40 protein-coding genes (2 of these 40 cut by a window edge) are annotated in these 57,671 nt (G+C 33.9%); 35 read left to right on the top strand and 5 right to left on the bottom strand.

Annotated features, from left to right (window positions below; genetic code table 11):
- A protein-coding gene (locus tag EMN46_RS07710) for an AraC family transcriptional regulator (protein ID WP_154200220.1) crosses the window boundary here: on the bottom strand, positions 1-266 show its beginning. It extends 640 nt beyond the left edge of the window; only the first 266 of its 906 coding nucleotides appear in the window; its start codon is at positions 264-266; its stop codon lies beyond the left edge, outside the window.
- A gap of 146 nt (positions 267-412) precedes the next feature.
- Between EMN46_RS07710 and EMN46_RS07705 the strand changes: the two genes are divergently transcribed.
- The 15 genes from EMN46_RS07705 (at position 413) to EMN46_RS07635 (ending at position 17,691) form a co-directional block, all read left to right on the top strand.
- Complete coding sequence (locus EMN46_RS07705; protein WP_154200219.1) at positions 413-1,558, top strand: efflux RND transporter periplasmic adaptor subunit; 1,146 nt, start codon at positions 413-415, stop codon at positions 1,556-1,558.
- On the top strand, positions 1,545-4,703 hold the full coding sequence (locus EMN46_RS07700) for an efflux RND transporter permease subunit (protein WP_154200218.1): 3,159 nt from the start codon (positions 1,545-1,547) through the stop codon (positions 4,701-4,703). The genes EMN46_RS07705 and EMN46_RS07700 overlap by 14 nt, the downstream gene beginning before the upstream one ends.
- A gap of 10 nt (positions 4,704-4,713) precedes the next feature.
- Positions 4,714-6,090 (top strand): efflux transporter outer membrane subunit, encoded by a 1,377-nt coding sequence (locus EMN46_RS07695; protein ID WP_154200217.1) that lies wholly within the window; start codon positions 4,714-4,716, stop codon positions 6,088-6,090.
- Positions 6,091-6,315: 225 nt separating this feature from the next.
- Entirely contained in the window at positions 6,316-7,671 is a 1,356-nt protein-coding gene (locus EMN46_RS07690; protein WP_154200216.1) for an MATE family efflux transporter, read from the top strand.
- A gap of 298 nt (positions 7,672-7,969) precedes the next feature.
- Positions 7,970-9,055 (top strand): SGNH/GDSL hydrolase family protein, encoded by a 1,086-nt coding sequence (locus EMN46_RS07685; protein WP_154200215.1) that lies wholly within the window; start codon positions 7,970-7,972, stop codon positions 9,053-9,055.
- 15 nt (positions 9,056-9,070) lie between these two features.
- Positions 9,071-9,556 carry a DUF1905 domain-containing protein gene (locus EMN46_RS07680; RefSeq protein ID WP_154200214.1) on the top strand — a complete coding sequence of 162 codons (486 nt, stop codon included), beginning with the start codon at positions 9,071-9,073 and terminating at the stop codon, positions 9,554-9,556.
- A 307-nt stretch (positions 9,557-9,863) separates the two neighbouring features.
- Entirely contained in the window at positions 9,864-10,610 is a 747-nt protein-coding gene (locus tag EMN46_RS07675; RefSeq protein WP_154200213.1) for a DUF6261 family protein, read from the top strand.
- A gap of 287 nt (positions 10,611-10,897) precedes the next feature.
- Positions 10,898-11,635 (top strand): hypothetical protein, encoded by a 738-nt coding sequence (locus EMN46_RS07670; protein WP_154200212.1) that lies wholly within the window; start codon positions 10,898-10,900, stop codon positions 11,633-11,635.
- A 226-nt stretch (positions 11,636-11,861) separates the two neighbouring features.
- Positions 11,862-12,680 (top strand): DUF3667 domain-containing protein, encoded by an 819-nt coding sequence (locus EMN46_RS07665; RefSeq protein WP_154200211.1) that lies wholly within the window; start codon positions 11,862-11,864, stop codon positions 12,678-12,680.
- A 12-nt stretch (positions 12,681-12,692) separates the two neighbouring features.
- Positions 12,693-13,013, top strand: a complete 321-nt coding sequence (locus EMN46_RS07660) for a hypothetical protein (RefSeq protein ID WP_154200210.1) — start codon at positions 12,693-12,695, stop codon at positions 13,011-13,013.
- A gap of 351 nt (positions 13,014-13,364) precedes the next feature.
- Complete coding sequence (locus EMN46_RS07655; protein ID WP_195715212.1) at positions 13,365-13,511, top strand: hypothetical protein; 147 nt, start codon at positions 13,365-13,367, stop codon at positions 13,509-13,511.
- Complete coding sequence (locus EMN46_RS07650) at positions 13,508-14,161, top strand: YggS family pyridoxal phosphate-dependent enzyme (RefSeq protein ID WP_368667507.1); 654 nt, start codon at positions 13,508-13,510, stop codon at positions 14,159-14,161. The genes EMN46_RS07655 and EMN46_RS07650 overlap by 4 nt, the downstream gene beginning before the upstream one ends.
- A 92-nt stretch (positions 14,162-14,253) precedes the next feature.
- The gene (gene tnpA, locus EMN46_RS07645) at positions 14,254-14,769 is read left to right on the top strand and encodes an IS200/IS605 family transposase (protein WP_368667506.1); all 516 of its coding nucleotides are present in this window, start codon (positions 14,254-14,256) and stop codon (positions 14,767-14,769) included.
- 572 nt (positions 14,770-15,341) lie between these two features.
- On the top strand, positions 15,342-16,943 hold the full coding sequence (locus EMN46_RS07640) for a glycoside hydrolase family 43 protein (RefSeq protein WP_154200208.1): 1,602 nt from the start codon (positions 15,342-15,344) through the stop codon (positions 16,941-16,943).
- Positions 16,944-17,091: 148 nt separating this feature from the next.
- Positions 17,092-17,691, top strand: coding sequence for an HAD family phosphatase (locus EMN46_RS07635; protein ID WP_154200207.1), 600 nt, complete (start codon positions 17,092-17,094; stop codon positions 17,689-17,691).
- A gap of 186 nt (positions 17,692-17,877) precedes the next feature.
- Here the strand turns inward: EMN46_RS07635 and EMN46_RS07630 are convergent, their stop codons facing one another.
- The 3 genes from EMN46_RS07630 to EMN46_RS07620 all read right to left on the bottom strand — a co-directional run bounded on the left by EMN46_RS07630 (position 17,878) and on the right by EMN46_RS07620 (position 22,427).
- Positions 17,878-18,498: a CAP domain-containing protein gene (locus tag EMN46_RS07630; RefSeq protein WP_154200206.1), complete on the bottom strand. Its 621-nt coding sequence runs from the start codon at positions 18,496-18,498 to the stop codon at positions 17,878-17,880.
- Positions 18,499-18,851: 353 nt separating this feature from the next.
- Positions 18,852-21,542, bottom strand: a complete 2,691-nt coding sequence (locus EMN46_RS07625; RefSeq protein ID WP_154200205.1) for a TonB-dependent receptor — start codon at positions 21,540-21,542, stop codon at positions 18,852-18,854.
- 48 nt (positions 21,543-21,590) lie between these two features.
- Entirely contained in the window at positions 21,591-22,427 is an 837-nt protein-coding gene (locus tag EMN46_RS07620) for a GLPGLI family protein (protein ID WP_154200204.1), read from the bottom strand.
- Between the two features lie 212 nt (positions 22,428-22,639).
- Here EMN46_RS07620 and EMN46_RS07615 point away from each other — a divergent pair, with 212 nt between their 5' ends.
- The 11 genes from EMN46_RS07615 to EMN46_RS07565 all read left to right on the top strand — a co-directional run bounded on the left by EMN46_RS07615 (position 22,640) and on the right by EMN46_RS07565 (position 44,359).
- Positions 22,640-23,818, top strand: coding sequence for an FIST signal transduction protein (locus tag EMN46_RS07615; RefSeq protein WP_154200203.1), 1,179 nt, complete (start codon positions 22,640-22,642; stop codon positions 23,816-23,818).
- On the top strand, positions 23,812-25,428 hold the full coding sequence (locus EMN46_RS07610) for a PAS domain-containing sensor histidine kinase (RefSeq protein ID WP_154200202.1): 1,617 nt from the start codon (positions 23,812-23,814) through the stop codon (positions 25,426-25,428). Before EMN46_RS07615 ends, EMN46_RS07610 begins: the two co-directional genes overlap by 7 nt.
- 11 nt (positions 25,429-25,439) lie before the next feature.
- Entirely contained in the window at positions 25,440-25,808 is a 369-nt protein-coding gene (locus EMN46_RS07605) for a response regulator (RefSeq protein ID WP_154200201.1), read from the top strand.
- 191 nt (positions 25,809-25,999) lie between these two features.
- Positions 26,000-26,575 carry a TetR/AcrR family transcriptional regulator gene (locus EMN46_RS07600; protein WP_154200200.1) on the top strand — a complete coding sequence of 192 codons (576 nt, stop codon included), beginning with the start codon at positions 26,000-26,002 and terminating at the stop codon, positions 26,573-26,575.
- 185 nt (positions 26,576-26,760) lie between these two features.
- Positions 26,761-27,843, top strand: a complete 1,083-nt coding sequence (locus EMN46_RS07595) for an efflux RND transporter periplasmic adaptor subunit (RefSeq protein ID WP_154200199.1) — start codon at positions 26,761-26,763, stop codon at positions 27,841-27,843.
- On the top strand, positions 27,840-30,896 hold the full coding sequence (locus EMN46_RS07590; RefSeq protein ID WP_154200198.1) for an efflux RND transporter permease subunit: 3,057 nt from the start codon (positions 27,840-27,842) through the stop codon (positions 30,894-30,896). The genes EMN46_RS07595 and EMN46_RS07590 overlap by 4 nt, the downstream gene beginning before the upstream one ends.
- Positions 30,897-30,913: 17 nt before the next feature.
- Complete coding sequence (locus EMN46_RS07585; RefSeq protein WP_195715211.1) at positions 30,914-32,278, top strand: TolC family protein; 1,365 nt, start codon at positions 30,914-30,916, stop codon at positions 32,276-32,278.
- A 386-nt stretch (positions 32,279-32,664) separates the two neighbouring features.
- On the top strand, positions 32,665-35,937 hold the full coding sequence (locus tag EMN46_RS07580) for an efflux RND transporter permease subunit (RefSeq protein WP_154200196.1): 3,273 nt from the start codon (positions 32,665-32,667) through the stop codon (positions 35,935-35,937).
- Positions 35,938-35,949: 12 nt separating this feature from the next.
- Positions 35,950-37,071, top strand: a complete 1,122-nt coding sequence (locus EMN46_RS07575) for an efflux RND transporter periplasmic adaptor subunit (RefSeq protein WP_154200195.1) — start codon at positions 35,950-35,952, stop codon at positions 37,069-37,071.
- Between the two features lie 1,131 nt (positions 37,072-38,202).
- On the top strand, positions 38,203-42,768 hold the full coding sequence (gene gltB / locus EMN46_RS07570; protein ID WP_229130302.1) for a glutamate synthase large subunit: 4,566 nt from the start codon (positions 38,203-38,205) through the stop codon (positions 42,766-42,768).
- 136 nt (positions 42,769-42,904) lie between these two features.
- A complete protein-coding gene (locus tag EMN46_RS07565) occupies positions 42,905-44,359 on the top strand; it encodes a glutamate synthase subunit beta (RefSeq protein WP_154200194.1) in 1,455 nt (484 codons plus the stop codon).
- Positions 44,360-45,293: 934 nt separating this feature from the next.
- Here EMN46_RS07565 and EMN46_RS07560 read toward each other — a convergent pair.
- Positions 45,294-47,843 (bottom strand): P-loop NTPase fold protein, encoded by a 2,550-nt coding sequence (locus EMN46_RS07560; RefSeq protein ID WP_195715210.1) that lies wholly within the window; start codon positions 47,841-47,843, stop codon positions 45,294-45,296.
- Between the two features lie 822 nt (positions 47,844-48,665).
- On the opposite strand from EMN46_RS07560, the gene EMN46_RS07555 reads away from it, so the two are divergent.
- The 9 genes from EMN46_RS07555 to carA all read left to right on the top strand — a co-directional run.
- A complete protein-coding gene (locus tag EMN46_RS07555) occupies positions 48,666-49,127 on the top strand; it encodes a KTSC domain-containing protein (protein ID WP_154200192.1) in 462 nt (153 codons plus the stop codon).
- A gap of 1,028 nt (positions 49,128-50,155) precedes the next feature.
- Positions 50,156-50,719 carry a GNAT family N-acetyltransferase gene (locus EMN46_RS07550; RefSeq protein ID WP_195715209.1) on the top strand — a complete coding sequence of 188 codons (564 nt, stop codon included), beginning with the start codon at positions 50,156-50,158 and terminating at the stop codon, positions 50,717-50,719.
- A 33-nt stretch (positions 50,720-50,752) separates the two neighbouring features.
- On the top strand, positions 50,753-51,952 hold the full coding sequence (locus tag EMN46_RS07545; protein ID WP_154200191.1) for an argininosuccinate synthase: 1,200 nt from the start codon (positions 50,753-50,755) through the stop codon (positions 51,950-51,952).
- Position 51,953: 1 nt separating this feature from the next.
- Positions 51,954-52,919, top strand: coding sequence for an N-acetyl-gamma-glutamyl-phosphate reductase (argC, locus tag EMN46_RS07540; protein ID WP_154200190.1), 966 nt, complete (start codon positions 51,954-51,956; stop codon positions 52,917-52,919).
- 91 nt (positions 52,920-53,010) lie between these two features.
- Positions 53,011-54,138, top strand: coding sequence for an aspartate aminotransferase family protein (locus tag EMN46_RS07535; RefSeq protein ID WP_154200189.1), 1,128 nt, complete (start codon positions 53,011-53,013; stop codon positions 54,136-54,138).
- Between the two features lies 1 nt (position 54,139).
- Positions 54,140-54,916 (top strand): acetylglutamate kinase, encoded by a 777-nt coding sequence (argB, locus tag EMN46_RS07530; RefSeq protein WP_154200188.1) that lies wholly within the window; start codon positions 54,140-54,142, stop codon positions 54,914-54,916.
- A gap of 2 nt (positions 54,917-54,918) precedes the next feature.
- Positions 54,919-55,989, top strand: a complete 1,071-nt coding sequence (locus EMN46_RS07525) for a M20 family metallo-hydrolase (protein ID WP_154200187.1) — start codon at positions 54,919-54,921, stop codon at positions 55,987-55,989.
- A gap of 107 nt (positions 55,990-56,096) precedes the next feature.
- Positions 56,097-57,434, top strand: a complete 1,338-nt coding sequence (gene argH / locus EMN46_RS07520; RefSeq protein WP_154200186.1) for an argininosuccinate lyase — start codon at positions 56,097-56,099, stop codon at positions 57,432-57,434.
- 56 nt (positions 57,435-57,490) lie between these two features.
- A protein-coding gene (gene carA, locus EMN46_RS07515) for a glutamine-hydrolyzing carbamoyl-phosphate synthase small subunit (RefSeq protein WP_154200185.1) crosses the window boundary here: on the top strand, positions 57,491-57,671 show its 5' end (the start). Its footprint extends 896 nt past the window's final position; only the first 181 of its 1,077 coding nucleotides appear in the window; it begins with the start codon at positions 57,491-57,493; the stop codon falls past the right edge of the window.

Raw genomic sequence — 57,671 nt, 5'->3', positions numbered from 1 at the left:
CTTATGGTCTGAAAAGGAGAAACAATGGCCAAGCCATTCGTCATTTTATTAAATGTTTGTTCACCTATCCTTATTTTTTTAGTGTGGCGTGCTAATATTGCTATTTCAAAAAAATCTCTTTTATGAGGTTCTAAATACTTATCATCAGGTTTCTTCTCATTTATATTTCTCTCACTAATCGATTTGATATAAAATCTATTAGAATAGTCGTTGATATCATCATTGTTATTTAAAAAGTAAGTTTTAACGTTATCATAGATCTCCATTGCATCTTCATTTTTTTCAAAGATAAGTAAAAACCTAAATAGTAATCTATTTTACCCAAATTACAATATATAATATAGGATTCTAAGCCCTTACTTTTGTTTCAAGAAAATGACAATAAAATAATTTGATTACAAATAGAAAGAAGATGAACAGAAGAATTAAATCTTTAAACAAGATCGTAATAATAGTAATGAGCCTTACTGTATTAGCGTCTTGCAGTGGGGAAAAAGAAAATCAAAATAAAGCAAATCCGGAATTATCTGTTTTAGAAGTAAAAGCCGAAAACCAACAGTTTAACGAAACATTTACCTCTACTATAAAAGGAAAACAAGACATTGGCATTTGGCCTAAAGTAACCGGTTTTATAACTGGTGTTAAAGTAGATGAAGGTTCAATTGTACGCAAAGGTCAGTTACTATTTAGCATTGACCCCGTACAATACCAAGAAGCAGTAAATGTTGCAAAAGCAAATGTGGCCGTAGCTAATGCAAGTGTGGCTACAGCAAAACTAACTGCCGAAAACAAAAAGGCATTGGGAGATAGAAATATTATTAGCTCTTACGAAGTGCAGCTATCGCAAAATGAATTAGGTAGCAACAAAGCACAATTGGCTTTGGCTGAAGCACAATTGATAAGCGCCCAAAAAGATTTATCCTACACACGAATAACTAGTCCTACCGATGGTATTATTGGCAAAATTCCTTTTCGCCTAGGAACTTTGGTTAGTTCTAGCATGAGCGATGCCATGACAACAGTCACAGAGTTTTCGAGTATGTACGCTTACTTTTCAATCACCGAGAAAAAACTACTTTCTCTCTCTAAAGAAAATAGCTCAACAAAAGACATTATCAAAAGTCTTCCTAAAGTACAACTAAAGCTTAGCGATGGAAGTATTTATATAGAATTGGGAACTATCGAAACCATTAGTGGAACCATTGATGAATCGACAGGAGCCGCAAGTATTCGAGCTTCTTTCCCCAATGAGAATGGTATTTTACGAAGTGGTGGCACAGCTACTATCATTCTGCCTTATTCTCTCGAAAACTGTTTGTTAATTCCACAAAATGCCACTTTCGAGATTCAAGACAAAAAATTTGTTTATACCGTGGATAAAGATTCAAAAGTTTCAGCTACCGAAATTGTAATTTACCCCTTAAATAACGGAAGCGATTATGTCGTAACCAAAGGATTAAGTACAGGTGATAAGATTGTAATAGAGGGAATTAATTCAATACAAAACGGTTCAACTATTAAAGTGAATCTAAATACAGAGTATTATGCAGAAAAATAAATTTATTACCCGTCCTGTATTGTCAACAGCTATATCCATATTTATTGTCATTTTGGGTATTATGGGTTTAGAATCCTTACCTATATCTCAATATCCCGATATTGCTCCACCTACAGTTACAGTAACAGCCAACTATACTGGCGCCAACGCTCAAACGATACTGAATAGTGTCGTGACACCATTGGAAGAAGAGATTAATGGTGTGGAAAATATGACTTACATCACTTCTGTTGCAGCAAATACAGGTGAAGCAAAAATCACGGTGTATTTTAAACAAGGAAGTGATGCGGATATGGCAGCTGTAAACGTTCAAAATAGAGTTGCCAAGGCTGAAGGTTTACTACCATCTGAGGTGACTAAAGTGGGGGTTTCTACAAGTAAAAAGCAAACAAGCATGCTTATGTCTTTTGGTATCTACAGCGAAGACGACAAGTATGACCTTAATTTTCTGGAAAACTACATGAATATAAATATCGTTTCTGAGATAAAACGAATTAATGGTGTAGGTGATGTAAATATAATGGGTACTAATTATGCGATGCGTATTTGGCTCCAGCCAGATGTTATGGCGCAACATCATCTTATGCCAAGCGATATTATTACAGCTCTCGAGGAGCAAAATATTGAAGCTGCTCCTGGGCAATTAGGTGAACAAGGCAAGCAATCGTTCCAGTACGTATTGAAATACAAGGGGCGTTTGCAAAGTGAGACTGAATTTGAAAATATTGTTATTACAGCTACAAACGATGGTGAGGTGTTGCATTTGAGTGATATTGCTACAATTGAGTTGGGACGTCAGTCAACCAGTATAAATGGAAAAATAAATGGGCATAATGGAGTTGCCTGTATGATTTTTCAAACAGCAGGTTCAAATGCTGTAGAAATTAATGAAGAGATTTCAGCCTTTCTTGAAGAAGTTCAGAAAAGTTTTCCTGAAGGCGTTAAAGTAGCCACCTTAATGAATACCAATAATTTCTTATTTGCCTCTATGTGGGAAGTCATAAAAACACTTCTTGAAGCATTTGTATTGGTAGTCGCAGTTACTTATATCTTTTTGCAAAATTTTAGATCAACGCTTATTCCGGCAATTGCGATACCGGTATCTCTAATAGGTACCTTCTTTTTTCTTTGGGTATTTGGCTTTAGCATCAATCTGTTAACTCTTTGTGCTTTGGTTTTAGCAATTGCTATTGTGGTTGACGATGCCATAGTGGTTGTTGAAGCCGTGCAGGCTAAACTCGATGAAGGCTACGAATCGGCACGACAAGCCTCTATTGATGCCATGGGCGAAATCACTGGGGCAATTATTTCCATCACTCTAGTGATGATGGCTATATTTATTCCCGTTAGTTTTATGGGAGGCACATCAGGTGTTTTTTATCGTCAAATGGGATTAACATTGGCCTTTGCTATTGGTATTTCAGCATTAAATGCCCTTACCTTAAGTCCAGCGCTTTGTGCAATCCTATTAAAACCTGAAAAAAATAATTTAGGAGAGAAAAGCTCTTTTATCCATCGATTTCATACGTCCTTTAATGATAATTTCCACAGGCTGGTAAAAAAATATAAGAAGGGTACTCAGTTTTTTATCAATCATAAACGAATAAGCGGTGGTCTTGTAGTCCTCTCAATTCTATTATTTGTAGCCCTAGTAAAGTTGACTCCGACTGCAATGGTCCCAGACGAAGATCAGGGAGTTATTTTTGGTGTGGTGACTATGCCTGTGGGCACATCATTGGAAGAAACGGCAAAGGAGATGGACAAAATTGCTGAAATTGTGAAAGATGCTCCTGGTATACAAACATTTAATATAGCAAATGGCGTTAGTATTACCGACGGACAAGGAAATCGTAATGGAATGACTCTGATTAAATTAAAGGATTGGAGTGAACGAGGAGAAGGAGAAAGTTTAAATGAAATAGTTAGCTATTTGAGACGAAAAACATCGGAAACGGTAAAAAATGGACAAATTATGTTTTTTTCTCCACCAATGATTCCGGGTTATAGTACATCTAATGGCTTTGAATTTCAGCTTCAGGATAAAACGGGTGGTGATATCAATAAATTCAACGAGGTAGCACAAAAGTTTTTGAGTGAACTAAATACTTGTCCTGAAATTGGACTTGCTCGTACTGCTTTTAATCCTTCGTCTCCTCAATACATGGTAGATATTGATGTGGAAAAATGTAAAATCGCTGGAATCAGTCCCGAGGTAATTCTAACGACCTTACAGGGATATTATGGAGGAATTTATGCTTCCAACTTTAACCGCTTTGGTAAATTGTACCGCGTTATGATTCAGGCGGCACCAGATTATCGCACAAATATAGAATCTCTGAATAAAATTATGGTGCGTAACGGAACAAAGATGGCTCCAATTACACCCTTTGTGAATTTACGTAAGGTGTATGGTCCCGATAATCTGAATCGCTTCAATCTCTATACTTCTATTAGTATAATGGGCGCTCCAGCTGATGGAGTTAGTTCGGGCGAAGCGATTACGGCAATCAATGAACTTGCAAAACAATTGCCTACAGGTTATGGATTCGAATTTTCAGGAATGACACGTGAAGAAAATAGTACAGGTTCAAATTCTACTGCTCTTGTTTTGGGAATTGTTTTTGTATTTATTTACCTCTTGCTCAGTATGCAATACGAAAGCTATATTCTACCCATTGTTATTCTTCTTTCTGTTCCGTTTGGATTGTCTGGAAGTCTTCTATTTGCAAATATAATGGGCTTATCAAATAATATCTATATGCAAATAGCCTTAATAATGCTCATTGGATTATTAGCCAAAAACTCGATTCTTATTGTAGAATATGCAAAAGAAAGGCGTTGTAATGGAATGGGAATTGTGGAAGCTGCAATTGATGCAGCCGGTGCGCGTTTGCGTCCCATATTGATGACATCTTTTGCCCTAATTATTGGTCTATTACCAATGATGTTTTCTAGCGGTGTAGGAGCTAATGGTAATAGTACTCTAGGTGCAGGTTCTGTTGGGGGAATGTTGATAGGTATGATTTGTCAGATATTTATTACTCCAGCTCTGTTTGTCATCTTCCAGAAAATTCAGGAAAAAATTAAACCTATTACTGTGGATCAAAATCAAGTTACTGCCAGCAAGACAAGTATCACACAATAAGAAATTCATAATGAAAAAAATACTAATTGTAATAATAGGAGCACTACTCATGAGTAGTTGCTCCCTCTATAAAACATTCGAAACACCAGAAATTGAAACCAGTAAGCTTTATCGAGATACGACTTCAACAGAAGTGTTATCGCCTGCTGACAGCACAAACCTGGGAAACATTGAATGGCGTCAGCTATTTACCGATCCTCAATTGCAAGTCCTTATCGAGAAAGGTCTAACAGCAAATGTCGATCTACAGACTGCTTTATTGCGTATTGATCAAGCAGAAGCATCTCTATCATCAGCACGTTTAGCTTATGTTCCCGATTTGTCCTTCTCGTCAACAGGTACACTGTCTGATTTCGATGGTTCCACAACAAAATCTTACACAAGTCCGCTTTCAACTAGCTGGCAAATTCCTTTGTTTGGTGGATTACGAAATGCCAAAAAAGGAGCAGAAAGCACATTGGCACAAAGTCAGGCATACAAACAAGCCGTACAAACTCAATTGATTGCCACAATTGCTAATTCATACTATAGTTTGTTGATGCTTGATAAGCAATTAGAGATTACCGATGAAACCATTAAGAGTTGGGGAGAAAACACAGAAACCATGCGTGGTTTAAAAGAAGTAGGCATGACCAACGAAGCTTCTATCACGCAAAGTGAGGCGAATTATTATGGCTTAAAAACCACATATGCTGATTTGCAACGCTCCATACGCGAAACTGAAAATGCACTTTCAATCACCTTAGGTCAAACACCACAAGCAATTGAACGAGGCGAATTGCAAAATATCAAATTGCCCACAAAGATTTCAGCGGGTGTACCCTTACAATTATTGTCGAACCGGCCAGATATAAAACAGTACGAAATGGCATTAGCTAGTGCTTACTATGCTACAAATGTAGCTCGTTCTGCTTTCTATCCTAATATTACTATTAGTGCATCGGCAGGTTGGACCAATAGTGGAGGTGGAGCTATTATGAATCCTGGAGAACTTTTGTCAAGTGCTATAGGTTCGTTAACAGCTCCTATCTTTAGTAAGGGAATTAATAAGGCCAAATTAAAAATTGCAAAAGCCCAACAAGAAGAAGCTAAACTTAATTTTAAGCAAAGCCTGTTGAATGCCGGAAGCGAAGTGAGTGATGCACTTTTTCAGTACACCACAGCTAACCAAAAACGGGAAGATCGTCAGATGCAATTGAATGCTTTAGAAAAATCGGTACAATATACAACTGAATTATTTACGCTTTCTTCTTCAACCTATCTTGAGGTTCTTACGGCTCAACAGGGTCTACTATCGGCCCAGCTTTCCGAAACAAACGATTGGTTCGAACAAGAACAAGCTGTTATTAATTTATACCAAGCTTTAGGAGGCGGACGTGAAGAATAATATTTAGAACCAATCGTATTTTCTCTATAAATGAGAAAAAGAAATAGGAACCCTTTGTGTGAAATTTACCAAATTATGGATAAATTTCGCACAAAGGGTAAGTCGTATAAGTTTAACCATTTATATACTGAAATTAGCACTTAGCAGAATGCCGATATATAAATGAAGAGTGTTAATGAAGAATCAATTTAATGCTCGTTTTATTTAAAATCTGTATTAATTATTATGAATCCAAAACAATATTCACTTAAAGATAGTCCTATTCGTAAACTACTTTTCGTTTTTGCGGGTCCTGCCGTATTAGGACTTCTGATCAATGCCCTTTACAATATTGTAGATCGTATATTTGTTGGACAATTTGTGGGAGCAGAAGGTTTGTCGGCTGTAACCTTTGTATTTCCCATAACTATTTTTCAGTTTGCTTTTGTGCTTTTATTTGGAAGTGGCGCAGGTGTTTTAATAGCCAACTATTTGGGTCAAGAAAAACAAGAAGAAGCTGAAAAAGTGCTTGGGAATATGATGGCTGGACTATTAATTACCATTGTTCTTTTCACCCTTGCCGGATTTTTGTTTTACGAACCACTTCTAATTTTATTTGGTGCTAAAGGTGAACTTCTAAATCTATCGTCCGATTACCTTTTGATCATCATTATGGGATTTCCACTCTCTTTTCTCCTTGCCTTAGAGTTTACCTGTCGTGCCGAAGGAAATCCACGTTTGCCTGCTTTACTTATTCTAATCTCATCCATAATCAATGTCAGTTTGGATCTTGTATTCATGAAAATATTTAAGATGGGAGTTAGTGGTGCAGCGCTAGCAACAATTATTGCTCAAGGTGTTAATGCTCTTCTTATGCTTCGCTATTATATAAAGGGCAAAAGTCATGTCAAACTAGCTTGGAAAAATATCAAACTTCAAAAACACATTATTCTACCCATTCTTGCTGTTGGTTTAGCTCCTTTCATTATGGATAGTGCAATGGGGCTACAAAACGTAATTGCCAATAATTTACTCCTTAAATCGGGAGGAATACACGCAGTAGCTGCCATGGGAATTATTTTTGCTGTCAATACTTTTTTTATGATGACTGCCCTGGGAACAGGTGATGGTATGCAACCTATTATTAGTTATAATTTTGGAGCAAAACGCCCCGATCGTACAAGGCAAACTTTAGATTATGCTTTAAAAATGGTTGGCATCGTAGCCTTAATTGGCATCATAATTATAGAACTGTTCCCGACTCAAATTACTAGTGTTTTTATTAAAGGGAACGAAAGTATTATTACGATTACGAAAACAGCCTTGCAAATATTCGTCTTATCCATTCCTTTCTATATGTTACAGATTGTTATTACACGATACTTTCAAGCAATACACGCCAATAAAGTTGCTACCTTTTTAGCCATACTGCGTCCTGTTCTACTATTTGTTCCTATTGTATACTTTTTAAATTGGACAAATGGTTTAAATGGTATTTGGATGGCATTTGTATTGAGCGATAGTTTAAGTGTTTTAATTTCTTTTGGATTCGTCTATAGATATTCAATGAAGAATCAGAAATTAGTAAGGGTAAAATGTTAGTCGCAAAAGAGCAAAAACTCTAAATCACAAAATTGATTATTTGTTGTACAGATTATCACTTTCTGTTGAGAATCACTAACAATGATGTACCTAAAGAGACTTATGATATCTGAATAAAAACGTGTACCATCTTTATTTCTCTTGTAATTGACCATCAATGCAATTCCTTTTATATTTGTTATCGTTAAATGTAAGCCTAAAAATAGCTAGCTTGCTTTTTTATGAAAATTGGAAATTAAATTAATCAAGGCGTTTTCGATTAATCGGCTTATTTATAATAATTATAATATTTAAGGTCATGAGACAAATAAGTAAACTATTACTCTTATTAGCAGTTGTTTTAAGTAGTTGTACAATTGAAAAGGAAACAATTGTAAACTCTTTGAATCCTAATATTGAATATTGGGGAAGAATAGATACTACTAGACATGAAGGAGCAAAACTATATTGGTCAGGGACATCTATTAAAATTAATTTTGAAGGAGAGTCGGTACAGGCATTGCTAAAAGATGAATCTGGAGATAATTATTACAATATAATTATAGATAGTGATAGTGTGGCTCTTTTAAGACCAGATACAACGAAACAATACTACCAATTAGCTTCAAAATTATCCGAAGGAAAACACTCAATTGAGATTTTTAAAAGAACAGAGTGGGATAGAGGGAGAACTAATTTTTATGGCTTTAAACTAAGTAACAAGACCAAACTATTACCTAAGACAGCTCCTAAAAGAAGGAAAATAGAATTCTATGGCAACTCAATAACAGCTGGATATGCTGTTGAAGATACTTCGGGTAAAGATCGTCCTGATAGTACTTTTACCAACAACTATTTAAGCTATGCCGCTATTACTGCTCGACATTTTGATGCTGAATATCAATGTATTTGTAAAAGTGGTATAGGTATTACAATTAGCTGGTTTCCTCTCATAATGCCTGAAATATATGACAGATTGATTCCTACAGATTCGACAAGTAAATGGAATTTCTCCTTGTATACACCTGATATTGTAGTTGTTAATTTGTTCCAAAACGATTCGTGGTTAGTTAATAAGCCAGAAAGAGAAGAGTTCAAAACTAATTTTGGAAACAAAGCTCCCAGTGATGCCTATTTAATAAATGCTTATCAGCAATTTGTAGTCAATTTGAGGATGCATTATCCCAATGCAAAAATAATATGTGCACTTGGAAGTATGGATGCCACCAAAGAAGGATCAAAATGGATTGACTATATAAATAAGGCAGTAACTAATTTAAATGACAAGAATATATACACTCATTTTATTCCTTACAAAGGAACCCCAGGACATCCTACAATACAAGAACAAGAAGAACTAGCAAGTAGCCTTATTCACTTTATTGATGACAATATTATTTGGTAATTACTCTTATTAAAAATGAAACTCAATCAGAAATATCTATTCTCAGCAAAGATCTATCTCATTGGAATCAATTGGTGTGTCGATGTGCCATTCGAAATAACCAATTGCCTTATCGTAGATAGAGGTCGTATAAATATTAAAGGGAAAATAAACGGTTTCGATTTTTTCAAAACTCTTATGCCAGTGAAGAATGCGACACACAGGCTTTTTGTTAATAAAATAATGATGCAAGGTGGCAGGACTGCATTGGGCAAAGTGGCACAGTTTGAAATAGAACAAGACCACAACAAGAACGTAAAGGAATACTCCGTGCCTAAATTAGTCACAGAACAATTGGTTGATAATAATCTTTTAGCAGACTTCAATAATTTAACAGCTTCGAGGAAAAGGAGCATATTGAAATACTTCAGCTTTATAAAAACGGAAGAAACTCTAGTGAAGAATACAAATAAGCTAATAAGCCAACTGAAAAACAAAGAGAAGAACGTCAAAGTGCCTTAAAAGCGATAATAAAATGATCGATTTCAATCATAAATTTGGTTTTGCTGCATGAGCATATAATAAAAGCTTAAAATCACAGGCATTTAGTCTATAAGCATCTAATAAAGCCTTAAATGCTCAGGCATATAGCACATCAGCATTTAATGAAAGCATGAAATCTAATGGGCTCGATTAATTATCATATGCTGAAAATAAGAAATTTGGTGTTTTTGATGAATTATCATATCTTAATGAATGATTTCTAGGCATTTTGCCTTAGTTATTATTTGGTTATAGAGTAAAAACACGAACCTTTAAATAAGGAGTTATGGTAATCATCCAAAAAATTAGAACAAATAGTCGTAGTGGTGATACAAGTGCATTATTAGCGCTTATGCTAAAGGCATTTGCAAATAATGATTGGAGTACAGATATTTATTTAACGCCTATAATTGAAAAAATAAGTCTTGCGAACACTCAGTTGATTGAGGCGTTGAAGCGATTGAAAGTTTATTCTCAGTTGGCAGAGAAAGACCGTATGCGCAATATGTCAATTAGAGCCTTGTTTAAGTTGGTCGAGGGCTATGATCATATGCCTATTGCTGAGATAAAAGAAGCAGCCTCAGTCGTAAACAACATATTGGAGCAATATGGTTTGCGCATACTGAAGGAGAGTTATACAGAAAAATCAGCCTCTATTGAGTCCTTACTAAACGATTTATCTAAGGCTGATGTTGTATTAGCTAAAGCAAGCTTGCAAGGCGTACCCGAAACGATTACAAGTTTGGATACGGCTCAAAAAGATTTTGAAAACCTAGCATTGCAACAAACCGAGCAGGAGAGTGTGAAGAAGAATTTACAATCAGCAAGCCAGTTGAAGAAAGAGATTATCACAGAGATTAATACAAACTTGGTGGGCTATATGAATACTATGGCAAAAGTAAACCCAGTTACATACACAGATATTGCCCACACCATTGCTGAGCTAATCGATACGAATAATGAATTGGTAAAACGCCGCCGCAAAAAAGATGAGCCTGAGGAGTTAAACAAAGCAGACTGCGAACATGCTTAAAACTACTGGGTAAAGGCTTCGTAATAGGTGAGGTCTTTAGTTCTAAAAAACAATATAGGTTTAGGAACTTGTTTATCAGTATTCCTATCAGAAAAGAGAATGTAAGTCAAGTTACATTCTCTTTTTTTGTTAACTTCGATAAATATTAGTCTTATTTTATAAAACATTAATTGCGAATGTACACTTATACACCTCAATAAGCTGTGTAAGTGTATGTTTTAAGATTGATAAAAGAAATATAAGTGTAATACACATTTACAATTGTTACAAAACATTTAAAGCAGAAAATGAAATACAATAAATTAGCCTTAATACTTGCACTAAATTTTCTCATCTGCAATGCCATTTTTGGACAATCTTCGGAATTGACGTCAAAGGTTTGTAAAAACTTAGATTTGAATATTGAAGATTGTTATTTGTCACTAGTAAGTGAAAAGGCGATGCCTAATGATCCTTCAAAATCTATTATTGTACTACCTAAAGTTGTAGAGAAAGAATTCGATTATTTTATCCTAGACAGTTATGTCTTAATTGTTGAATCCACCACTGGGAAGATAATATCTAAATATTTTGAAAGCCACAAAACAAATAACTGGACTTCAGATGCAATTAAATTAGAATCAATTAAAATTGATACAGCACCATATATGCTCAATAAATCAACTAGAGCATTTGGAATAAGAGTTAGTTATTCCGGTTCTTCAAGGGTAAATCCATATTCAGAAGAAACATTGACGTTATTTATAGAAAAAGAAGAAACCATTTTTCCAGTGCTAAATAAGTATTCTGTAGCACTTTTCAATGGAGAATGGGATGGAGTATGCACTGGTAGTTTTAAGGATCAAGAAAAAATCGTAATTGTAGCAAAAGAGAAAAGCAATGGTTTTACTAACATTTTAGTGAAAAATAAAATCACAGAAACGACGAATGTAGCTGAAGCTGACGATTGCATTGAAAAAGAGAAAATTAGAACTGTAAAAGAAGTTTTAAAGTACGATGGCAAAGTATATAAAAACGTTTTGTAACAAAAGCTATATGTAATGCGGGTTCAGCGGGTAATTCAAGCGCAGTTCTCCGTTGCAACACCGCCAAAACTTTGATTTTTCAATTTATAATTTGAATTAATGTAAATCAAAGTTTTGGCTAAGTGCGGATTTGAAAGTGAAGAGCTTCGAAATCCCCCAAAACACATAGCAAGCCCGTTGTAAGCCATATAAGAATGAAATCAAGAATTCAATAAAATGATAAATAATGAATTGTAAAAATTGTAAATCTGAACTTAATGATAATGATAATTTTTGCAATGAATGTGGCGCAAAAGTAATTAGGGAACGAATAACTGTAAAAAGTTTATTTTCTCACTTACTTATTTCATTAGGTTGGGATAGTAATTTTTTTATTACACTAAGATTTCTATTATCTAAACCGCAAACAATTATAAGAGAATACATTAATGGAACTCGAAAAAAATATACAAATCCATTTACTTTTTTCGCAATTAGTCTTGCAGTTTCTCTTTTTGTGTTTAATCAATATTCTGAACAATTTATTTTAATGTCTACGACAACCAATATTCAACAAACTAATGAGCTTGAGAACGTTTCAGCATCAATTACAAATAATAACAAAAAAGGTTTGGAAATTCTTGGTTATAAAAATCAAGCCGAATTGAATAAAAGTATTGCAGAGTTCCAATTAAAATATTACAACCTTATATCATTTATTTATTTACCTCTTTTTACGTTAATTGCATTTTTAGTTTTTAGGAAACCATATAATTATGGTGAACACTTAGTTATAAACACATATTTTTTAGGCATTACAACATTTTTTGGTGTACTAACCTTTATTTTTAGTCTTATAACTAAATATAACATCCTTTTATATGCAACTATTTTTACTTTTATATATTATTCCTATGCGTATAAAAAAATATATGAATTAAGTTTTGGGAAACTTTTAATGAAAATTTTGAAATTTATTGGAATTTTACTTTTAGTAATAATTATAGGCGGAATTATAACTTTTCTAATAGGTATTGCCATAGTAATAATAAAATCAAAATTATAAATATCAATAAATATGAAATACACAACAGTACATTTGGATGAAAATAAGATTGAGTTATTCAATACTCTCTTAGGAAAAGAAACAGTAAAAGTTAATGGAAAAATCGTTTCAGAAAAGAGTTCAATTACAGGAACAGAACATAATTTTGTAATTAACGAAAATGGAAATGAAATTGCTTGTAAATTAACAACTGGATTAAGTATGAATGGTGTTGTTTTTAGCTTATATAAAAAAAATAAACCTGTAATTGAAATGGCTAAGAGTGGTAAATTAGCATTTGTGTTTTTTGTACTAATCGGAATAATAGTTGGATATAGTATATTAAACAAATAGAAAATAACGGCTCACAACAACTAAGCGTTCGTGTGGCAGGAACTGCCCAACATGTTTCGAAGAACAGCGTAGCTAACAGTCGGTGGATTGACGTAACAAATGACAGAATTGCTACTTTTGGGGAAAGGTTTAGTTTGTGGTACTTTTAGAAAAGAGAATCTTGCAATATAAAGCTCTTTTAAGTGCGGTGATTTCAAATAAATATAAAGTTGTAGATTGATCTACAGCTTTTTTTTATGTTTTGGATTTAGAATAGTTGACAATGGAACGTAGTTATTCTAGTAGCCTTTCTTAAGACTTTGTTTAAAAAACAGCTAACTTGCTTTTGTGGTAAATTTGAAATATAAACATATGAAAGACAACAAACATCTTCTTTTTTCATACGGAACTTTACAATTAGAGAAAGTTCAAATTGAAAACTATGGACATCTCCTAAAAGGAGAAAAAGATAGCTTATTGAATTATAAACTTGATAAGTTAGAAATTACAATGAAATAAGACTTCTGCTTGCAACAAAAACCGTTGAACCAGAAAGAATAAAAGAAGCTTTTAAATGTGGCGAAACACTTATTGCTGAAAACAAAGTACAAGAAATTAAACAGAAATTTGAAGGCTTGAAAAATTTCTCGCACGAACAACATTTTATAGGTCATTTACAAACCAATAAGATTAAAGAAATTTTAAAATATAATATCTCTTGTATTCAGACTATAGATAGAATGAGTTTAGCTGAAAAATTGCATAATCGTTTAACTTTAGAGAACAAAACGATGGATGTTCTTATTCAAATAAACACTTCAAACGAAGAAAGTAAATTTGGGTATGCACCAAGTGAAAGTCTAAATTTTGTGAAAGAAGTTGCAAAGTTTAAGACTTTGAAAATAAAGGGTCTTATGACTATTGGCTTGTTTAGTTCAGATAAAGAAAAAGTGAGAGCGTGTTTTAAACTCCTAAAATCTATTCAACAAGATATTATTAATGCTCAAATACCAAATGTTGAAATGAATGAACTTTCAATGGGAATGAGTGGCGATTTAGAAATAGCAATTGAAGAAGGAGCAACAATTATAAGAGTAGGAACAGCAATTTTTGGAGAAAGACAATATCCGGATAGTTATTATTGGAATGAAAATAGTGAAATAGATTAAGAATGGCTTACTATCGATATAACAGTAGGCGAAAGAGAAGTATTGATTGAAACGCTAATTAAATCTCGAAGGGATGATATAGTTATAGCAAAATTGATAGGTTACAAGTAAACCCCGAATGGGGTGATATAAAATTTAATAATATACCTGGAACATTTTCGCAAGTTTACATACAAATTGTTTTTGCCGTTAGAGGGCGTGAAAATTTGATATCTAAAACATGGAAAACCGAATTACATAAATACATATCGGGGATTATTACAAATAAAGGTCAGAAACCTATAATTGTAGGTGGTATGCCTGACCATATTCATGTATTTGTTGGTTTAAAGCCAACGATGCCAATTTCAGATTTAGTTAGAGATATTAAAAACAACTCTTCAAATTTTATAAATTCGAAGAAATTCGTGAAAGGTAAATTTTCATGGCAAGAAGGATTTGGTGCTTTTTCTTATGGCCATTCACAAATAGATCAAGTTTATAATTACATCTTGAATCAAGAGCAGCATCATCATAAAACAACATTTAAGGAAGAATATCTTCAATTTCTTAAACGATTCGATGTGGATTATGATGAGAAATATTTATTTGAATGGATAGATAAATGATTTCACCCTTTTAGGGTTTCTACAAATATGGTTGCTTTATTCTATAATCATATCAGCCCTTTGGGCTTTAAAAGCAAATGTTTGTATTCGTAAGGATAACCTTTCGGTTTTATCACTTTTATATACTTATTGATAGTCTTATTTAATTTATACAACTAATTCACAGCACAATTATCTAATAAATATTAGGAAAAGGAATACCGATTAAAAAAGCTGATTCAATCCCGAAGGGATGATATCATTATAGCAAAAATGAATAGATAATAAGTAAACCCCGAATGGGGTGATATAAAATAATATGTTTGGAGCATTTTTGCATATTTAGATACAAATGATTTCATCTTTTCAGGCTTCATCGTAATATGATTCCTTTCATTTTATAATAACTTCAGCCCTTTGGGCTTTAAAAGTAAATTCTTTTGAACTAAATTTGTTACGACTAGTCAGCCAATTCGTTGTTAAACTAATTCCAAATAAATCTTGCCAAAATTATTGAGTTGAATAGTAACTTATCCTAAAACAAATAGGAAAGGATTGAAATTGAATAAAAACAGATTAAATAAATATTTTTTATGAGTTTAAGATCTATTAGCATAATGATTGTTGGGGTAATTCTTAGTTTGAATGTTTTTGGGCAATCAGAACCAACTACTTTCGACAATCCTATTTTACCAGGCTATCATCCCGATCCTTCAATATGTAGGGTAGGTGATGATTATTATTTAATAAATTCCACCTTTTTATGGTTTCCTGGTATTCCTGTTTATCACAGTAACGATTTGGTGAATTGGGAGTTAATAGGTCATGTCATTAATCGTCCAGAGCAAATGGATTTTACAGGATTACCTGATAAACTTGGCGTTTTTGCCCCAACTATAAGATATCACGAGGGGTTATTTTATGTCATAAATACTTGCGTAGGATGTGGAATGAATTTTTACGTTACTGCTAGCAATCCAGCAGGACCGTGGTCCGATCCGGTTTGGTTGCCAGAAGCTCCTGGTATCGATCCATCATTGATGTGGGATGACGATGGAAAATGCTATTATACTGGTATGACCGGTGTAGAGGAACAAAAGTGGTCTGGTCAATCAGTTATTTACAATCAGGAATTAGATTTAGAACAAAAAAAACTAGTTGGAGAGCGCCATGAGTTAACCTTTGGACACGCTAATAATGCATCATATTCTGAAGGTCCACATTTGTATAAAATTAATGGTAAATATTTGTTGATGATTTCTGAGGGAGGCACGGGATTGTATCATTCTCTTACTGTTCATCATAGCGATTCAATTAATGGTCCTTATGTGGCAGATTATATAAATCCTGTAATTACACATCGTAATTTAGGCTTAGATTATCCATTACATGCCATTGGACATGGTGATTTAGTGCAGACACAGAATGGAGAATGGTGGTCTGTTTTATTGGGAAAACGTAAAATTGATAGAATAACGACACTTGCTAGAGAGACCTTTTTAGCGAAGGTTGAATTTGAAGGTCAAACACCCATTTTTAATCCTGGTTATGGAAAAGTACTTATGAAACAAACGCGTCCAAATTTACCCTGGTCACCTGTTAAAAAGGAACCCGTAAGAGATCAATTTGAAGGTGAGAAATTAGGATTAAAATGGTGTACTATACGTACTCCCAAAGAGAACTTTTATTCGGTTAAAAATGGTAAGCTTAAATTGAAATTACGCAAAGAGGTGATGGATAGTTTGGTAAATCCCTCAATTCTAATTCAGCGTATTGAGCATCATAAGTTCGAAGCAATGACAAAGATGAGTTTTAAAACCTCTAAAGCCAATGAACAAGCTGGGTTAACATTTTATCGAACGAATGAAAACCATTACAATTTGTTAAAAGATAAAAATTCATTGATACTCATAAAGTCTTTCAAAGGCAAGAAAACTGAAATTGCTCGTATTCCATTTAAGAGTAAGGATGTATATCTGCATGTGGAAGCTAATGACTTGGAGGTTCAATTTAGTTATGGTGAATCACCAAAATCATTAAAGCCTATTGGTGAAAAACAAAGCCTTGTTGTGATTGCAGATGGGCAAGGTAATGCTATGTTTAATGGTCCAGGAATTGGTGTGTACGCAACAAGTAATGGGTTAGAATCAAAAAATCAGGCTCTATTCGAATGGTTTGAGTATGATAGGAAGTAAGCATTAAGGTTTGTGATTAAAATGCTATTACATAGTTAACTCTATGTTGTATCGTGTGTAGATGGGTTAAATTAATTTTTAACCCATTATATTTGTATTGATAAGAAGTATTATTGAAAATTGTTGAGTTAAAAGAATAGAATAGATTATGGAAATTAAAAATATAATATTTGATTTTGGTGGCGTATTAATGGATTGGGATCCTAGATATATGTATCGCAATGTGTTTGACAATGAAACTGAGATGGAATTCTTTTTGGAGAATATTTGTAATTCAGAATGGAATGTAAAACAAGATGCTGGTCGCTCTTTTGATGAAGCGACAGAAGAATTAGTTCTTAAATTTCCAAAATACGAAAACCAGATTAGAATTTATTTTTCTAGATGGATAGAAATGATTGGAGGAGCAATAGATGAAAATGTGGTTTTAATTGAGGATTTAAAAGATAAATATAGATTATTTGGTCTCACAAATTGGTCTGCAGAAACATTCCCTTTGGTATTTAATGAATATCCTTTTTTTAAAGAACTTGAAGGTATTGTTGTTTCAGGAACAGAGAAAATAGTAAAACCTGATGCGAGTATTTATAAATTGTTACTTAACCGATATGGATTAACAGCTAATGAATCGTTGTTTATCGATGACAATAAGGAAAATATTATAGCTGCCAATAAACTTGGTTTTAAGACAATTCACTTGAGCGAAAAGGTAAATTTAAAAGAAGAATTTAAGAAGTTAGCGCTATAAAACATTGCCCAATTAAGAAGCTTTTCTCTGATAGCTATTGCCTAAAATTAAAGGTGATTTTGTATAAATGGTTTTATTTAACGCAAAGCTAGGTATAGTCTGCGAATTAGAACTTTTCAGCAGCCATTTTGTCTATTACGCCAAAATTTCGGATAATATTGAATAGGTAGTAGGTGATAAAAGACATTATTCATGCTTGGCAATTAGCACACACATATAGTAAGTGTATGCAGAGCCAAGCTTTTTATAAAAGCCGATGCCACAATATTCAGCGTCGGCCCAAAAATCGGTTATACCCAAAAGGTGTTTTCTATGTCCTAGGCTAGAAACACCTTTATCAATAATCAATTGCTGAATCATTATTTTACCTGTATTTCGATTTGTTCCAGCGGCAATAGATTCAAAGTTGTTAGCTGTTTTAGACTTTAAAAGGTAGTCGGCTAAGGAGAAACCTGCGGCATCTATTTTATGGTTCATACCATAGCCGTCAGGATCGGTGTGAGCAAAATAATCGCGCTCAGCCATATCCTTTGCCTTTTCGTAGGCTGCCTTCGCTAGTTCTTCACTCCAAATAAGTTTATCACGTTTTTCAACAGTTGATAAATCTACACCTAATTCATCACTATATGCCGATGGTTTATTTCTCACACGATTCAAATAATCGAAGGCATCCTTTCTATTCGTTTCATTGAGATTCTTAGCTTCGGATGATTCTTCAACAATTAAATCGTTATTAAAGCTGGTGCCACCACATGAAATTAAAAATGGGTTAATTGAAAGTATAATTAGGATGAAAATTTTGTTCATAAAGCATATTTATTTGGTACAACTATTTTATCAGAACGGATTATAATTGAAAAACGTATAGAATGACTTTATTTTTTTTCAAAAAGATAGCGCTTGACGGATAATGTTCCTAATTTTCATGAAATTGGAGGTCTAAATTATTGACTCAATAAAATAGATAACCAAGTTAAGAATAAAATTATATCAGGAGTGGAATTAAATAAACAGAGTAAGGCGTACTATCGATATTCAGGATGTATTTCTTTCGAAGACTTAAGTAAACAATTTAAGTAGGGAAGAGGCGTTCTTTTTATCCATAAAAAAACTCCCCTGTCTCATTTGAAACAAGGAAGTTTATGTCAAGGTTTAGTTGTTTAGATGTTGTACTTAACCGTGAATAATAAATAGCGAGGTTGTACGTAGTAAGTGGATGATGAATAGGCATAATCCGATTCGCTAGATTGATTCAATGATTTAGTGTCAAGTAGGTTTTTGCCCTTAAGTCCAAATTCCCATTTGCTATCTTTTTTCTGATAAATTAAATCGGCTTCAAGAAAACTGTATTCATTATCAATTGTATTCTCTTTATTGGTGTACGAATAGAAATCGTAATCAGCAGTAAAAATAAGTTCCTTAAGGATAACAGCATCTAGTTTAGCATATGGTCGCTTTGTGTAATAGCTAGTTGATGTTTGTCCTCTATCATAATTACTTATAGAATAAGCATAACCTATTTCTAAGTTAGGAGCATTTTTAAAGTTGCTCGATACTGATCCCGAATAGTTTTGGGAGAATGATTCCGAAGCACTAGGTTGGGAGTTAATCAAGTTATTGGTTTTCGCCCAAGATAAACTAGCTCTTGTAGAGAATTTAACGTTCTTAAATGTTCTTTGATAGCGAGCGTTTGCACTTAAAGACTCATCATTTAAATTTGAATTTATAGTACTTGTTATCTGATTAATTCCCATTGGAATAACATCGCTTTTAAGCGCATCAATTTGCTTTGTATAAGTAATATTAGCAAACATGTTAGTAAAGTTAAACATGTTAAACGAGAAGAAGTTTAAGGATATATTATGATTCAAAGAACTCTCCAAGTTTCTATTGCCGCTATAAACCGAATTGTAATTGTTTAGAACGTACGCTTGAGCAAATTTACTCACATCGGTAAAAGCTCTTGTTACCTTATAATTTAATCTCAGATTCTCCGATTTTTTCAGTTGTACATTGATGTACATATCAGGTAAAACAGAAGTTAAATCATCGCTTACTTTGCTTCCCAATTGTTCATTCTCGGCCTTATATTGATGAAGACTTAAACCAGGGTTAAAAGTAAAGATACCAGCTTGTAATTTATAGTGAAAACCCAAAAAGAGATCGGATATATTGAAATCGACATCATTGTTGAATTCACTTTCGTCCATACTTAACTCTGACTCGTTATCAAGAATTTGATAGATATCTGAATCAAAATTTTGATGACTTAGTGTTGTCCCCAAAGTGAATTGGATATTACTTTTGTCACCCGTTATATAATAGTAATCGACCTTAGCATCAAGTTTATTAGTTCTAATATTTTTTTTCTGATTAAGATTGTATAAGCTTTGAGATTGATTTACTGGAAAGAGATCGACAAAGGCAAACTCACTTCGAATTGCATTGTAAAAAGGATCTTCATCTTGGTACAGATGTTGAGCTTCGAACGCAAAAATGTTTCTATCATTTATGGTATAATAGATGTTTGCATTCTGATTAACAGTTGTTGGTTTTTGTTTCTTGTTCTGTATAATTATATCTGTTGTATTATTTACTGCTGAGCTTACAGATTCCTCTTCATCGTCATCCGATTGTTTAAGCATCACATCGTAATCGAATTGGAAGTTAACATTGGGCTTATAAACCGAACTCAACTTAATAAGTCCCAAATTAACATTTTGATCATTTTCTTTAATGGCATCTTCAACCTGTGAACTGTTTTCTTCTAATTTGTATGTCGTTGAGCTTTGAGTTTCCATCTTAGTTCCGGTGTAGGAATAAATTCCGAACCCACTTAAATCTAACGACTCGTTAGGCGAATAGCTGAAATTTAGAGCTGCAAATTTTGTATCTATATCCTTAGCCTTATTGTTTTGAGCTGTTGATATACCTAAGCTATTCGAACCTGTACTAAATGAACTTCCTCCATTACGATTGAAATTCTTAAATCCACCCGAAAAATTCATATAATCTCTACGAGTAAAAGCAACCTCACCAATATTATTCATATCAGTAATAAGGTTAAGACTAAACTTAGGCGAATAGAAAAATAATTTAGGATGAGCTAAAAATTTGTCATCAGGACCAACTCCAGCTGTTAATTCACCAAACCAAAATTTATTTTTACCTTTTTTCAGTCTAATATTCATGGCAATATTATCATTGTCGTTAGTTAGACCTTTCATTTGGCCAATTTCATTGTAGTTACGAAGAACTTCAATTTTGGCTATAGCATTAGAGGGGATATTTTCAGTTGCAATTTTTGAATCACCATCGAAAAAGTCTTTGCCTTCAACCATCACTTTCTGAACTTGCTTACCTTCAACTTCAATCTGTCCTTCGTCGTTTATTTCAACACCAGGAAGAGCAACCAGTACATCTTTGAGTTTTTTTTCAGTTCCTGTTGTAAATGAATCTGTATCGTAAACAATAGTGTCTCCTCTAACTGAAACAGGCATTTTATAAGTAACGCTCACCTCAGAAAGTAAGCTGTTTTCTTCAAAAAGAGTCATATCTTTTTCAATATCCTTATCTATAGTATTTATCGTGTATTCGCCAGGAGTACAGCCAAGATAACTTACTTTAATATTATAAGTTGTGTTAGCTTTTAAACTCAGTTTGTAAAATCCCTTGTGATTTGTAACACAGTAGGAATCTAACATATTGGTTTCAGCATTTAGGGCAATAATATTAGCCATTTCAAGTCCCGTGCCAATACTATCTTTTACGGTGCCACTCAAGTTGATATTTTGTGAGAATACGGTGAAAAATGTACAAATGAGTAGGGTCGTTGAGAATATTTTTTTCATATCTAGAGTGCGTTTGTGTATTGATTAATAAAGGACTTATTGTGGAAATTAGCGTCTTCCTCCAGGACCACCTCTACGGCCACGGTTGTTTTTGAAATTCTCACGCATCTCTAGCATTTTAGCTTTAGAAATTTCGTCGTATTCTGCTTGGTTAACTTTTTTCCCTTTTGATGGTGCTTCTATAACGACTTTTTCTTTGGGGTTCATGCTGATTTCAGAACATAAAATAGACGTTATATCGTCACTTAATTCTAATATTAAACCAGGTAATCCCCAATAGTTTGCAGGACCTTGATTAATAGGGATTTCTGGAGAATACCATGCCGTAATTTGAATTTCTTTTTCGATATATTCTTCACCTTTACTTTCAGCATTTCTATTGAATAGAGCCGCCATATTTGGCCTTTTAATTGTTCTAGTTGCTGTTGCTTTAAAGGCTGTATATTTTCCAATTTTTTTTGATTCAGCACCCATCTTCCAATCTAACTTTAAAAGGGAATCTTGAACAAGGAAAATTTTACCGAAGAGATCGTTCTTTACAGCATAGGTGCCTGTTTTTACATTTTTGTAATAATCTTCACCATTACTGCCCATCATTCCAAAACCCATTCCTCGACCTTGATTAGAACCAGGTTGTTCAAGTTTCACATCTTCCTTATATATCGATTCTATTTGGTTAAAGTTTAAAATAAAAGTCTTTTCATTAGCTTTTTTCATCCGTTCCATCATCATTTTCTTCCGATCTTCGGGAATGTTACGTCCCGATAAATCAATATTAACGGTTGTTTTACTTTGATAATAGGCTTTACCTTGGAATTCTTGTGCCCAAAGGTGTGACGTAAAGCTTAAAAGTAGGCCAATAATCAAGAAAAGTGTTTTTTTCATATCGAAATCATATTTTGTTAATAACTAGTAGTACTCTACTGAGACAGTTAGAAAGCATAAAGGTTTAATCAAACAACTTATTAAAATTATATATTTTAATAAAAAATGGGTAGTAAGGCTTTATATTGATGTATAGAACTTGACATATCAATATAATAATTTGTATATTAAGTTAATTTCAGATCCTTATTATTTTCAATAGTAAATATTAATTGTTAGCTTTAAAATGGTTAATTCATAGTCATAATAATAAAGCGCAATTTAATAACATCTTAAATGTTATGAGAGCATTATACTTTTCAGATAAGGATATTTCAAAACTAAATGAATGTCTTAAACAACTAGATAAAGAAAAAGAAACAAAATCTATTTTGTTTTTGATGGCAGATGCAGAGCATTATTCCGATGATGAATTAATGCCACTGCTTAATACTTGTTCTACGCCCATTCTTGGAGGTCTATTCCCGGAATTAATATTTGAAGGAAAACGAAAGAAGAAAGGTGTTTTATTATTGCCTTTATTATTTGAGTTAAAAACTCAGGTTTTTGATCTATCTCAAAATGGTGATGTTTGTCTAAAGCAAATGGAAGCTATTCATAAAGATTCAATGAATCAGTTAAGCTCATTATTTGTATTTGTAGATAGTTTGGCTAGTAGAAAAAGTCAATTTATGGAAAGCTTGTTTAATTTTTTCGGTGTCAATACAACATACATCGGAGGATCGGCAGGTTCTTTATCTTTCGAAAAGTTAGCGTGCATTATCTCAAATAAAGGCATTCATAAAAACGCAGCAGTAATTGGTTGGGTAAATAAAAAAATGGCTTTAGGTGTTGCTCATGGGTGGAAATCATTTTCAGAAATATTGAAGGTAACAGAAACGGATAAAAATATAGTTAAAACATTAAATTGGAAACCTGCTTTCCAAATTTATAAAGAAATTATTGACTCTCATTCGGGGTTGAAATTAACCACAGATAATTTTTCCGAAATAGTAGAATCTTATCCTTTAGGTATTGAAAAGTTGGATGCAGAAATGATTGTTCGAGATCCTTTTAAATGTTGTAATAATGAACTTCATTTTATTGATTCCATTCAACAGGGAGAATATGTTAAGGTGCTTCATGGTGATTTAGAGTCTTTAATAGAAGGTGCTTCAGTAGCTCGAGAACGGGCCCTTTCTCAATTAGATAAAGAAATGGCTCAAGATTCAATTTTTTGTATTGATTGTATATCAAGGGTTATATTTATGAAAGATTTATATTCAAAAGAGTTAGAAGTTATTTCTAAAAATAAGAAAGTATCTGGCGTTCTAACTATTGGTGAAATAGCTAATGAGGGGGATTCATTTTTAGAAATTTATAACAAAACAATAGTTTTAGCTGTATGGTAGATAAAAGCTTTCAAACTGAAATCTTGTTAGAGTTGGTCTTTAGTGTCAGTCATGAAAAGAGTGAACGCCTGATTCTAGATAAGAGTTTGCCTTTATATTTAAGAAAACTCAATTGCTTTATAGCTGGAGTTTTAAAAATAGAAGAAGAAAGTCGTATAAAAGAATTAATGATTGTGCCTTTTGCCGCAGGAAAAACCAATGATTGGGATAAGGTAAAAACTTACTTTAGCTCTGTTTCAATGGAGGATGGAGGCAAACCTACTCAGTTCACCTATAATAGTGTGTACTATTATGGTTTGTGCTTGAATGGTTATGGCTTGCTTATTTTAGGAAGGAAAAAGCCATTTACATTTTTATTTTTAAAAGAACTTGAGAATGTGGTTCATCATTTGGGTAAAGCTTTAATCCAATCAAATGAAATAGAAAAAAGACAACTAGCTGAAAAAAATCTTATTGTAAGCGAACAGAGACTGATGAAGTTTTTACAAGAATCACCTTCGGATATAGAAGTTTATGATTCTAGAGGATTGCAAGTGGTCGTTAATAAAGCCTATGAAGAATTCTGGGGTATTCCATCTTCAAAAACCTTGTTGAATTTTAATATCTTAAAGTGCGAAGCAATAAAAGGAATGGAGCTTTTTAAATATGTAAATAAAGCATACGAAGGTGAAGCTGTTTCAATAGAGGATTATAAATTTTGTCCAGAAAATAATGTATCAAATGTTTATGAAGGTGTTGAGCGTTGGATGTCAACTAGAATATACCCTCTTATAAGTCAAAATGATGAACTTACCCATATTGTTGTGACTCATGACGATGTAACTCACCGTAAAGAAGCAGAAGTAAAGCTTCGTGAGGCTAAAGAAAAAGCAGAGGAAAGTGATCGTTTAAAAACGGCTTTTTTATCTAATATGAGTCACGAAATTCGTACGCCAATGAATGGAATACTTGGCTTTGCAGAACTTTTAAAGCAGTCTACTTTCGATGAAGAGGATAGAGAGCTTTCTATTGAACTAATTGAGAAAAGTAGTGCAAGAATGCTTAGTATTATTGACGATTTAGTTAATATTTCTAAGTTGGAATCGGGGCAAATGGAACTGTATATATCAGAAACTAATGTGAATACTCAAATTCAAAATGTTCGTAATTTATTAAGTGATAAAATTAAAAGTAAAAATTTAGAATTGAAAATTAAGAGTTCTTTATCTAATAATGATTGTTTTGTTAAAACTGATAGAGAAAAATTATATTTAGTCCTTAGAAACTTAACTGAAAATGCAATTAAGTATAGTAAACATGGGGTTATTGAGATTATTGTTGATAAAAAAGAAGGTTTTTTTAAATTTTCTGTGAAAGATGAAGGTATTGGTATACCTTTAAAGAAGCAAAGTGCAATTTTCGATCGTTTTATTCAAGCCGATATTGGTGATAAAAGAGCTTTTCAAGGTGCTGGCTTAGGTTTGGCAATTTCTAAAGCATTTGTTGAAATGTTGGGGGGAGAAATATGGATCGAAAGTAAAGAAGGAATTGGTTCTAAATTTTATTTTACCATTCCATGTAATGTAGATTTTAAAGAGAAAAATCTATTAAAAAATAGTATTACTAATTAAATAAAATTGGTATGAGTTTAAAAGTGCTAATTGTTGAAGATGATAATATTTCAAAGAATTTTTTAGAGTTACTAATAAAACCTTTGAGTAGCAAGATTATCATTGCAAAAGATGGGAAAGAGGCTATTCAACTTTATGTTGATAATCAGGATATAAATTTGATATTAATGGATATTAAAATGCCTGAAATGGATGGTTATGAGGCAACTCGTCAAATTCGTAAAATGAATAAGGATGTAATTATTATTGCTCAAACAGCCTATAGTTTAGTAGGAGATAGAGATAAATCTCTTGAAGCTGGTTGTAATGATTATATTACCAAGCCAATATTTAGGGATAAATTAATGAATTTAATTCATAAATATTTTCATGAGATATAGAATCAATTTTATAATATGATGAAAAATAATCTGTCTTTTAAAGTGTAATCCTCTAGGGTTGCATTTTTTTTTGTACATAAATTAATAGCTTTCTCTGCTTGAATTTGAAAATTCAAAATTTAGATTGTTAATATGATTTTTTGAATTCAATTTTATTATATTTGCACTCGAAATACTAAAAGAGTTCAATTATGGCAAAATCAGATAAGGCAGAAATTCATGAGATGGTAATTAAGGTTGCTCAGAATATGATGTTGAAATATGGACTTCGTGGATTGAATATGCTTGAATTGGCAAGTGAGTGTGGTTTGGCTAAAGCAACTCTTTATAAGGTTATTAGAACAAAAGAAGAGCTTGTAAAAGAAATTGCTCTTGAGATTCTTAATGTGAATATTATCAAAGTATTGGAACCATATCACACTTTTGATGAGCCTATTGAGGCAACAAAAGTATTCTTGGATAATTATTTCAACTATGCTATAAAAGCGCAGAAAATATTGACACAGCAGATCTATAAGGAATATCCTTTAATAGAGAAAAACATAGAAGAGAAGTACGAAGAACAGATGAAGATAGTAAGCCAGTGTTATTTTGAATGGCAAGAGAAAGGTTTAATTCGAAAAGATATAAACGTTGCGTATTGTATGGATGCTTTGCGGGCTTTAAACGAAATTTATATTACTGGTCCATATTCCGAAGAAGAGACAATTGATCGTTTAAGAACTTCTTTTAGGTGTTTGTTTAGGGGAATGGGGATTAAAATATAAATTCATGCAGATATAAAAATAGCAGCTAGTTAGCTTGCTTTTTTTTTAATAGAGGAATGAACTATATGAACATATATAGTTCATTTTGTAGTTTGATAATTATTGGAATAGAGAAATGGGTTCTCTATTATTTTATACATATGGTATGAATTAATCATAAAAGGTTAATTCAAAATGTTTTTAGAATGAGAAAAATGAAAATTTCAAGAATGATGGTGCTTGCATTATTTCTTTCTGTGGGCATGTTTGCTTGCAAAGATGGAAAGAATGTCGCTAAGCAAGAGCTTGTTCAACCTGTTAAGGTGTTTAAGGTAGATGCAGAGTCGTCTAATCTAACAAAAAAAGTATTTACTGGTCTTGTGAAAGAATCAAGAGAAGTAAAATTAGCTTTTCAAATTCCTGGGCCATTGGTAAAATTGAGTGTTAGTGAAGGTCAGTTTGTTAAAAAAGGACAAGTTGTTGCTATGCTCGATGAGCGTGATTATCAGGTTCAATTAGCATCGGCTAATGCAAACTATGACAATGCAAAATTACAGGCAGAAAGATATACGGCTTTATTTGAGAAAAAAAGTACTTCTAAGAGTGTTTATGACCAAATACAAGTAGCATATAAGTTAGCTAAAGCTCACAAAGATGCAGCAGAAAATGCTTTGAATGACACGAAGATAAGAGCTCCTTTTTCTGGTTATGTACAATCATTATATGTAGAGAATTTTGAGAAGATTGGTGCTGGTCAGCCCATTATCTCATTACTTGATTTAAGTCATTTGGAATTGGTCGTAGCTCTTAGTGAAAATGATTATTTACAAAGTAAGCTTTTTACAAAATTTCAATGTCAGTTTGAGCATTTCCCAAACTTAAATTTTGATTTAAAACTGATTGATATTGAAAGAAAACCTAATAGAGATAATTTCTATAAAATGAGATTAGATATTAATACTAAAAAGCTGCAAATTGTTCCTGGAATGGTTGCTAGCCTTAGTACTTATCTAAAATCTGAAGGTAATACTTTGAACAAAATACCAGAAGAATCTGTTTTTAGTGATAAAGGTAAATCTTACGTTTGGAAGTTTAATCCAAAAAAGGAATGTGTTGAGCGTAAGGAAGTAAAACTCAAAAGTTTTGATTCAAACGGCATGATATCTATTGAAAATGGTGTTTCAGATGGTGACTTTATAGTTTCAGCTGGTATTCATAACCTTAGAGAAGGTCAGAAAGTTAAAATGTTAGTTAAAAGAACAAATTCCAACGTAGGAGGTCAGCTATGAATATTACAGAGGCTATTTTAAAACAGCACAAGGTACTGTTTGTTGCACTGGTAGCTATTGTGATAGGAGGGGTATTCTCTTTTACTAAAATGAGTAAGCTTGAGGATGCTGAAATTACGGTTAAGTCAGCTTTGGTTATAACACAATATCCAGGTGCTTCTCAGCACGAAGTGGAGTTGAGAGTTACCGACGTACTTGAAACGGCTATTCAGTCTATGGATAATATCGATTTTATAGAGTCACGTTCTATGGCCGGTTATTCCGAAATTACAGTAAATATAGCTAAATCATTAGTTACTTCTGAATTGCCACAGGTGTGGGATTTGCTACGTAGAAAAGTAGGTGATTCTCAGGTATATTTACCACAAGGTGCATCTAAATCTATGGTTTTCGATGATTATGGAGATGTATATGGTATTTTTCTAGCATTGAGTGGCGATGGTTTTTCAAGTGATGAAATACAAGATTATGCACGTTATATAAAAAGAGAACTTCTATTGGTTGATGGGGTAAAACGTATCAATTTGTATGGTGAACAAAGAACTTGTGTTAATATTGAATTATCGCAGGAGAAAATGGCTTATCTAGGTGTTCATCCTTATAAAGTGGTCGAGATACTTAATAATCAGAATAAGGTAATTAATCCAGGAAGTTTAAAAGTAGGTTCAGACAGAGTTCGTATCGCTTCTGATGGTAGTTTTCATCAGTTAGATGACTTGAAGAATCTTTTAGTATCAGGTATGGGGGCCAATTCTGTTTATTTGAAAGATATTGCTTCTATAACAAAAGGAATTATGGAGCCTTACACCAATAAATTGAAATACAATAAAACACCTGCAATTGGTGTGGCTGTAGCAATGGAAAGTGGAGGAAACGTGATTGAACTCGGAGAGCGTATCCAAAATAGGATGGATAAACTTAAGGAAAATTTACCCGTTGGTATCAATTTGAATAAGGTGTTTTATCAACCCAAACGAGTAAGTTCAGCGATTGAGGTATTTATGATCAATTTAATTGAATCAGTACTTATTGTTGTCATTGTTTTATTATTTGCAATGGGCTTTAGAACAGGCTTATTGATTGGTAGTGGTTTGATTTTTACTATTTTGGCTACATTTATTGTTATGCTGAGTTTTGATATTGCATTACAAAGAGTTAGTCTAGGTGCAATTATTATTGCAATGGGGATGCTTGTTGACAATGCAATTGTTATAGCCGATGGTATTCTCATCGATCTTAAAAGAGGCGTTAAACGATCAGAAGCCTTAGTGAGAACTTCCAAGCAAACGGCTATGCCTTTATTGGGAGCAACTTTAGTAGCAATTTTAGCTTTCTTACCAATTTATTTATCTCCAGATAGTACAGGAGAATTTTGTTCTAGCTTATTCCTTGTTATAGGTATATCTCTGTTTATTAGTTGGTTATTAGCATTAACTCAGACGCCATATTTTTGCGATTTATTCTTAAAAGGTAAAAAATATGAAAAAACTGAGAACGGAAATGTAGATCCTTATGCAGGTAAGTTCTATCAATTATTTCGCTCATTTATAAAGTATGCTCTACACCATAAAATAGCGATCATTGTAATTACAATTTTACTTTTTATTTCGTCGATTTTTGCATTCTCGAATGTGAAACAGCTTTTTATGCCTAACCTTGCCTACAATCAGTTTGTTGTAGAATATTATTTGCCAGATGGTAGTGATATTACTAGTGTCGAGAAAGAGCTGGCTGATATAGAAGCTTATTTGCTGAAACAGAAAGAAGTTGTAAATGTAACAACTAGTTTGGGTTCAACACCTGCTAGATATACTTTGGTTCGTCCATTTACGAATAATCATTCGAATTATGGAGAACTAATCGTTGATACTAAGGATTACGAAACAACAAAAAGCTACGGTAAGAAGTTACAAGAGTATCTAAATGAAAACTATTCTTGGGCTAAATGTCGTGTAAGATATTATGGGCCTATTTTTACGGAATATATGATTGAGGCTAAGTTCTCTGGTCCAGATCCCGAGGTGTTGAGAGATTTAGCTGATCAGGCTCAGAAGATTATGGAGGCTGAACCAACAGCGGTGAAAGTAACGAATAATTGGAACAACAAAGTGAAGGTTTGGAATCCGGAATTTTCTCAGGCTAAGGCAAGAAAAGTAAATATTACCCGTTCTGATGTTTCGAATGCTCTAGCTTGTGCAACAACAGGTTTACCTATTGGTTTGTTTTATCAGGATGATGATATGTTACCAATTATTCTAAAAACCAAAGTTGATAAGGATAAGTATGTTGAAGCATTAGAGAATACACCTGTTTGGGGGAATAACTTGCATAGTATTCCATTGAGGCAAGTTGTTTCAGATATCGATATTCAGTTTGAAAATCCTAGCATTAAACGTTATAATCGTAGAAGAGCGATTAAAGTACAATGTGATCCAGCAGTGGGGTATAATGCTCCCGATGTTTTTGTGAAATTGCAAAAAAAGGTTGAGTCAATTGTATTACCAGAGGGTTATGATTTTCAATGGTTGGGAGAGCATAAAGATAGTACGGATGCGAAAGAAAATATGGGTAAGTTTTTACCTCTAGCTTTCTTCTTCATGATTTTTATTATACTGCTATTATTCAATAATTTTAGACAGCCTATAATTATTTTGATTATTATTCCTTTAGCCTTTATTGGTGTAAGTTATGGTTTGCTGCTGACAGGAAAAGCATTTGGTTTTATGGCTATTCTTGGAACACTCGGGCTTATAGGTATGATGATTAAGAATGCAATTGTCCTCTTGGATCAAATTAATATCGAAATAAGGGAAGGTAAAGATATAGCACATGCTATAATCGACTCTGCAGTTTCAAGAATGCGTCCTGTTATTATGGCTTCATTTACAACTATTTTGGGAATGATTCCATTAATTTCAGACGAGTTATTTGGAGGAATGGCAGTTGCTATCATGTTTGGTTTATTAATCGGTTCGGTTATTACATTAATAGTTGTACCAGTGCTTTATGCACTGTTTTACAGGGTGTCAACTAAAAATATCAAGAACTTATAATGATAATGAAGAGATTGATGAAAAGGATATTTAGTATATTATTCCTTAGCTTGATTGTATTTCAAGTTATAGGACAAGAAAAACTCTCGCTTAAGGAGAGTAGGGCTTTGGCATTAGAGTATAATCAGAAGATAAAGATTGCAGACCAAATTATTGCTGAAAATCAGTCGAATGTAAAGTTTGCATTTACTCATTTTTTACCAAATTTCTCAGCTACAGGTTCGTATAATTATTATCATGATATTGATGATATTAGTCTTTCTGGTGGCTTTTTACCAACAGCAAGTAGCGAGGCTGAGGCGTCGCTAGGGAATTATACAGGAATAAGTGATGTCTATTTTCCAGGCTTTAATATAGAAATGGGAAACATTGACTACCATTCGGCAAGCTTACAAGTTGAACAGCCAATTTATATGGGAGGAAAAATTCGTACAGCTTATGCAATGAGCAAGTTGGGTTCTGAAATCTCAATATATAATAAAAAGCTTCAATCTTCTGATGTCTTGTTGGAAACTGACCAAGCTTATTGGAACTTGGTTTCTGTAAAAGAAAAAGTGACATTGGCGAAGAAATATGTTGCCATGCTTTCGACTTTGGTTCAAGATTTACAAAATGCTTTCGACTTGGAGATAACAACTAAAAATGAGTTGTTAAAAGCTCAAGTGCAGTTGAATCAAGCTCGATTAAACTTGTTTCGAATAAAAAATGGTTATGTATTATCGAAAATGGCTTTGTGCCAGGTTATAGGTAGAGATTTAATGAGCGATATTGTTGCTGTTGATACGATTATTCAAGTTAATGAAAATACAGTACAGACTGATTACATGCAGAAAGCTTTGAAAAATCGTCCAGAGCTATTAATGCAAGCTAAACAGATTGAAATATCTAAGGAACAGGTCAAATTTGAGAGAGCTGAGTATTTACCTCAAATGGGGGTTGGAGCTTCATATTCTTATATGAGTAAGATAAATGATTTAATTGGTTCAACAAAAATATTGGCTGTTCAGGCAAAGGTAAGTGTTCCAATCTTTCATTGGCAGGAGAGAAAACATAAACTTGCTACTGCTCGATTTAAAAGCAAACAGATAGAGCTTGAGAAGGATAGAACAGAGGATTTAATTAGTCTCGAAGTTCAACAGTCGTATTTTAATTTACAGGAAGCTTTTCAACAAATCGAATTAGCGAAAATCTCGATGGATCAAGCTAACGAGAATGTTGAGTTAACAAAGAATAGTTTTTATGAAGGATTAGCTAATACGAGAGAATTACTCGATGCTCAAACTTTTTGGCAAAAAGCCTATAATGAGCTTATTGATTCTAAAATAAATTATAAGTTAAGTGAAATTAAATTCCTTAAATCCACAGGAGACTTAGAAATATAAAACAAAGTGAATTGAACAAATTAATCTTGTAAGAAGATTTATTAGGTTAAAATAATATTGTTTTTTTTTTCAAAATTAAGTTTAAATGAAAAGTGCAGCCAATAGGTTGCACTTTTTTACATTATATATACAGTGAAATTAGTTTTGCGTATTCTTATTTTATAAATTTGGTAATCAGCAATCTAATTTTATTGACAATTTTATTCTATATAGATATTAAGAATAATGATTTGGATATACTATCGATGGGTGCAGTTTGGTTGAATATCTATTTAAGAGATAATAAGGTTGGAATGTGAAGTTGGAAGTGGTGAGTTATCTTAGAATAGTTGTTGTAAACATAATATCCAATACGATACAATTTACACGCCTTAAGTTTCAAATTTATGTTAGAAAAAATCATTGATTTTAGCATTAAAAACAAACTGATTGTAATCCTATTTACACTATCAATAGCTCTATTTGGTAGTTATGCTATTCTTAATATACCCATTGGCGCTGTGCCAGATATTACTAACAATCAAGTTCAGGTTATTACGACTTCTGGAAATCTCTCTACTCAAGAAATTGAACAATTCATTACCGCTCCTGTTGAGTTAGAAATGGCGAATCTTCCAGGTGTTGAGGAAATTCGTTCCATATCTAAGTTTGGTTTATCAGTTGTTACAATAGTTTTCAATGAAGAGATTGGAACTTACTTACCACGCCAATTAATTGCGGAAAAAATAAAGGCAGCCTCAGCAAATATTCCTGATGGATTTGGTACGCCCGAAATGGGACCTATTACGACGGGACTTGGCGAAATATATCAATATATATTAGATGTTAAGCCTGGCTATGAAGATCGTTACTCGGCGATGGATTTAAGAACCGTGCAAGATTGGATTGTTAAACGCCAACTATCTGGAATTCCTGGTGTCGTAGAGGTGAATAGTTGGGGTGGATATCTTAAACAATACGAAGTTGCTATTGATCCTATTCGTTTAAGGAATATGAATTTAACACTCATGTCTGTTTTCGATGCACTTAAGTCGAACAACAGTATTTCTGGTGGAGCGTATATAGAAAAAACGAATCAAGCGTATTTTATTCGGGGAGACGGACAGGTAAAATCGATAAAAGATATTGAAGATATTGTTGTGAAGAATAATGCTGGAATCCCAATTTTGGTAAAAGATGTTGCAAGGGTTCACTTTGGGTATGCCAATCGCTTTGGTGCTATTACGGCTAACGGACAAGGTGAAAAAGTACTTGGGCAAATTATGATGCTTAAGAATGCCAATTCAAAACTTGTAATTAATGAGGTTAAAGAGCGTGTTGCTGAAGTTCAAGAGAGTTTACCCGAAGGTGTATTTATAAATCCCATTCTTGAGCGTTCTGAGTTGATTGGGAAAACGACTTTTACTATTGTGGAGAACTTAGTTTTAGGTTGTTTAATTGTTGTTCTGATAGTTATCCTTTTGTTGGGAAACATTCGATCAGCCCTAGTTATTGCCTCTATGATTCCTTTGGCACTTCTATTTACACTTTCATTAATGTATCTTTTTGGAATTGATGCAAACCTCATGAGTTTAGGGGCACTCGACTTTGGTATTATAATAGATGGTGCCGTTATTATTGTGGAATATATTGCCATTCGCATTAATTCGCAGCAGCTTATTCTCGATCAATCAAAACCTGAAGAAAGACAACGATTAATCGATAAGGTGACTTTCTCAGGTGCTTCAAAAATGATGAATTCGGCTATATTTGGTCAAGTTATTATACTAATCGTTTTTATACCTATTCTATCGCTTCGTGGTGTTGAAGGAAAGATGTTTCAACCTATGGCCTTATCTTTTAGTTTTGCCATAATTGGAGCTATGATTTTAGGTTTAACTTGGCTTCCCGTAGCTTCGAGCTTATTTCTAAAACCAGTTAAAGAAAATAAGCGTGGCATGTCTCAAAAAATAATGAATTTGGCTTACAACTCGTATAGTCCTGTAATGAAATGGTCTTGTGGTCATAAGAAATTAGTTTTAGGAGGTTCACTTCTCATTTTTTTAATGACGGCAGTTTTGTTTACGCGAATGGGAGGTGAGTTTGTCCCAACTCTCGACGAAGGTGATTTTGTGATTCAGCCAGTTCTAAAAACAGGAACTTCATTGTCTAAAACGGTTGAGTTGACGACTCGAATGGAAAATATATTACTTGATGAGTTTCCTGAAATTGATCAAATAGTCTGTCGAATTGGTGCTGCCGAAGTACCAACCGATCCTATGTCTATGGAAGAGATCGATATGATTATTAAAATGAAACCACGAGGAGAATGGACTTCAGCAAAGAGCAAAGAAGCTTTAGCTGATAAGTTTAAGGAAGCTCTTTCGATTATTCCGGGTATAGAATATGAATTTACTCAGCCCATTGAAATGCGTTTTAACGAATTGATAACGGGTGTTCGTTCCGATATTGCAATTAAGGTTTTTGGTGAAGATTTATCCTATTTAAATGAAAAAGCGACTGAGATTAAAAAATTGATTGAGGATGTACCCGGTGCAGCCGATGTGATTCTTGAAAAAACAGAAGGCTTACCTCAAATGAGTGTGCGCTATCATAGAGGTAAAGTTGCGCAATATGGTTTAAACATGGAAAGTTTGAATACCTATTTATCTATGGCTTTTGGTGGTGAAAGTACAGGAAGCGTTTTCGAAGGTGAAAAGCGTTTCGATTTGGTGGTTCGCTTACAGAAGCAAAATAGAATGGATATCGACAATATTCAGAATTTGATGGTTCCCTTACCAAATGGAAATCAAATTCCAATGAATGAGTTAGCCGAAATTTCCTTTTCTGAAGGACCTGCCAAAATATCTCGCGAAAATACCCACCGACGTGTTGTGGTGAGTGTAAATGTTCGTAATAGAGATCTACAGTCGGTCGTTGAAGATATTCAAGCTAAAATAGATGATCGAATTACCTTAAAACCTGGAAATTATATTGTTTATGGAGGGCAATTCGAAAACCTTCAAAATGCGACACAACGCTTAATTTATGTGGTTCCATTGGCACTTTTACTCATATTTATTTTTTTGCACTTTGCCTTTAAATCGCTTAAGGATGCCATTATGATTTTTACGGCTGTTCCTTTATCTACAGTGGGTGGTATACTTTTCCTTTGGATAAGAGGCATGCCATTTAGTGTATCGGCAGGTATTGGTTTTATAGCCCTGTTTGGTATTGCAGTGCTCAACGGAATTGTATTGATAGAGCATTTAAAAGATCTGCAAGAAAAAGGAGGAATGGATATGAGGCATCTCATTTTGCAAGGAACTAAAGACCGTTTACGTCCCGTAATGTTAACGGCTGCAGCTGCAGCCATGGGTTTTTTACCAATGGCTATTTCAACAGGAGCAGGAGCGGAGGTTCAGCGTCCATTGGCAACAGTTGTTATTGGAGGTTTAATTACTTCTACCATGCTTACGATGATTGCTTTGCCCTTATTGTTTGAACTTTTTTATAGCGTAAAAGGTTTCAATTGGCGTTCTTTTCGATTTATCAAAAAGGAAACGCTTATCACAGGTATAATCATCGTTTTTGTATCAATAACGAGCTTATCAAATAATCAGCAGTTTGGAACACGAGAACATTTACAAACAATAGAATCAACACATTTAAACCTATAAATCAGAATCACTATGAAAGCGAATCGGATTACTATTTATATTTTGCTCATTTTATCTCTTTTAGCTTGTAAAAATAAGACGGCTCAAGAAGCAGATGGAAATGAAACATCGAATCTTATTACCATCAGCCAAGAGCAATTTAAAGCAGAGGGGATGGCAATTGGAGCGGCTAGTATGCACTGCTTTGAAGATGAAATTGCTTGTACTGGTTTTGTAAAAGCCTCACCTTTGGGATGTGCTAAAATAAGTACACCCATATCAGGAATTATTAAATCGATCAATTTTAGTTTAGGTGACTATGTGAAAAAGGGACAAGTTATTTGTGAGCTTAATTCGAATGGCTTAATAGATATTCAGCAGCGTTTTATTGAAACAAAAGCCAATTTGAAGGTGATTAAAGCCGATTACGATAGAACCACATCACTGTTTAAGGATAAGATAATTGCAGAGAAGGAGTTTCTTAAAATAGAGAGTGAATATAAGACAACGCTCGGCAAGTTGAAGAGTTTGACTATTAAGCTCAATATGTTAGACCTAGATCTTTCGAAAATTGAAAGTGGCGATTTGTATGTTTCTTTACCTCTTAAAGCACCTATTAATGGCTATTTAACCAAACAGAACTTAACACTTGGGCAATATATTGAACAGAATCAGCAATTGATAGAACAAATTAATACCAATCAACTTCAATTGGAAATTGCTGTTTTCGAAAAAGATGTGAATAAGTTACAGCTTGGACAGACCGTTCATTTTAATAATATTGGAGATACTGAAACAGTTTATGAAGCTAAATTAACTTCAATAGGTAAAGGTATCGATATGGAGACTAAAAGTATTCACTGTTTAGCTTCCATAGATAGAAAGGCTAAATCAAAATTGATTCATGGTTCATTTATTCAGGCTAAAATTAAAACCAATGAGAAGAATGCGATGGCTTTACCAAGTGATGCGATTATCAAATCAGGAAGTGAATATTTTGTCTTGAGAGTTAATAAGAAGGATAAGACTAGCTATTTTTTCAGTAAAGAAAAAGTGACAATAGGTAGCAAATCAAAAGGGTATACAGAGATCTTAGAAAATAACAATTTGGACAAGGTTTTGGTTAAGGGAGTTTATAATATCTCTACAGATTAGATTTTGTAATTCTTAGATTGAGAGAAATGGAACACAAAGAATTGATTTCTCATAGGTAATGGGGTTTGAAAGTTCATTAAATAGTCTTGTTGTATATGAAAAAACAAAGAAGGATCCTATCATATAAAAAAAAAGGCATTCTAACTTGTTTTAGTACCAAGCTTGAGAGATCAACTAAGTTAATATTTAACGGTTATATTTTGGATATTATCTTTTCCAATCAACACCTAATTATATTTTAATTAGGGTGCAAATTAATAATTGGAGCCAATAAATAGGCTCAAAAACCAGAAGTTGTCACGAATGATAATCCGCTTAAAAAACATACTTTTAAAAAGGCTTTAATATGCTATTTTTAGTGTTTGTTAATCTTCGATTTTTATAGTCCTATTTTTCAATAATATTTAATGCTAAAAACGGTATTCTCGAAATCGTTTCCATTTTTGGTGGTATTAGTCATAATATTTTCGTTTGTTTCTCAATCCAATAATTATTTTTGTGAATTGATGAATTTCGTAATCCTTTGCGGAATTTAGAATGACTAGAAATTCAAAAAAAAATAAAAAATTCATATCCTTGAACCTTGCATTTATATATTTCAACTTTCATTCTTTAAACAGGGCATTTTTACAAGCATAGGGTGTAATATGACTTTGTTTTTATCTAAAAATAACCTTTGTTTTTTAGCTTTGAATATGTGATGTATAATGATTTAAGGTTTGTTTTTCCTTTTACAATAAGCTATATTTAAGATATGACATTAGAAATGTAAGTACAGTTTTAATGTCAAAAAAACTAAAATTTGTATTGCTTTAATCCTTCATTTTTTTGATCAAATCACTCCTTATTTTTGATTAAAAAGAGCCTGTTTAGAAAGGGGATAAAAAGTAAGAATTTGAGTTTGCTAAACAACAATAAACAACAACACTTCCTCAAAGATGTAAATGTCAGTTGCCTTCTGCTCGAAGATGATTTAATCATTTATGCGCCATACGTTGGCTTGTCCTTAAACAGTCAAAATTTAGAATAACAACTATTCACATAACCACTAATCTGTGAATAGCCATTAATAAACTATTAACCCTTGATTTAGCTTTTAAAGTTAAATCATCTAAGCCAAAAGGAATTTTTATGACAAAGATGAATCAACCCCATGACGAATGTGACCAAAGAGAAAAGTCAATGTATTTGCCACAGTGTGAATCAGATGCTTGTGGTATTGGATTTATTGCTCATGTAAAAGGAGAAAAATCTCACCAGATAGTTCTTGATGCATTAACAATGCTAGAAAATATGGAACACCGTGGAGCAATTGGGAGTGATCCCGAAACTGGTGATGGTGCAGGTATTTTAATACAAGTTCCAGACAAATTTTTCAGAAAAAAGCTTAAGCTTATTGGTCTGGAATTACCAGCCTTTGGTGAGTACGGTGTTGGTATGATATACTTTCCTGAGGATGTTAAGGAGAGAGAAGAATGTCGAAGACTTTTGAATATCAATTTGTCTGAACTAGGCTTTGAGTTGATTGGTTACCGTGATGTTCCTTCTGTATCAAATGCTGTGGGTGAAACTGCTCGCAAGACTGAACCTAAAGGAGAACAGATTTTTGTAAAGCATAAAGATGGATTGACAGGTATGGATCTAGAGCGTAAGCTCTTTGTATTGCGACAATATAGTGCGCATACGATCAATAAGATGGTTTTAAATAACAATCAAAGCTTTTATTTCACATCTTTCTCATATAAAACCTTAGTGTATAAGGGACAGTTTAGAACGCATCAAACCCGAAAATATTATACCGATTTACTCGATGAAGACCTTGAATCGGCAATAGCCTTGATTCATTCACGATTCTCAACAAATACATTTCCTAAGTGGCGATTGGCTCAGCCTTTCCGTTATATTGCTCACAATGGTGAGATAAATACCATTAAAGGGAATATGAACTGGATGCGTTCCAATGAGAAATTTTTGGAGTGTACCAAGTTTACCCACGAAGATATGATTAAGTTACGTCCAGTGATGGATGAAACGAATTCTGATTCGGGTAATCTAGATTCGATGGTTGAAATGCTAGTAATGGGAGGTCGATCTTTACCACATACATTGATGATGTTACTACCAGAGGCATGGCAGAAATCGCGTAAAATGGATGATGACAAGAAAGCTTTCTACCAGTATCATGCTTCCATAATGGAGCCTTGGGATGGACCCGCTTCCATTTGCTTTACCGATGGAAACATTGTGGGAGCGACTCTAGATCGAAATGGTCTTCGCCCTTCGAGACTAATTCTAACTAATGATGATAGAATAATTGTTTCGTCGGAAGTGGGTGCTTTGCCTATTGCTCCAGAAAAGATTGTGAGAAAATGGCGTGTGCAACCCGGTAAAATGATATATGTTGATCTGGAAAAGGGGAAAATAGTATTTGATAAGGAAATAAAAGCAGAGATAAGTAAACGAGCGGATTATAGAAGTTGGTTGGATATGAATCAATTACATATTGATAATATTCCTGAACAGCCATCATTAAAATACGATACTGAAAATTTATTGAGTCGTCAACAGGCATTTGGTTTTAGTCAGGAAGATGTGAAATTTATTATCACAAGTATGGCTGAAGAAGGCAAGGAGCCAATAGGTTCTATGGGGAGTGATGTGCCTTTAGCAATTCTCTCTAATCAAAGTCGTCACCTGTCAAATTACTTTCAACAACAATTTGCACAGGTTAGTAATCCGCCAATCGATCCTATTAGGGAGAGAATTGTGATGTCTTTAAGATGTTCAGTAGGGAAACTGTATAATCTATTGTCTGAAACGCCTTTGCATTGTAAGCAAATTGTATTCGACCAGCCAGTCTTGACTAATGAGCAGCTTTACAAATTGCAAAATTATCATGATACTAATTTCCGTATCAAGGTACTCGATGCCGTTTATTCTGCATCAGGTGAACCTGGTGAATTGGAAAAGGCATTAAATCTTATGTGCGAGGTGGTTGATAAGGCAATTATAGAAAATGGTTACAATGTAATTATAATTTCAGATAAAAAAATAGACACAGACCATGCGCCTATTCCATCGCTACTTGCAGTTGGAGCTATTCATCATCACTTAATTGAAAATGGTTTGCGTGTGCGTGTAGGTTTAATTGTAGAAGCTGGAGATGTAAGAGAAACGCATCATTTTGCAACATTAATTGGTTATGGAGCTAATGCTATTAACCCTTATATGGCATTTGATACGATTGTATCTCTTGAAGCTAATAAATTATCTCCTAAAAACCTTACAAATGAAATCGCTTTTAAAAATTATATTGCAGCTATAGGTAATGGTTTGCTTAAGATCTTTTCGAAGATGGGAATTTCAACCCTTCAATCTTACCAAGGAGCTCAAATATTTGAATCTATAGGTTTATCCAACGACGTTATAAATAAATGCTTTAAAGGAACCGTTTCTCGATTGGGTGGTATTGGATTTGAAGGTGTTTCATATGAGGTGTTGGTTCGTCACCAATTGGCATTCCCTAAGCAAGCAGGATTAAAACCCCGTTTAGATGAAGGAGGAATTTATCAGTGGAAACAAAAGGGAGAACACCACTTATTTAACCCAACAACTATTCGTCTGCTGCAACAGGCTGCTAGAACGAAGTCTCAAGAAGTTTATAATGAATATGCAAAAGAGATTAACAATCAGTCTGAAAAGGCGGTAACAATCAGGAGCCTTTTTGAATTTAAAAAGCGCAAATCGATTCCTTTGAGTGAGGTTGAACCTATTGAGAATATATTTAAACGTTTTGCAACTGGAGCCATGTCTTTTGGATCCATATCGCACGAGGCGCATTCTACTTTAGCTATTGCAATGAATCGTATTGGTGGTAAAAGTAATTGTGGAGAAGGAGGCGAAGACGAAATGAGATTCGAGCCACTTCCCAATGGTGATAGCATGCGTTCGGCTATTAAGCAGGTTGCTTCGGGGCGTTTTGGTGTCACTTCATATTACCTTAGTGAGGCTGATGAAATTCAAATTAAGATGGCACAGGGAGCTAAGCCAGGTGAAGGTGGGCAACTTCCAGGATATAAGGTGAATGAATGGATTGGTAAAGTGCGACATAGTACACCAGGTGTGGGATTGATATCACCACCACCACATCACGATATTTATAGTATTGAGGATTTAGCTCAGTTAATTTATGATTTAAAAAATGCCAATCGAAAAGCAAGAATCAATGTGAAATTGGTTTCAAAAGCTGGGGTTGGTACCATTGCAGCAGGTGTAGCTAAGGCTCATGCCGATGTGGTTTTGATTTCAGGATTCGATGGAGGAACCGGTGCTTCACCAATTAGTTCTGTACAACACACAGGAACTTCATGGGAGCTAGGTTTGTCAGAAACACATCAAACTTTGGTTAAAAATAAGTTGAGAGATAGAATTACTCTTCAAACTGATGGTCAATTGCGTACGGGTCGAGATTTGGCTATCGCGACTCTTTTAGGGGCTGAAGAATGGGGTATTGCAACAGCAGGACTAATTGTAATGGGTTGTGTAATGATGCGTAAATGTCATTCAAATACCTGTCCTGTTGGTGTGGCAACTCAAGATAAAGAATTGCGTAAGCTCTTTACAGGAAAGCCAGAGCATGTTGTGAATTTTTTCACTTTTTTAGCTGAAGATTTACGTCAGATTATGGCTGAATTAGGTTTTCGAACGATTAACGAAATGGTTGGTCAGACCGATGTGCTTAGATTGAGAGAAGATATTGAACACTGGAAAATTAGGAGCCTCGACTTAAGTCCTATCCTTTATAAGGAGAAAGCAAGTAAGGATGTTGGACTGTATAAAAAAACGGAACAGGATCATGGTATTGATAAATTTTTCGATTGGAAACTGATTAAATTGGCAAAAGCTGCACTCGAAAAAGGAGAAAAGGTTTATGGCGAGTTCGATTTGGTGAATACAGATAGAGCTGTAGGAACTTTATTATCTAACGAGATATCTAAAAAATATAAATCTGCAGGATTGCCTGAAGATACAATCAATTTGAAATTCAGAGGTTCGGCAGGACAAAGTTATGCAGCCTTTTCGGCTAAGGGTATCACTTTCGAGCTTGAGGGGGAAGCCAACGATTATTTTGGAAAAGGTCTTTCAGGTAGCAAGTTAATTGTTTATCCCGATAGAAAATCGACCTATGATGCGGCTGAAAATATGATTATCGGTAATGTTGCCTTTTATGGTGCAACATCAGGTGAAGCTTATATTAATGGTATAGCAGGTGAGCGTTTTTGTGTAAGAAATTCTGGCGTAACTGCTGTTGTCGAGGGTGTAGGACGTCATGCTTGTGAGTATATGACTAGAGGAACAGTTATAATTCTAGGTAATATTGGTTCCAATTTTGGAGCAGGTATGTCAGGCGGTGTGGCTTATGTGTACGATATTGATGGTACTTTTGATAAATACAAAAACTACGAATTGGACGATTGCGAAGGTATCGACATGGAAGATGAAGAATTGTTACGCGATTACATTAGCAAACACCAAAAATATACAAAAAGTAAGCGTGCTAAGCATATTCTAGACAATTGGGATAATGCGATGCTAAAATTCATCAAGGTTTTCCCAAAGGAATACAAACTCGCTCTTGAGAATCAAAAAAAGGAAGGTTATGTCCCTGAAAAAGGTATTCTGGCTTCACAGATTTGATTTAACGAGTTTATCATGCTCTGACTATAGGCAAGTTACACATGTCAGGGTATGACTAGTATTATTCCAAATTATTGAGAGCCTTACAAAAAGTGAGTCTCTTAGGTTAAAAATTTCAAATTAAAGAATTGAAAAGATGGGAAAATCAACAGGATTTTTAGAATATAAAAGAGAACTACCTGCCTTAAATCCAGTAGCAGTTAGAATCAAAGACCATAAAGAATTTATTCAATCAATAAGTAAAATTAAAGTCGAAAAACAAGCTGCGCGATGTATGGATTGCGGTGTACCTTTTTGTCATTCAGGCTGTCCTCTGGGAAATAATATTCCAGATTTTAATGATATGGTTTATAAAGACAATTGGAAAGCTGCCTATGAGATATTGGTCTCAACCAATAACTTTCCTGAGTTTACGGGGCGAATCTGTCCTGCACCTTGCGAAGCTTCGTGCGTATTATCTATCAATAAAGAACCTACAGCTATCGAGTTAATCGAAAAAAGTATTATTGAGCGTGCTTATCAAGAAGGGTGGGTAAAGCCTAATATTCCCTTAATTCGAAGTGATAAAAAAGTAGCCGTGATTGGTTCAGGTCCAGCTGGATTGGCAGCTGCAGCACAACTCAACTCAGCAGGATATACGGTAACGGTATTCGAAAGGAGTGATCGTATAGGTGGTTTGTTACGATACGGCATACCAAATTTTAAACTTGAGAAAACGGTGATCGATCGTCGATTAGATATGATGAGAGCTGCAGGTATTTTATTTAAAACAAATGCTGAAGTCGGTAGAAATATCCCAACTGATAGCGTGTTGAATGATTATGATGCTGTACTACTTTCTGGCGGTTCTACAATTCCTAGAGATGTGCCTATTAAGGGACGAGATTTAAAAGGCGTGTATTTTGCTTTGGATTTTTTACGTCAGCAAAATAAGCGGAACGAAGGGGATAAAATAGAAAAAAAAGATGATATTTTAGCTAAAGACAAACATGTTTTAGTCATTGGTGGTGGCGATACAGGATCCGATTGTGTTGGTACATCTATTCGTCAAAAAGCAAAGTCAGTACTTCAAATTGAATTACTGGTTAAACCACCTACAGATTTTAACCCAGTAACACCTTGGCCACAATACCCTGCCATATTAAAAACGAGTAGTTCACAAAAAGAAGGTTGTGAGCGTGAATGGTCGGTCTTAACCAAAGAGTTTATTGGTGATAAAAATGGGCAGTTAAAAGCGGTTAAACTAGTCGATATAAAGTGGGAAAATAGAAGTTTCGAAGAAATTGAAGGCAGTGAACGTGAAATACCTTGTGATTTAGCTTTTTTAGCCGTCGGATTTTTGCATCCACAGCACGATGGTTTGATTAACGAATTAGGAGTTGACTTGGACGAAAGAAAAAATGTAAAGACAAATGGATATCAAACGTCTAAGGCAGGAATTTTTGCTGCGGGTGATATGCGTCGAGGTCAATCTTTAGTTGTACATGCCATTAGTGAAGGACGTGAGGCGGCTCATAAGATTGATATTTACTTAAGTGGTAGTTCTGTTCTCGAATCAAAAGATAGTTCTTTAATCTCTGTCGTAGATTAAATTAAAGTAAGCCCTTCTCCTTTGTACATTTAGGAGAGGGGCTTTCTTTTTTATTGGCATTTAAAGCTCAATTCACCTGTCATGACCTTCGGTAATTTCGCAGGCTCGGTAGCGAGAGCGAGGAGCGAGCTCGTGGCAATCTCATGATAAATGCACTGTGATTTTATTAAACTGATTCTCTTTTATTTAGAGCCTCAAGTTTCGTTTTGTCAGGCTCTGACTATAAGCAGGTTGTAAGTGTCAGGGTCTGACTAGGTATTGTTCCAAATTATTGAGAGCCTTACAAAATGCTAATTACCCCAAACCCTTAAAAGTGGCTTCTGATAGATATTTATGCAAGTCACCTTGAGGGAACTGTAAGAAAAGCAAGTAAATATCAGTCAAGCATCAAGAATAAAGCGGTTTGTCATTGCGAGAGTGAGGAACGAGCTCGTGGCAATCTCATGATATAAATGTTCTGTTCTTATTTTGTGCCCGTTGGTGCGCGATTAGCTATTTTAATCCCTTTGGTTGTGAGCTCATTGCGTTCGGTTCACTTCGCTTCGGTAATATTGAGTTCCTTTACCTTATAAATCAAATTCCATACGTTAGAATCGTGCGGTAGCGCGAAAAGGAATGTGCTGGCAAAATTTCCGAAGGTGATGACAGCTCGCTTTTTTTTATGCTTCGTTTGTTGTTTCTACTCGTTCTATAGGCTAATGAGTTCAATATTGTGCGCCCAATCTGCTTCCCTTGCAAATTTCACTATCTCCGTTGTGCAACGGAAGGGTGCCGACTGCAACGGAACACCTCACCTGCGCAACGGAATGGGTCAAACATGCAACGGAGCACCTCCCACATGCAACGCAAGGGTAAGCAAGTGCAACGGAATAGCTCACCTTGGCAACGGAACAAGAGAATTTAGCAACGGAAGGGGTGTTTTGTGTAACTGAAGTTATTCTGATTGTTTTACTTTGATATTTTTAAATTCAAAAGCTACGCCTTGAGAATGATTTGATGAAGAAAATAGCTTATAAAAACGATTAAACTCTTCGAGATTCTTATATTGAGACTCATCCTTTTTATTCAACTCATTTTCGAAATTCGTCCAAGTGTCAAATATGACTTCTATCATTGTGCTTAAACTATAGATTCCATTGTCAAAACTATTTTGATCAACAATTGCTTCTAAAAATCCATCTAAATCTTTATTTAGAAAGAAGTTTTTCACAGTCTCTTTAGCTTCTTGGGGTATAATGTTATTGCTATTTATATCATTGTGTTCTTTGTATTTACATTTATGAAATAAGTTCCATATATGTCCGTCAAGTGTAGCTGTTTCATGACAATATTTCTTTAAGTAGCTAATGACTAACTCATGACTAAGTTTCTCTGATATAGGATATATATTCTGATATGAAGTGTTAATTCTATTTAGAATTTGTGCTTCGAAAGTATAAGGGCTAGGTGCATTAGCAAATAAAGATTCAATGAACTTTTCTAATTGATTCTTTCCATCTTCTTTAGGGTAGTACTTCTTTACAATTGAATCCTCGTAATTATCTAGCTTCTTTAATAAGTTTTTGCTATCAAAATTTACAATATTTACAAATACCATATTAGTATTTCTAATTGGAAATATAGCTAAATGAAATATGGCTCGTATTATTTTCTCGAAATCTTCTCGACTATCAAATGTGTTAATTTCATAAAATCTATTTTTCAATTCAACAGCAAGTCCCAATTTTGTCCATTCTGTAATTTTTGTCAAGAATTTATTATGGTCTAAATCTCTAGCATTGCTAAATTCGATTTCAGATAAGTCGCCTTGTAGAAGCGTGTATGAAAAATAACGATCAAACTTACTTGGGTGTATAACTGAAAGATGTTCTTTAGTATTGAATCCAAACATATCTGGTTCTGGAAATATACCACTGATAAGGGATGACATTTTAGTAATATTACTTTCTGGAATTGAAAGGTTTTTATAATTGTTTTTAAGATAGTTTTCGAGAATTACTCCTTTTTTATCTTTCCCTAATTCATATTGGTTGGTGCCTGTCCTTTGATTATATTTTGTTATTAAAAAATCAGATCTCCTTCTGAATAATAATTCATATACCGATGGATACTTTAATCTGATAAGCTCAAGTTGCAAAAAATCATAAAATATAATTTCATCAACTAATTTGGAATAATTGATTGTAATATTATTTGTTAATCGTGTAACGTCTCGCATGGTTTCAAGCCACTCATTCAAATAAGTAGGTTGCGAATTTGCTTTTCCAACTATAGCATGATCAAAGGTTTCTGGTTTAGCTTTAGGAAAACTCTTTTTTAACTTTTCAGCAAGTTCCTCTCGCAAAATATTTTTATTGAAATTAGGAAGGGTAACTTCTAACTGAAAGATCTTTTCAAGGAATTCAATTTCTCCAAATGAAGTATGCTTATTTAAGGCATTCACAATATAATTACGATCATAAGCGACTACAAAAATTGTATTATAGAAATTAGCTGTATTCCTTATGAGTCTAAGGACTTCAACAATTTCATGGCTATCTAATCTATCAAGATCGTCTATATATACAACTACTTTTTTGTTTATTTCCTCTAAAGCTTTGTTTATCTGATGATATAAACTGTTTGTAGGCTTGTTGTTAGTTAGAGAAGAAGTGATCAATTGAATAGATTTAGTCAACGTATTAGGTTTAAGTTGAACTAATTTTGCAGCATATTCATTTGATAATCTTACTATAGATGAATGGTAGGGACGAACTTTCTCATTAAATGAGTCGAAAAAATCTTGAATAATAGCTTGTGGAGATTGGCTATTCCAAGGATTGAAATCAATCTCGATGATATCAGGAGCTTTTACAGTTCTTTTAAGTAAATCGATAAATGAAGTTTTGCCTAATCCCCATTTACCATTAATCCCAATGGCAAATGATTTATCGAAATGACTATTAAGAATCTTATTCCCTAAAAGTTCTGCATATGAACTATACCCTAAAATATCTTTCCCTTTTTTACCCAAAGGTTTATCTTCGAATAGAGAACCTGGTATATTTTTCTGTTTTACCTTTTTATAGGGTATCAGTAATACTGCTTGGCAGAAAATCCCAAGTATTAATAAATCTGCATAATTAATACCATCCATCCAATAGAACGATATGAAAGTCCAAGGTGTTTCGTTATACCTGTAATATAGATATACACCCAAGATTAAAATTTCTAAAAATAAGAATTTTGTCGAAGCGACATATTTTTTGAATCTTGAAACCGTCAATAGGATAATACACAGAGCTATTGTTATAACAAATACATCAAGGGACCATGCTGGTTGCACATTTGATAGGATAGGTGTAACAAAATTCTTAGAAAGAAATTTTTCAATAGGAATCTTTAGTGCGACCAATAGAAATGTTCCTATTAAGTAGTAAATGGCTTTTCTTTTAAAAAAGAACTTGTGTACAGACTCAAGATTAATCATTGAAATTAAATGCATAATTAGATCAATTAATGTCTTTATGGGAGCGTTTGTACGGAATCGTTTAAACATGAAGGTAGTTTGGGTTATGTTCATGCGAAGTTAATAAAATATGTACTCGAAAGTAAACAATTATTGAGAGCCTCACAAAAAGAGTGAGACCCTCAAAGTATTTTCATGTCAAGTCCCCTTTAGGGAACTGTAGCGTAACGGAACTCGGTGAAACCCCGCTGCCGCACGATTCCATAGTGTGGTTTAAATACAATGAGCTAGGTATATAAATAGAGGAGTAGCCATAAGGGGCGAATTTTTGAGTAGGTATAAATAAGACTATGATAATATGAGTCTTAATTATAAATTTCATAATCCTGAAGGTGTTTATTTTGTCAGCTTTGCTGTAGTAGAATGGTTAGATGTATTTTTCCAAATTATTGAGGGCCTCACAAAAAGAGTGAGACCCTCAAGTTTTGTTCTGTCAGGCTCTGACTATAAGCAAGCTGTAAATGTCAGGGTCTGACTAGGTATTGATCCAAATTTACTGAGAGCCTCACAAAAGGAGTGAGACCCTCAAAGTATTTTTACATCAAGTCCCCCTTCTGTGGTTTTAGGGGTTTGGTATTGTGACAAAGCAAGTAAATCTTATTTGTTGAGCTCCTTAAACGGTGGTATTGTGGCTAGTTTATTTGAATAGAAAAAAATAAAAAAGGAGAAAAGTATAAATAGATCGTATTACAAACTTTAAAATGTATATTTTTGCGGCTGTTTTGGAAAAAACTAAGCATGGGTGTAAGGTTAAAAAACACCTGAGCATTACAAAGGAAATTTACAAAGGAAGCATTTATGAAACGTATTAATGAATACAAAAAATTGTTTAATGTTGATCAAGATACTGATCTTAAACAATTAAAAAAGACCTACAGAAACTTGGTTAAAGAATGGCATACCGATAAATTTCCTGAAGGACATGAATTGTTTGAAGAGGCTGAATTAAAAAGCCGTCAGATTATTGATGCTTATCATTTTTTGGTAGGTATTGCTCCTGAAACTAAAGCAGCTAACTTAGAAGAATACGAGCATGTTACAACTAAGGTTGGTATTGCTGATTTTAAGCATAAAGGTTTATTGCTTGAAGTTATCTTTTTAGATGGATCTGCTTACGAATACTATGGTGTGAATAAGGCTCTATTTCAAAAGCTGATTAATTCTGATAAGCAAGCTCGTTTTGCTAAGAGAAACATTTTTAACTCATTTACGTATCGTAAATCGAAAAAAGCAACAGTTGAGGAAGCTGTAGTCGCTTAATTCTACATGTATAAGATCATATTAAAGCTCCACTTTTAAGTGGAGCTTTTTTTATGATGATTTTTAAGATCTACTTAGCTTTTGAAGTTGTTTTGATAATAATTTCTCGAAAAAATAGACTTAATATCTAATGCAAACAAGAATAAAAAGGCTTAATTCATATTTTTTAAGTAATGTTAAATATAAATAAAGATGCCTTAATTTACTGACTATACAGTGTGTTATTTAGAATTAACGAAACCCTTTGCGTAGACTTTTCGAAATAAGTCTGTTTGGATTATTCAAAAAAATATCTCTATATTTGACTCAACAAAAAAAGTAAAAAGCATGGCTACAAAAATGATAATTCGACGACGACGCAGATTCTTATTAAATTAATAAGGAAGCATTGTTTGTGGATTATTTTCCCGGCTTTCCTTTATATCGGAAGGCTTTTTTTATGTCCATACAGTAAATAGTAGAATACAAATCAATAATACAGAAGATAATGAACCAATTTTTCAACATTCGACGAAGACGAAGCGCACTTTCAAAGAAAGCGGTAGGATCCTCGTTATTGTGTTGTCAAAATTGACCATGATATTTTATAGGGCTTAACGTTTGAACGTTAAGCCCTTTTTTTTTGAACTTTTTTTATTGAAAATTAATTTATAACAGACTCTCATATGCCAACAACTATCTATACAGTAAGCCGACGCCATTTGCGTTCGAACTGCTATCCAGAAGGGTCGAGTGAGTCTGATATACTATTAACTTAAATAGAATATATAAGCTTGCCGTCGATCACGGTGGGCTTTTTTTGTACCCTATAACTGCTAAAAGGCGCAGATTTGAATAAAATTAAAGAATATATCAACATAAAATTTAATCAAGATGAATGCATTTTTAAACAGAGAAAATCGGCTAAGGCTCCGACAAAGCAAGCTAACAAATGGCTTGAAGGAGAGCTTTTATATTGATATTAATAACAAATGGTTAAGCCTGACAGGCGTAGCTTTATTTTGGGAAACCTAGCAAATTAAGAAGAAATGGAAACTACTGTAGATACAAAACAAGAAATCGTTGTTATCGAATCGGGTGTTATACACACTAAGTATGCATCTGAGATTTGCGAGATGATTGAAACAGCTGCTAAAATTAGAGGAACAGGGATAGCCAAAAGAAATCCCTTATACATTGCTCAAAAACTTCAGGAAGGAAAATCGATTATTGCCTTTTCAGGTGATAAGGTTATCGGTTTTTGTTATATCGAAACCTGGGAGCATGAGTTATATGTAGCCAACTCGGGTCTTATAGTCCATCCGGACTACCGTTACGTTGGTTTGGCCAAGCAAATTAAGGAGAAAGCTTATCACTTATCAAGAAAGCGTTACCCCAAAGCAAAACTCTTTGGATTAACTACCAGCTTGGCAGTCATGAAAATTAATTCAGACTTGGGTTACAAGCCCGTTACTTTTTCGGAACTCACCACAGATCAAACTTTCTGGCAAGGATGTGCTTCATGCGTGAACTATGACATTCTTCAAAGAACCAATCACAAAATGTGTTTGTGTACAGGCATGTTGTGCGATCCGGAAAAAACTCAAAAATAATTTTAGTAAAAACAAAAGCAAAAAAACAAAATCATGATAACAAAAGATAAAAAAGTCGTTTTAGCATATAGTGGTGGATTAGATACAACATATTGTGCACTTCATCTTTCAAAGGATTTAGGCATGAAGGTTTATACCGTATTGGGAAATACAGGTGGATTTAGTGACGAAGAACTAGCTACCATTGAAAATAAAACCAAGAAACTAGGTGTGGTTGAGCATACCAGCATTGATATAACAGGCGAATATTACGAAAAATGTATCAAGTATTTGATTATGGGAAATGTTCTAAAGAACAATTGCTACCCTTTATCAGTAAGCTCGGAGAGAGCTTTTCAAGCCATGGCAATTGCGCAATATGCTCACAAAATAGGAGCAGATTTTATTGCACATGGTAGTACAGGAGCAGGGAATGATCAAATTAGATTTGACTTGATTTTTCAAATTATGGCTCCCAATGCTAAAATTATTACCCCAACCAGAGATTTAGAGTTAAGCAGAGCTGAAGAAATTCAATATCTAAAAGATCATGGTATTGATGCTGCTTTCGAAAAAATGGCTTACTCGATAAATGCAGGTATTTGGGGAACTAGTATAGGTGGAAAAGAAACGTTAGTTTCTGATCAAACTATTCCTGAAGAAGCATATCCTTCACAAGTAACACAAACTGAACCAAGTGAGCTTAGTATTGGTTTTGAAAAAGGAGAATTGACTTCGGTAAATGGACAGACATTTGAGAATCCTATAGATGCTATTAAAACCATTGAAAAATTAGGATCTGCCTACGGAATAGGTAGAGATATGCATATCGGCGATACCATTCTTGGAACAAAAGGTCGAGTTGCTTTCGAAGCCGCTGCACCAGTTTTGATTCTAAAAGCACACGAAATGCTTGAGAAACATTGTTTAAGTAAATGGCAAATACATTGGAAAGATCAACTAGGTGATTTTTACGGTATGCTTTTACATGAAGCTCAATATTTAGAGCCATTAATGAGAAATATCGAATGTTTTCTTGAAGATTCTCAAAAAATGGTATCAGGAGAAGTAAAACTGATGCTTTATCCTAAGTATTATCAGATGATTGGCGTGAATTCAGAACATGATTTAATGACTGATGCTTTTGGACAATATGGAGAGAAAAATGTAGGTTGGACAGCCGATGATGTGAAAGGATTCACAACAATTTTAGCCAACTCTATGAAGATTTATTACACTGTAAATGGACAATAGTATGATAAATATAGGAATCATAGGAGGAGCGGGATATACCGCTGGAGAGTTGTTAAGACTCTTGCTTTGGCATCCTGAGGCTAATATTGTATTTGTTCAATCGAGCAGTCACGATGGTCAGTTGGTAAGTAAAGTACATAAAGATTTGTTAGGTGATTGTTTATTACATTTTTCTAAAGCAGATTTTTCAAGTGTTGATGTCATCTTTCTTTGCTCGGGTCATGGAAAAAGCATAAGTTTTTTCGAAGAGAATAATTTACCTGAAAATTTAAAGGTCATTGATTTAAGTATGGACTTTAGATTGGATGATGATCAGAACAAGTTTGTTTATGGTCTGCCAGAATTGAATAAAAAAGCCATAGCTAATGCTAAATATATTGCAAATCCAGGCTGTTTTGCAACGACAATTGAGTTAGCTCTTTTGCCATTGGCAAAGCATCAAGCATTAAAAGATGAAGTACACGTAACAGCTATTACAGGATCAACAGGTGCTGGTCAAGCTGCAACAAATACGTCTCATTTTTCGTGGAAGAACAATAACGTATCGATATATAAAGCCTTTGAACATCAGCATTTAGCTGAGATAAAAGAGAGTTTGAATCATTTGCAACAGAATTTTACGAAAGCAGTAAATTTTATACCCGTTCGAGGTAATTTTTCTCGAGGTATATTGGCATCTGTTTATACCACTTGTGAGTGGAGTTTAATCGAAGCCATGGTTCATTATCAAAACTATTACTTGGATCATCCTTTTGTCGTTATAAGCGATGAAAATATAGATGTGAAGCAAGCCGTTAATACAAATAAGTGTTTGTTGCACTTAGAAAAACATGGTGATAAGCTTTTGATCGTTTCAAGTATAGATAATCTCTTAAAGGGAGCGTCAGGACAGGCAGTTCAAAATATGAATATCATGTTTGGATTACCCGAAGATGCAGGTTTAAGACTAAAACCAGTGGCTTTTTAATTATAAATTCTGAATTGAGATTGATGACTTGAGGTTTCTACGCCATTCAAATCTCTTACTCATCGGTCTCAATTTTTAAATAAGATATGCAATGCAATTATTCAATACATATACAAAATACGATATAAACTTAGTTTCGGGTGAGGGCATTGTCCTTGCTGATGCTAACGGAAAAGAATATAAAGATTTTTATGGAGGTCACGGTGTGATTTCCATTGGACACTCTCATCCTCATTACCTATTTCGTCTTGAAAATCAGATGAGATGTCTAGGCTTTTACTCAAATGTGGTTGAGAACAAACTGCAAGATCAGTTAGCAGAGAAATTGGGAGAGCTTTCGGGTTACGTCGATTACAATTTGTTTTTATGTAATTCGGGTGCCGAAGCAAATGAGAATGCTTTAAAATTAGCTGCTTTTCATACAGGTAAATCTAAGGTAATTGCCATAAAAGGTTCTTTTCATGGAAGAACTGGTGGTGCTTTAGCTGTTACCGATAATCCAAAATTGGCTTCAAGTTTTAATGTGAAGCATAATGTGGTTTTTATTGAGATGAATGATACTGCAGCTTTGAAAAAAGAGCTCGAACTAGGCGATACTGCGGCATTTATCATGGAAGGTATACAAGGTGTTAATGGGGTTGTTCTGCCAGAAACATCTTTCTTTAAAGATGCAGAAAGTCTTTGTCATAAATACAATGCGATATTAATCATTGATGAAGTTCAGTCGGGTTATGGAAGAACAGGTGAGTTTTTTGCTCATCAATATGCCAATATTAAGGCCGATATTATTACAACGGCTAAGGGTATGGGAAATGGATTTCCTCTTGGTGGCGTGTTAATTAATCCGAAGATAGAAGGCAAATCTGGACTTTTAGGAACAACCTTTGGTGGAAATCATTTGGGATGTGCTGCTGGAATTGCAGTTTTAGAAGTGATAAAAGAAGAAAATCTTCTTGAGAATGCAAAAAAAGTAGGTAAGTATCTTGAAAATGAAATTAAGAACATAGTCGGTGCAGATGCAGTAAGAGCAAAAGGATTGATGATAGGAATTGATTTGAAAAATAGAACAAAAGTAAAATCAGCACTTCTATTCGATAAATCTTATTTCACAGGTATGTCTGGAGAAAATACGTTGAGATTATTACCTCCATTGACATTAACTATGGCTGAAGCAAAAACATTTATTAGTGATTTTTCATCTGTTATTAAAAGTAATTGATATGAAGGACTTAACGCTGGTAAAAATTGGAGGCAATCTAATTGATGATGAAAGTAAGTTAGCAGAATGTCTTAAAGCCTTTGCAAAAATTAAAGGTGCAAAACTTTTGGTACATGGCGGTGGTAAGTTGGCTAGTGAAATGGCTAAACAGTTGGGAATTGATTCTCCTATGATTGATGGACGTCGAATAACCAATGCCGAAACACTTAAAGTTGTTAGTATGGTTTATGCAGGACTAATCAACAAAAAAATAGTAGCTGGTTTACAAGCTATGAATCAACAAGCTATAGGACTTTGTGGTGCAGACGATAATTTGATTCTAGCTGAAAAACGACAACATGAGAGTATTGATTACGGGTTTGTTGGCGATGTAATTAAAGTGAATACAGAGGCTTTGGTAAATTATATCGATCAAAATAAGGTTTTAGTCTTATCTGCCATTACTCATGATGGAAAAGGACAACTTTTAAATACCAATGCCGATACGGTTGTAACAGAATTAGCTATTGCATTGAGTGAAAATTATCAAGTCAAATTGATTTATTCATTTGAAAAATCAGGTGTTTTGATTAATCCTGATGATGATATGAGTTTTCTAAAATCTTTAGATCAAAACATGTATCAGGAAATGAAAGCTAATGGTACAATAAGTAACGGTATGTTGCCAAAGACTGAAAATGCCTTTAGAGCATTTGACAAAGGCGTAAAAGTGATCATTGGCGACCTTCTTGTAATATCAAAGGATGAGTATAGTGGAACCCAACTAATAAAATGTTAATCATGAATTTAGATATATATAAAACACTTGCCATTGAAACTCTTAAGGGTTTAATTGGTATACAATCATATAGCAAGGAGGAAGATCAGGTTGCCGATTTAATGGAGAATGTTCTTAAATCTCATAATTATGAAATCCATAGAGAAAAGAATAATGTTTGGGTTTTTGGAAAATATAATAGTGAAGGCAAACCTCTATTACTCCTTAATTCTCATTTAGATACGGTAAATGCTACGGCGTCGTGGACAAAAGATCCTTTTAAGCCACTAGTTGAAGATGGCAAATTGTACGGACTTGGTTCGAATGATGCTGGAGGTTGTTTATGTTCTCTAATGGCTACATTTTTGGCTTTAGACAAAGAAGAACAGCCTTATAACCTTGTTTTTGTTGCTTCTGCTGAAGAAGAAATCTCTGGAAAGGGTGGATTTGAGTTGATTCATGATAAAATTGGGAAAATTGCTTTAGGTATAGTTGGAGAACCAACCCTTATGCAGATGGCAATTGCAGAAAAAGGTTTGATGGTTTTAGATGTTGAAGCCAAAGGAAAAGCAGGACATGCAGCTAGAAACGAGGGTGTGAATGCTATTGAGAAAGCTATGAAAGATTTAAAATGGTTTCAAACATATAAGTTCGATAAAGAATCGGATATTCTTGGTCCAGTTAAAATGTCTGTGACACAAATTGAGGCTGGTTCTCAACATAATGTGGTTCCTGATTCTTGTCGATTTGTAGTGGATGTGAGAAGTAATGAGAACTATAATAACCAGGAGCTTTTCAACTTAATTGATAATCAAACAGAAAGTGAAGTTATAGCTAGATCATATAGAATGAATTCTTCAGGTATTGACTTAAAACATCCATTGGTTCAGGCTGGTATAAAAATGGGGAGAAGCTATTATGGTTCGCCAACAACTTCTGACCAAGCCATAATGAAAGGCTTTCCAACATTGAAGTTTGGTCCTGGAGATTCAGCCAGATCACATACGGTTGACGAGTATGTTAATCTGTCAGAAATAGAAGAAGGTGTTGAAATTTATTACCAATTATTAAATGGTTTAGATATTAAAGAATAAGCATCTGAAACAAACTATTAAGGATACTTTTTAAGAGAAGTATTTATATAAAAGGACACTTACTCCCAATGATTATTGGGATAATGAAAATATAAAATTAAGAACATATGAAACTTTGGGATAAGGGTACGAAGATGAATCAGAATGTAGAAGATTTTACGATTGGTAAAGATCGTGAACTTGATTTGCAACTGGCTCCTTTTGATGTATTGGGTTCATTGGCTCATTGCAAAATGTTGACCAGTATTAACTTACTTGAGCCAGCAGAGTTTGTTCAAGTTGAAAAAGAGCTTCAAAAGATATTTGTTGATATAGAAAATGGTGATTTTTCGATTGAAGAAGGCACCGAAGATGTGCATTCACAGGTTGAGTTGTTATTAACAAAGAGCTTAGGTGATGTGGGCAAGAAGATTCACTCTGGAAGATCGAGAAATGACCAGGTTTTACTTGATTTAAAGCTATTCACACGTCATGAAATTGAAAGAGTGGTGAATGCAGCCAAGTCTTTATTTGATTTACTAATTGAAAATTCTGAAAAGTATAAAGATATTCTTATTCCAGGTTATACGCACTTACAGGTTGCCATGCCATCTTCCTTCGGGCTTTGGTTTGGTGCTTATGCTGAGGCTTTGAGTGATGATTTGGCCTTATTACAATCAGCCTTTAAAGTAGTAGATCAGAACCCTTTAGGTTCAGGAGCTGGTTATGGATCATCATTTCCTCTTAATCGTCAGATGACAACTGATCTATTGGGTTTTGAGAATCTAAATTACAATGTGGTTTACGCTCAATTAGGTAGAGGTAAAATGGAATTTGCAGTTGTGTCTGCACTTTCAAATATGGCTTACACTATTGGTAAATTGGCTATGGATGCCTGTTTGTATAACTCTCAGAATTTTGGATTTATCAGTTTCGCTGATGAGTTCACGACAGGGAGTAGTATTATGCCTCACAAAAAGAATCCTGATGTTTTTGAATTAGTGAGAGCCAAAGCAAACTCATTACAAGTACTACCTACACAGATACAGGCTGTTAGTTCAAATTTACCATCGGGTTATCATAGAGATTATCAGCTGACTAAAGAATTTTTTATGCCAGCATTCGATCAATTAATTTCTTGTTTAGAAATGTCGAAAATCATGTTGTCGAATGTAAAAGTCAATGAGAATCTACTTGATGATGAAAGATATAAGTATTTATTTACTGTTGAGATGGTGAATGAGTTAGTGCTTAAAGGTGTTCCTTTTCGTGATGCTTACAAAAAAGTAGGAGCATTAGTAGAATCAGGAGAGTTTAAGTTTGAGGGTGAGTTAAAACATCAGCACGAGGGTAGTATTGGTAATCTTTGTAACGATCAAATCAAATTAAAACTAGAAAAAGCGGTTCAATCCTTTAATTTTGAAAAAATCGATAAAGCTTACCAAAGTTTACTGGGAAGAAGTTAGTACCTTGATAGGCAGTAGAATAAAAAAGATAAACAACCATTATATAATTACAATTTATGTTGAAACAAGCAAAGTTAATACTGGAAGATGGTAGTGAGTACCATGGAACTTCCTTTGGTTACGAAGGATCTGTCGCAGGTGAAATGGTATTTAATACAGCCATGACGGGATATCCTGAAAGTTTGAGTGATCCCTCGTATCGAGGTCAAATTTTGGTAACAACCTTTCCTTTGATTG

It is taken from the genome of Ancylomarina sp. 16SWW S1-10-2 (assembly GCF_009669305.1).
Classification (GTDB): domain Bacteria; phylum Bacteroidota; class Bacteroidia; order Bacteroidales; family Marinifilaceae; genus Ancylomarina.
Note: the sequence above shows the minus strand (reverse complement) of the source record. Positions and strands in the feature narration are given on the sequence as shown.

What these genes read in the sequence shown, in the direction of transcription:
- EMN46_RS07705 (WP_154200219.1), top strand. Translation starts at nt 413, where the DNA reads ATGAACAGAAGAATTAAATCTTTAAACAAGATCGTAATAATAGTAATG.
- EMN46_RS07700 (WP_154200218.1), top strand. Translation starts at nt 1,545, where the DNA reads ATGCAGAAAAATAAATTTATTACCCGTCCTGTATTGTCAACAGCTATA.
- EMN46_RS07695 (WP_154200217.1), top strand. Translation starts at nt 4,714, where the DNA reads ATGAAAAAAATACTAATTGTAATAATAGGAGCACTACTCATGAGTAGT.
- EMN46_RS07690 (WP_154200216.1), top strand. Translation starts at nt 6,316, where the DNA reads ATGAATCCAAAACAATATTCACTTAAAGATAGTCCTATTCGTAAACTA.
- EMN46_RS07685 (WP_154200215.1), top strand. Translation starts at nt 7,970, where the DNA reads ATGAGACAAATAAGTAAACTATTACTCTTATTAGCAGTTGTTTTAAGT.
- EMN46_RS07680 (WP_154200214.1), top strand. Translation starts at nt 9,071, where the DNA reads ATGAAACTCAATCAGAAATATCTATTCTCAGCAAAGATCTATCTCATT.
- EMN46_RS07675 (WP_154200213.1), top strand. Translation starts at nt 9,864, where the DNA reads ATGGTAATCATCCAAAAAATTAGAACAAATAGTCGTAGTGGTGATACA.
- EMN46_RS07670 (WP_154200212.1), top strand. Translation starts at nt 10,898, where the DNA reads ATGAAATACAATAAATTAGCCTTAATACTTGCACTAAATTTTCTCATC.
- EMN46_RS07665 (WP_154200211.1), top strand. Translation starts at nt 11,862, where the DNA reads ATGAATTGTAAAAATTGTAAATCTGAACTTAATGATAATGATAATTTT.
- EMN46_RS07660 (WP_154200210.1), top strand. Translation starts at nt 12,693, where the DNA reads ATGAAATACACAACAGTACATTTGGATGAAAATAAGATTGAGTTATTC.
- EMN46_RS07655 (WP_195715212.1), top strand. Translation starts at nt 13,365, where the DNA reads ATGAAAGACAACAAACATCTTCTTTTTTCATACGGAACTTTACAATTA.
- EMN46_RS07640 (WP_154200208.1), top strand. Translation starts at nt 15,342, where the DNA reads ATGAGTTTAAGATCTATTAGCATAATGATTGTTGGGGTAATTCTTAGT.
- EMN46_RS07635 (WP_154200207.1), top strand. Translation starts at nt 17,092, where the DNA reads ATGGAAATTAAAAATATAATATTTGATTTTGGTGGCGTATTAATGGAT.
- EMN46_RS07630 (WP_154200206.1), bottom strand. Translation starts at nt 18,498, where the DNA reads ATGAACAAAATTTTCATCCTAATTATACTTTCAATTAACCCATTTTTA.
- EMN46_RS07625 (WP_154200205.1), bottom strand. Translation starts at nt 21,542, where the DNA reads ATGAAAAAAATATTCTCAACGACCCTACTCATTTGTACATTTTTCACC.
- EMN46_RS07620 (WP_154200204.1), bottom strand. Translation starts at nt 22,427, where the DNA reads ATGAAAAAAACACTTTTCTTGATTATTGGCCTACTTTTAAGCTTTACG.
- EMN46_RS07610 (WP_154200202.1), top strand. Translation starts at nt 23,812, where the DNA reads ATGGTAGATAAAAGCTTTCAAACTGAAATCTTGTTAGAGTTGGTCTTT.
- EMN46_RS07605 (WP_154200201.1), top strand. Translation starts at nt 25,440, where the DNA reads ATGAGTTTAAAAGTGCTAATTGTTGAAGATGATAATATTTCAAAGAAT.
- EMN46_RS07600 (WP_154200200.1), top strand. Translation starts at nt 26,000, where the DNA reads ATGGCAAAATCAGATAAGGCAGAAATTCATGAGATGGTAATTAAGGTT.
- EMN46_RS07595 (WP_154200199.1), top strand. Translation starts at nt 26,761, where the DNA reads ATGAGAAAAATGAAAATTTCAAGAATGATGGTGCTTGCATTATTTCTT.
- EMN46_RS07590 (WP_154200198.1), top strand. Translation starts at nt 27,840, where the DNA reads ATGAATATTACAGAGGCTATTTTAAAACAGCACAAGGTACTGTTTGTT.
- EMN46_RS07585 (WP_195715211.1), top strand. Translation starts at nt 30,914, where the DNA reads ATGAAAAGGATATTTAGTATATTATTCCTTAGCTTGATTGTATTTCAA.
- EMN46_RS07580 (WP_154200196.1), top strand. Translation starts at nt 32,665, where the DNA reads ATGTTAGAAAAAATCATTGATTTTAGCATTAAAAACAAACTGATTGTA.
- EMN46_RS07575 (WP_154200195.1), top strand. Translation starts at nt 35,950, where the DNA reads ATGAAAGCGAATCGGATTACTATTTATATTTTGCTCATTTTATCTCTT.
- gltB (WP_229130302.1), top strand. Translation starts at nt 38,203, where the DNA reads ATGACAAAGATGAATCAACCCCATGACGAATGTGACCAAAGAGAAAAG.
- EMN46_RS07565 (WP_154200194.1), top strand. Translation starts at nt 42,905, where the DNA reads ATGGGAAAATCAACAGGATTTTTAGAATATAAAAGAGAACTACCTGCC.
- EMN46_RS07560 (WP_195715210.1), bottom strand. Translation starts at nt 47,843, where the DNA reads ATGCATTTAATTTCAATGATTAATCTTGAGTCTGTACACAAGTTCTTT.
- EMN46_RS07555 (WP_154200192.1), top strand. Translation starts at nt 48,666, where the DNA reads ATGAAACGTATTAATGAATACAAAAAATTGTTTAATGTTGATCAAGAT.
- EMN46_RS07550 (WP_195715209.1), top strand. Translation starts at nt 50,156, where the DNA reads ATGGAAACTACTGTAGATACAAAACAAGAAATCGTTGTTATCGAATCG.
- EMN46_RS07545 (WP_154200191.1), top strand. Translation starts at nt 50,753, where the DNA reads ATGATAACAAAAGATAAAAAAGTCGTTTTAGCATATAGTGGTGGATTA.
- argC (WP_154200190.1), top strand. Translation starts at nt 51,954, where the DNA reads ATGATAAATATAGGAATCATAGGAGGAGCGGGATATACCGCTGGAGAG.
- EMN46_RS07535 (WP_154200189.1), top strand. Translation starts at nt 53,011, where the DNA reads ATGCAATTATTCAATACATATACAAAATACGATATAAACTTAGTTTCG.
- argB (WP_154200188.1), top strand. Translation starts at nt 54,140, where the DNA reads ATGAAGGACTTAACGCTGGTAAAAATTGGAGGCAATCTAATTGATGAT.
- EMN46_RS07525 (WP_154200187.1), top strand. Translation starts at nt 54,919, where the DNA reads ATGAATTTAGATATATATAAAACACTTGCCATTGAAACTCTTAAGGGT.
- argH (WP_154200186.1), top strand. Translation starts at nt 56,097, where the DNA reads ATGAAACTTTGGGATAAGGGTACGAAGATGAATCAGAATGTAGAAGAT.